Annotated in this window: 51 protein-coding genes, 1 tRNA gene and 1 pseudogene (1 of these 53 only partly in view); 29 read left to right on the forward strand and 24 right to left on the reverse strand. The window is 73.0% G+C overall.

The window, feature by feature from the left end; genetic code table 11:
* Window positions 1-366: 366 nt before the first annotated feature.
* The 3 genes and pseudogenes from ICC28_RS41240 to ICC28_RS07520 all read right to left on the reverse strand — a co-directional run bounded on the left by ICC28_RS41240 (window position 367) and on the right by ICC28_RS07520 (window position 2,209).
* A complete protein-coding gene (locus ICC28_RS41240) occupies window positions 367-690 on the reverse strand; it encodes an SCO0607 family lipoprotein (protein ID WP_188287653.1) in 324 nt (107 codons plus the stop codon).
* 118 nt (window positions 691-808) lie between these two features.
* Window positions 809-1,192 (reverse strand): annotated as a pseudogene (locus tag ICC28_RS40355) (hypothetical protein); the annotation flags it as partial.
* A gap of 174 nt (window positions 1,193-1,366) precedes the next feature.
* Window positions 1,367-2,209: an NAD(P)H-binding protein gene (locus ICC28_RS07520; protein WP_188287654.1), complete on the reverse strand. Its 843-nt coding sequence runs from the start codon at window positions 2,207-2,209 to the stop codon at window positions 1,367-1,369.
* Window positions 2,210-2,290: 81 nt separating this feature from the next.
* On the opposite strand from ICC28_RS07520, the gene ICC28_RS07525 reads away from it, so the two are divergent.
* From ICC28_RS07525 to ICC28_RS07555, 7 genes are all read left to right on the forward strand, one after another.
* Complete coding sequence (locus ICC28_RS07525) at window positions 2,291-2,677, forward strand: winged helix-turn-helix transcriptional regulator (protein ID WP_188287655.1); 387 nt, start codon at window positions 2,291-2,293, stop codon at window positions 2,675-2,677.
* An 85-nt stretch (window positions 2,678-2,762) separates the two neighbouring features.
* Window positions 2,763-3,632, forward strand: a complete 870-nt coding sequence (locus ICC28_RS07530; protein WP_188287656.1) for a DUF2797 domain-containing protein — start codon at window positions 2,763-2,765, stop codon at window positions 3,630-3,632.
* Between the two features lie 132 nt (window positions 3,633-3,764).
* Entirely contained in the window at window positions 3,765-4,505 is a 741-nt protein-coding gene (locus tag ICC28_RS07535; RefSeq protein ID WP_188287657.1) for a response regulator transcription factor, read from the forward strand.
* Entirely contained in the window at window positions 4,502-6,094 is a 1,593-nt protein-coding gene (locus ICC28_RS07540) for a sensor histidine kinase (protein WP_188287658.1), read from the forward strand. The genes ICC28_RS07535 and ICC28_RS07540 overlap by 4 nt, the downstream gene beginning before the upstream one ends.
* 26 nt (window positions 6,095-6,120) lie before the next feature.
* A complete protein-coding gene (locus ICC28_RS07545; RefSeq protein WP_188288032.1) occupies window positions 6,121-7,482 on the forward strand; it encodes a bifunctional glycosyltransferase family 2/GtrA family protein in 1,362 nt (453 codons plus the stop codon).
* Window positions 7,479-9,617, forward strand: a complete 2,139-nt coding sequence (locus ICC28_RS07550; RefSeq protein ID WP_188287659.1) for a glycosyltransferase family 39 protein — start codon at window positions 7,479-7,481, stop codon at window positions 9,615-9,617. Before ICC28_RS07545 ends, ICC28_RS07550 begins: the two co-directional genes overlap by 4 nt.
* A 52-nt stretch (window positions 9,618-9,669) precedes the next feature.
* On the forward strand, window positions 9,670-11,154 hold the full coding sequence (locus tag ICC28_RS07555) for an MFS transporter (protein WP_188287660.1): 1,485 nt from the start codon (window positions 9,670-9,672) through the stop codon (window positions 11,152-11,154).
* On the opposite strand, the gene ICC28_RS07560 is transcribed toward ICC28_RS07555, so the two are convergent.
* The 4 genes from ICC28_RS07560 to ICC28_RS07575 form a co-directional block, all read right to left on the reverse strand.
* Window positions 11,142-12,443 carry a JmjC domain-containing protein gene (locus ICC28_RS07560; RefSeq protein WP_188287661.1) on the reverse strand — a complete coding sequence of 434 codons (1,302 nt, stop codon included), beginning with the start codon at window positions 12,441-12,443 and terminating at the stop codon, window positions 11,142-11,144. The genes ICC28_RS07555 and ICC28_RS07560 overlap by 13 nt on opposite strands.
* Entirely contained in the window at window positions 12,440-13,645 is a 1,206-nt protein-coding gene (locus ICC28_RS07565) for a hypothetical protein (RefSeq protein ID WP_188287662.1), read from the reverse strand. The genes ICC28_RS07560 and ICC28_RS07565 overlap by 4 nt, the downstream gene beginning before the upstream one ends.
* Window positions 13,642-16,041 (reverse strand): DUF4135 domain-containing protein, encoded by a 2,400-nt coding sequence (locus tag ICC28_RS07570; RefSeq protein WP_188287663.1) that lies wholly within the window; start codon window positions 16,039-16,041, stop codon window positions 13,642-13,644. The genes ICC28_RS07565 and ICC28_RS07570 overlap by 4 nt, the downstream gene beginning before the upstream one ends.
* A 157-nt stretch (window positions 16,042-16,198) precedes the next feature.
* Window positions 16,199-16,345: a hypothetical protein gene (locus ICC28_RS07575; protein WP_188287664.1), complete on the reverse strand. Its 147-nt coding sequence runs from the start codon at window positions 16,343-16,345 to the stop codon at window positions 16,199-16,201.
* Window positions 16,346-16,710: 365 nt separating this feature from the next.
* On the opposite strand from ICC28_RS07575, the gene ICC28_RS07580 reads away from it, so the two are divergent.
* Window positions 16,711-17,463 carry a TetR/AcrR family transcriptional regulator gene (locus ICC28_RS07580; protein ID WP_188287665.1) on the forward strand — a complete coding sequence of 251 codons (753 nt, stop codon included), beginning with the start codon at window positions 16,711-16,713 and terminating at the stop codon, window positions 17,461-17,463.
* 271 nt (window positions 17,464-17,734) lie between these two features.
* Here the strand turns inward: ICC28_RS07580 and ICC28_RS07585 are convergent, their stop codons facing one another.
* The 4 genes from ICC28_RS07585 to ICC28_RS07600 form a co-directional block, all read right to left on the reverse strand.
* Entirely contained in the window at window positions 17,735-18,211 is a 477-nt protein-coding gene (locus ICC28_RS07585; RefSeq protein ID WP_188287666.1) for a PPOX class F420-dependent oxidoreductase, read from the reverse strand.
* 5 nt (window positions 18,212-18,216) lie between these two features.
* Window positions 18,217-19,038, reverse strand: a complete 822-nt coding sequence (locus ICC28_RS07590; protein ID WP_188287667.1) for a YceI family protein — start codon at window positions 19,036-19,038, stop codon at window positions 18,217-18,219.
* A gap of 81 nt (window positions 19,039-19,119) precedes the next feature.
* Window positions 19,120-21,546 carry an MFS transporter gene (locus ICC28_RS07595; RefSeq protein WP_188287668.1) on the reverse strand — a complete coding sequence of 809 codons (2,427 nt, stop codon included), beginning with the start codon at window positions 21,544-21,546 and terminating at the stop codon, window positions 19,120-19,122.
* 13 nt (window positions 21,547-21,559) lie between these two features.
* Complete coding sequence (locus tag ICC28_RS07600; RefSeq protein ID WP_188287669.1) at window positions 21,560-22,021, reverse strand: MarR family winged helix-turn-helix transcriptional regulator; 462 nt, start codon at window positions 22,019-22,021, stop codon at window positions 21,560-21,562.
* Window positions 22,022-22,227: 206 nt separating this feature from the next.
* On the opposite strand from ICC28_RS07600, the gene ICC28_RS07605 reads away from it, so the two are divergent.
* Window positions 22,228-22,422 (forward strand): hypothetical protein, encoded by a 195-nt coding sequence (locus ICC28_RS07605; protein ID WP_188287670.1) that lies wholly within the window; start codon window positions 22,228-22,230, stop codon window positions 22,420-22,422.
* A gap of 524 nt (window positions 22,423-22,946) precedes the next feature.
* Here the strand turns inward: ICC28_RS07605 and ICC28_RS07610 are convergent.
* The 4 genes from ICC28_RS07610 to ICC28_RS07625 all read right to left on the reverse strand — a co-directional run bounded on the left by ICC28_RS07610 (window position 22,947) and on the right by ICC28_RS07625 (window position 25,705).
* Complete coding sequence (locus ICC28_RS07610) at window positions 22,947-23,837, reverse strand: RNA polymerase sigma factor SigF (protein WP_188287671.1); 891 nt, start codon at window positions 23,835-23,837, stop codon at window positions 22,947-22,949.
* A gap of 289 nt (window positions 23,838-24,126) precedes the next feature.
* Window positions 24,127-24,990 carry an RNA polymerase sigma factor SigF gene (locus ICC28_RS07615; protein WP_188287672.1) on the reverse strand — a complete coding sequence of 288 codons (864 nt, stop codon included), beginning with the start codon at window positions 24,988-24,990 and terminating at the stop codon, window positions 24,127-24,129.
* 179 nt (window positions 24,991-25,169) lie between these two features.
* A complete protein-coding gene (locus tag ICC28_RS07620) occupies window positions 25,170-25,463 on the reverse strand; it encodes a Dabb family protein (protein ID WP_188287673.1) in 294 nt (97 codons plus the stop codon).
* Window positions 25,463-25,705, reverse strand: a complete 243-nt coding sequence (locus tag ICC28_RS07625) for a hypothetical protein (RefSeq protein WP_188288069.1) — start codon at window positions 25,703-25,705, stop codon at window positions 25,463-25,465. The genes ICC28_RS07620 and ICC28_RS07625 overlap by 1 nt, the downstream gene beginning before the upstream one ends.
* Before the next feature lie 382 nt (window positions 25,706-26,087).
* On the opposite strand from ICC28_RS07625, the gene ICC28_RS07630 reads away from it, so the two are divergent.
* The 18 genes from ICC28_RS07630 to ICC28_RS07715 all read left to right on the forward strand — a co-directional run bounded on the left by ICC28_RS07630 (window position 26,088) and on the right by ICC28_RS07715 (window position 46,919).
* The gene (locus ICC28_RS07630) at window positions 26,088-27,047 is read left to right on the forward strand and encodes an ATP-binding cassette domain-containing protein (RefSeq protein ID WP_188287674.1); all 960 of its coding nucleotides are present in this window, start codon (window positions 26,088-26,090) and stop codon (window positions 27,045-27,047) included.
* On the forward strand, window positions 27,044-27,835 hold the full coding sequence (locus ICC28_RS07635; RefSeq protein WP_188287675.1) for an ABC transporter permease: 792 nt from the start codon (window positions 27,044-27,046) through the stop codon (window positions 27,833-27,835). Before ICC28_RS07630 ends, ICC28_RS07635 begins: the two co-directional genes overlap by 4 nt.
* A 68-nt stretch (window positions 27,836-27,903) precedes the next feature.
* Window positions 27,904-28,854 (forward strand): ACP S-malonyltransferase, encoded by a 951-nt coding sequence (locus ICC28_RS07640; protein ID WP_188287676.1) that lies wholly within the window; start codon window positions 27,904-27,906, stop codon window positions 28,852-28,854.
* On the forward strand, window positions 28,841-30,412 hold the full coding sequence (locus ICC28_RS07645) for a class I adenylate-forming enzyme family protein (protein ID WP_188287677.1): 1,572 nt from the start codon (window positions 28,841-28,843) through the stop codon (window positions 30,410-30,412). The genes ICC28_RS07640 and ICC28_RS07645 overlap by 14 nt, the downstream gene beginning before the upstream one ends.
* Window positions 30,393-30,632 (forward strand): acyl carrier protein, encoded by a 240-nt coding sequence (locus tag ICC28_RS07650; protein WP_188287678.1) that lies wholly within the window; start codon window positions 30,393-30,395, stop codon window positions 30,630-30,632. Before ICC28_RS07645 ends, ICC28_RS07650 begins: the two co-directional genes overlap by 20 nt.
* Window positions 30,633-30,637: 5 nt before the next feature.
* Window positions 30,638-31,834, forward strand: coding sequence for a PLP-dependent aminotransferase family protein (locus ICC28_RS07655; protein ID WP_188287679.1), 1,197 nt, complete (start codon window positions 30,638-30,640; stop codon window positions 31,832-31,834).
* Entirely contained in the window at window positions 31,831-34,131 is a 2,301-nt protein-coding gene (locus ICC28_RS07660; RefSeq protein ID WP_188287680.1) for a lantibiotic dehydratase, read from the forward strand. Before ICC28_RS07655 ends, ICC28_RS07660 begins: the two co-directional genes overlap by 4 nt.
* The gene (sbnA, locus tag ICC28_RS07665; RefSeq protein ID WP_188287681.1) at window positions 34,128-35,159 is read left to right on the forward strand and encodes a 2,3-diaminopropionate biosynthesis protein SbnA; all 1,032 of its coding nucleotides are present in this window, start codon (window positions 34,128-34,130) and stop codon (window positions 35,157-35,159) included. The genes ICC28_RS07660 and sbnA overlap by 4 nt, the downstream gene beginning before the upstream one ends.
* Window positions 35,160-35,214: 55 nt before the next feature.
* Entirely contained in the window at window positions 35,215-36,243 is a 1,029-nt protein-coding gene (sbnB, locus tag ICC28_RS07670) for a 2,3-diaminopropionate biosynthesis protein SbnB (RefSeq protein ID WP_188287682.1), read from the forward strand.
* On the forward strand, window positions 36,240-36,992 hold the full coding sequence (gene fabG / locus ICC28_RS07675; RefSeq protein ID WP_188287683.1) for a 3-oxoacyl-ACP reductase FabG: 753 nt from the start codon (window positions 36,240-36,242) through the stop codon (window positions 36,990-36,992). The genes sbnB and fabG overlap by 4 nt, the downstream gene beginning before the upstream one ends.
* Before the next feature lie 35 nt (window positions 36,993-37,027).
* Window positions 37,028-37,324, forward strand: a complete 297-nt coding sequence (locus tag ICC28_RS07680; protein WP_188287684.1) for an acyl carrier protein — start codon at window positions 37,028-37,030, stop codon at window positions 37,322-37,324.
* On the forward strand, window positions 37,321-37,845 hold the full coding sequence (gene fabZ, locus ICC28_RS07685) for a 3-hydroxyacyl-ACP dehydratase FabZ (protein ID WP_188287685.1): 525 nt from the start codon (window positions 37,321-37,323) through the stop codon (window positions 37,843-37,845). The genes ICC28_RS07680 and fabZ overlap by 4 nt, the downstream gene beginning before the upstream one ends.
* Window positions 37,846-37,893: 48 nt before the next feature.
* The gene (locus ICC28_RS07690) at window positions 37,894-39,885 is read left to right on the forward strand and encodes a GNAT family N-acetyltransferase (protein ID WP_188287686.1); all 1,992 of its coding nucleotides are present in this window, start codon (window positions 37,894-37,896) and stop codon (window positions 39,883-39,885) included.
* A gap of 28 nt (window positions 39,886-39,913) precedes the next feature.
* Window positions 39,914-40,957: an aminomethyl transferase family protein gene (locus ICC28_RS07695; RefSeq protein WP_188287687.1), complete on the forward strand. Its 1,044-nt coding sequence runs from the start codon at window positions 39,914-39,916 to the stop codon at window positions 40,955-40,957.
* Window positions 40,958-40,970: 13 nt separating this feature from the next.
* On the forward strand, window positions 40,971-43,286 hold the full coding sequence (locus ICC28_RS07700) for a beta-ketoacyl synthase N-terminal-like domain-containing protein (RefSeq protein ID WP_188287688.1): 2,316 nt from the start codon (window positions 40,971-40,973) through the stop codon (window positions 43,284-43,286).
* The gene (locus ICC28_RS07705) at window positions 43,286-43,936 is read left to right on the forward strand and encodes a hypothetical protein (RefSeq protein WP_188287689.1); all 651 of its coding nucleotides are present in this window, start codon (window positions 43,286-43,288) and stop codon (window positions 43,934-43,936) included. Before ICC28_RS07700 ends, ICC28_RS07705 begins: the two co-directional genes overlap by 1 nt.
* A complete protein-coding gene (locus ICC28_RS07710) occupies window positions 43,933-45,465 on the forward strand; it encodes a hypothetical protein (protein ID WP_223188531.1) in 1,533 nt (510 codons plus the stop codon). Before ICC28_RS07705 ends, ICC28_RS07710 begins: the two co-directional genes overlap by 4 nt.
* 20 nt (window positions 45,466-45,485) lie before the next feature.
* Window positions 45,486-46,919 carry a DHA2 family efflux MFS transporter permease subunit gene (locus ICC28_RS07715; RefSeq protein WP_188287690.1) on the forward strand — a complete coding sequence of 478 codons (1,434 nt, stop codon included), beginning with the start codon at window positions 45,486-45,488 and terminating at the stop codon, window positions 46,917-46,919.
* Window positions 46,920-46,999: 80 nt separating this feature from the next.
* Here ICC28_RS07715 and ICC28_RS07720 read toward each other — a convergent pair whose 3' ends face one another.
* The 3 genes from ICC28_RS07720 to ICC28_RS07730 form a co-directional block, all read right to left on the reverse strand.
* Window positions 47,000-47,647 (reverse strand): response regulator, encoded by a 648-nt coding sequence (locus ICC28_RS07720; RefSeq protein ID WP_188287691.1) that lies wholly within the window; start codon window positions 47,645-47,647, stop codon window positions 47,000-47,002.
* On the reverse strand, window positions 47,644-48,723 hold the full coding sequence (locus ICC28_RS07725) for a sensor histidine kinase (RefSeq protein WP_188287692.1): 1,080 nt from the start codon (window positions 48,721-48,723) through the stop codon (window positions 47,644-47,646). The genes ICC28_RS07720 and ICC28_RS07725 overlap by 4 nt, the downstream gene beginning before the upstream one ends.
* A gap of 109 nt (window positions 48,724-48,832) precedes the next feature.
* On the reverse strand, window positions 48,833-49,792 hold the full coding sequence (locus tag ICC28_RS07730; protein ID WP_188287693.1) for a UbiA family prenyltransferase: 960 nt from the start codon (window positions 49,790-49,792) through the stop codon (window positions 48,833-48,835).
* A gap of 163 nt (window positions 49,793-49,955) precedes the next feature.
* Between ICC28_RS07730 and ICC28_RS07735 the strand changes: the two genes are divergently transcribed.
* On the forward strand, window positions 49,956-51,758 hold the full coding sequence (locus ICC28_RS07735; protein ID WP_188287694.1) for a BTAD domain-containing putative transcriptional regulator: 1,803 nt from the start codon (window positions 49,956-49,958) through the stop codon (window positions 51,756-51,758).
* A gap of 47 nt (window positions 51,759-51,805) precedes the next feature.
* Here ICC28_RS07735 and ICC28_RS07740 read toward each other — a convergent pair.
* The 4 genes from ICC28_RS07740 to ICC28_RS07755 form a co-directional block, all read right to left on the reverse strand.
* Window positions 51,806-51,890 (reverse strand) — tRNA-Ser (locus tag ICC28_RS07740).
* Between the two features lie 45 nt (window positions 51,891-51,935).
* Window positions 51,936-52,367, reverse strand: a complete 432-nt coding sequence (gene tadA, locus ICC28_RS07745; protein WP_223188532.1) for a tRNA adenosine(34) deaminase TadA — start codon at window positions 52,365-52,367, stop codon at window positions 51,936-51,938.
* A 56-nt stretch (window positions 52,368-52,423) separates the two neighbouring features.
* Entirely contained in the window at window positions 52,424-52,951 is a 528-nt protein-coding gene (locus ICC28_RS07750) for a hypothetical protein (RefSeq protein ID WP_188288035.1), read from the reverse strand.
* A 231-nt stretch (window positions 52,952-53,182) separates the two neighbouring features.
* Entirely contained in the window at window positions 53,183-53,368 is a 186-nt protein-coding gene (locus tag ICC28_RS07755) for a hypothetical protein (RefSeq protein WP_188287695.1), read from the reverse strand.
* A 93-nt stretch (window positions 53,369-53,461) separates the two neighbouring features.
* On the opposite strand from ICC28_RS07755, the gene upp reads away from it, so the two are divergent.
* Window positions 53,462-54,097, forward strand: a complete 636-nt coding sequence (upp, locus tag ICC28_RS07760; RefSeq protein WP_188287696.1) for a uracil phosphoribosyltransferase — start codon at window positions 53,462-53,464, stop codon at window positions 54,095-54,097.
* 430 nt (window positions 54,098-54,527) lie between these two features.
* Here the strand turns inward: upp and ICC28_RS07765 are convergent, their stop codons facing one another.
* Complete coding sequence (locus tag ICC28_RS07765) at window positions 54,528-55,169, reverse strand: LytR C-terminal domain-containing protein (protein WP_223188534.1); 642 nt, start codon at window positions 55,167-55,169, stop codon at window positions 54,528-54,530.
* Window positions 55,170-55,268: 99 nt separating this feature from the next.
* Window positions 55,269-55,506, reverse strand: the 3' portion of a protein-coding gene (locus ICC28_RS07770; protein ID WP_003999914.1) for a type II toxin-antitoxin system VapB family antitoxin. The gene runs 59 nt beyond the window's last position; 238 of the gene's 297 nt are visible here — the last part of the coding sequence; the start codon falls outside the window, past its right edge; the stop codon is at window positions 55,269-55,271.

Raw genomic sequence — 55,506 nt, forward strand, 5'->3', positions numbered from 1 at the left:
TCCCAGCCGGGGTAGAGCCGCCGCATCATGGTGACCGTTCGGTCCAGGTCCGCAGCCCCCACTTGCCGCAGCAACCCCGGCACGTCGCCGTCCGCGTACACCAGCAGTCCCGTCTTGGCCCCCACAGCCCCTCCCCAGAGCATTGCCCTTGTTGGCGGACGCACCCTAGCCGCAGGCACTGACAGAAAGGGGCCGGGAGTCGTGCCATTCGCATGCCTCACGGGGAACAGCGGGGCCTTGGCCTCGGATCCACCGAGGTCGGAGCGGATGAGTCACGACGCCGTTGTGCTTCCCACCAGTCCGTCTCGGCCCTGTTGCTGGTGCCCTACCGTGGCCGCCAGCACAGCGAGCTGGGGGCGGGGCGGGTCATTCGGTGTCCGGGGCCTTGATGATGTTGCCGGACTTGTCGAGGGTGTGGGTGCGCCAGTAGACGTCCCACTTGTCGTCGACGTGTTGGGGCACCTTGCCCTCTGGGTAGCGGGTGTATCCCGGCATGGGTTCCTCGTCGTTCGGGACGCAGCCCGAGCCGGTGCTGCCCACGGCCAGTACGGGGTATTCGCTGCTCCGGCAGATGTTCTCCCGGAAGTCGAAGCCGGAGCAGCCGGTGAGGGTGAGGGCTGCCGTGCCGGTGAGGGCCGCGGTGGTGAGGCGGTAGCGGGCGGGGCGGCTGGTCCTGGAGGGCTTGGGCACGTTCGTCTCCTGTTTCCGGGCGTCGGCCGGTTCGTGCCTCACTCTTGTCGTCGTCGGTCGCTGCGTCCTGAGTAGCGGTACTCAGCCGGTTACTGGTGTTCGGACTGGTGGGGCTCTTGGCGAAGACGAACAGGCGCAGCACCAGGAAGCGGGCGATGCCGGCGAGGGCGGAGGCGGTGAGGTAGACCGTTTGTTCCCACAGGAGGGTGGGGGACGGGTGCAGCAGGTGGAGTACGAGGATGGCGGCGGATGTCAGCGCGTAGGCGGCCGTTGCCGAGCCTGCTGACTGGAGGTGTTGGCGCAGGCCGGGGCGGGTGCCGGTGCCGAAGGTGAAGAGGGCGTGCAACTCGGTGCAGAGGAGGGTGGAGGCCACGGTGATCAGGGCGTTGGCCAGGGCCCAGGGGATCGAGTTCGCGAGCACCGGCACCAGGGCGCCGGAGGCCAGTCCGACGCCGCCCCCGCACACCACGAAGCGGGCGAAGGAGGCGAGCGGCGGCGTCATGGAACTTCCTTCCGGGAGGGGGCCGTTGAAGCTGGTGGCACCTGGTCGGGTGCCTTGATCAGCCGGGTACAACGATCCCCTTCATCCGCGCTGCGTACGAGGTGGCGGACTACCGGGTTGGGGGTGGTGCCAGCCCTACCAAGGGAGTTGGGTTCAACCCCTTGGGGAGCGCGGTCATCTGAAGGCCGCCGCGTTGGTCAGTGCCCAGTGTGCGAACGGGCGGGCGGGGCGGCCGAGGAGGAGTTCCGTGTCCGGGCTCACCCGGCGCAGTGCGGGGGGCGGGGTGCCCAGCATGTCGAGGGTGCTCTCCACGACCGGTTCCGGCATGAACGCCAGCATGTGGGCGCGGGCCTCCGACCGGCTCTGTTCCACGAACCGCACCGGCTCGCCCAGGGCTTGCTGGATCGCCGCGGTCTGCTTCCGGGGGGTGATGGGGGCGGGGCCGGTCAGGTCGTAGATCCTGCCGGTGTGGCCGCTGCCGCGCAGGGTTGCCGCCGCGGCACCGGCGATGTCGGCCGGGTCGATCGTCGGCAGGGCCACGTCGCCGAAGGGGGCCACGACCTCGCGGCGGGTGCGGACCGTGTCGGCCCACAGGAGGGTGTTGGAGTGGAAGCCGCCGGGACGCAGCAGCGTCCAGTCGAGGCCCGAGGCCCGTACGGCGTCCTCCAGCACGGGTGGATGGTGGCCCGTGCCGACGCCCTGCGAGGACAGCAGCACCACGCGGCCCACCCCGGCGGCCCGTGCGGTGTCCAGGGCCGGGCCGAGGTCGCCGCCGGAGCCGATGAACTCGCCCGAGGTGAGGAGGAAGAGGGCGTCGGCCCCGTCCAGGGCGGGTTTGAGTTGTTCCGGTTCGGCCAGGTCGGCCCGATGGTGGCGGACCCCCGGCGGCAGGTCCCGGGCGGGCACGTTCCGGGCGGGCACGTTCCGGGACACCGCCGTCACGTCCTCGCCCGCCTCGACCAGCGCTCGCACCAGCGGCTGTCCGACCTTGCCCGTCGCTCCGGTCACCACGATCATCGTCGTACTCCGTTCCGAGTGGTCAACTCCCTTGCTGAGCACGCTACTTTTGTGGAGTTAGTAGGTACCTAGAGGAAAGTAATGGGGAGAGGGGTTGATGTGACCGAGGACACATTCGACGGGACGCCCGAGAACGCCTGCCCCATCGCGCCCGTCGTCGACATCGTCTTCAGCCGGTGGACCACCCCGATCCTGTGGTCCCTCCACGAGTACGGCCGCCAGCGCTTCGTCGAGCTGGAGCGGCGTATCGCCACGATCACGCCCAAGGTGCTGACCCAGCGGCTGCGGCAGCTGGAGCGCGACGGCCTCGTCGTGCGCACGTACTACGCGGAGGTCCCGCCGCGCGTGGAGTACGAGATCAGCGAACTCGGGCGCAGCCTGGCGCCGTTGTTCCACGCCCTGTCCGAGTGGTCGGTCAACCTCGACCGGGTGGAGCTGGCCCGGAAGGCCTACGACGAGCGGGGCTGAGCCTCGGTCACCGGCTGCGGGAGGGCGCCGCGGCTCAGACGGAGACCGGCGCCGTTGTCAGTGGCTCCGCCTAGTCTCGGAGGTGATGGCACGGACATGGAGGTGCTCGGGGCTGCGCTGGTCCGTGGGCGGTCCTGAGCTGGTGTGGGACGGGGGTCGGCGCAGTGCGTTGACCCGGGGGAGACGGGTGGCCTTCGGGGTCGCGGAAGGGGGTGTGCGGACATGCGTGGGAGCGCGGGGGCATGCGTGCCCGGTGCGGGCGGTCGTGCCGGGGCGCAGTACGGGGGTGCGGTGCGAGGAGTGTGCGCGGCTGGACCGGGCGCACTCGGTCGCCGCCGACACCGTCGCCGACGATCCACGGCCGTACCACGTATATCTGGCGTGGTTCGGGCCCGGCATGGTCAAGGTCGGGATCACCGCGGTCGAGCGCGGTTCGGCACGGCTGCTTGAGCAGGGTGCCGTCTGCTTCGGCTGGCTGGGCGCCGGTCCGCTGATGGCCGCGCGGCGCACCGAGGAAGTGCTGCGCGCCGCGCTCCGGGTGCCGGACCGGATTCCCTACGCCGACAAGCGGGCGGTACGGTCCGCGCTGCCGGGCTCGGCCGAGGAGCGGGCGGCCGAGGTGGCGGAGCTGCACGCACGGGCGGTGGCGCTCCCCGGGCTGCCGGAGTCGCTGACGCCCGAGCCCTGCCGGGTCGTCGACCACGTCGAGGCGTTCGGCCTCGCGGAGCTGCCCGCGGCCGTCGGCGAGGTGACCGAGCTCGTCGCCGGTGGCGGGATCGGCGGGCGGCTGCTCGCGGCCGCCGGTCCGGACCTGCACCTGGAGACAGAGAGCGGTGTCATCGTGCTCGACACGCGGTTGATGAGGGGGTGGGGGCTGGTGGCGGCCGATGGTGGGGTGTCCGTTCCGGTGCGGAGGCACAGAGGGGCGGAGATCGCGCAGGACGGGCTGTTCTGAGCGGTGCGGTGTGCCGTGGGCGGTGCGGAAGCCGGCTGCTCAGGCATCCCCTGAGAGCCCTCTGTGTGTTTCTCAGGGAAATCACAGGTTGTGGAAAGGGTGTTCTCAGAGGGCCCCGACACCGTGTGCAGCATGACCACGACCTCGCCCCAGGGGCGCACCGAACTGCTGAGGCCGGACGGGAGCCCCGTCCGGGTGCTTGTGGTGGACGACGAGCTGTCGATCACCGAGCTGCTGTCCATGGCTCTGCGGTACGAGGGCTGGCAGATCCGCAGCGCGGGGGACGGCCAGGGCGCCGTCCAGGCCGCGCGCGAGTTCCGGCCCGACGCCGTCGTCCTGGACATGATGCTGCCCGACATGGACGGGCTCACCGTCCTCGGGCGGCTGCGCCGGGAGCTCCCGGATGTGCCTGTCCTCTTCCTCACCGCCAAGGACGCCGTGGAGGACCGTATCGCCGGACTCACCGCCGGTGGCGACGACTACGTCACCAAGCCGTTCTCCCTGGAGGAGGTCGTGGCCCGGCTGCGCGGGCTGATCCGCCGCTCCGGCGCCGCCGACCACCGGTCCGACTCCGTGCTGGTCGTCGGCGACCTCACTCTCGACGAGGACAGTCACGAGGTCAGCCGGGGCGGCGAGAGCATCCACCTGACCGCCACCGAGTTCGAGCTGCTGCGCTTCCTCATGCGCAACCCGCGGCGCGTGCTCAGCAAGGCGCAGATCCTCGACCGCGTCTGGTCCTACGACTTCGGCGGCCAGGCCAACGTCGTCGAGCTGTACATCTCCTACCTGCGACGGAAGATCGACGCCGGGCGGGAGCCGATGATCCACACCCGGCGCGGCGCCGGGTATCTCATCAAGCCCGCCGCGTCATGAGCGGGCGACGACGGACGCGTCCGCGGCAGGCGCGAGCGGGTCAGCCGCGCACCCTGCGGACGCGGCTCGTCGTCGCCTCCGTGGTGCTGATCGCCGTGGTGTGCGCGGTGATCGGCACCGTGACCACGCTCGCGCTGCGGTCGCATCTGTACGAGCAGCTCGACGAGCGGCTGACCGAGACCGTCGGCCGGGCGGCCGGGTTCGGCGGGCCCCCCGGCGGCGACCCCGCCAAGAGCGACAAGGTCGGCGCCTTCACCCTCGACGGCTTCGTCACCCGCGGACCGCAGCCCAAGGGCACGGTCATCGCCGAGGTGCGGGACGGCAGCATCGTCGCGGCCAAGGTCGGTGAAGAGGACGAGAACACCTCCGACGTGAGCGGGATGGCGGCCGTAGACCTCACCGACGCCCAGATCCGGGCGCTCAACTCCGTGTCCCAGGAGGAGGGCGAGAAGCACACCGCGGACCTCGCCGACCTCGGCGAGTACCGCGTCGAGTACCGGACCGGCGTCAACGGCAGCTACTACGTCGCCATCCCCACCACCGAGGTCAACAGCACCCTCAACACCCTCGTCCTCATCGAGATCAGCGTCACCGCCGCCGGTCTCGTCGCCGCCTCCCTCGCGGGCACGGTCATCGTCGGCGTCGCCACCCGCCCCCTGCGCAGGGTCGCCGCCACCGCCACCCGGGTCTCCGAACTCCCGCTCCACACCGGCGAGGTGAACCTCAGCGAGCGCGTCCCGGAGTCCGAGTGCGACCCGCGCACCGAGGTCGGCCGGGTGGGCGTCGCCCTCAACCGGATGCTGGACCACGTCCACGGCGCCCTGCACGCACGCCAGCGCAGCGAGACGCGGGTACGCCAGTTCGTCGCCGACGCCAGCCACGAGCTGCGTACCCCGCTCGCCTCCATCCGCGGCTACGCCGAGCTGACCCGGCGCGGCAGGGAGGACGTAGGCCCCGACACCCGGCACGCCCTCGGCCGTATCGAGTCCGAGGCGGGCCGGATGACCCTGCTCGTCGAGGACCTGCTGCTGCTCGCCCGGCTGGACGCGGGGCGGCCGTTGCAGTGCGCGGAGACCGACCTCGTACCGCTGGTCGTGGACGCCGTCAGCGACGCGCACGCGGCCGGAATGGACCACAACTGGCGGCTCGACCTGCCCGACGAACCGGCCCTCGTCCACGCGGACGCGGCCCGCATCCAGCAGGTGCTGGTCAACCTGCTGGGCAACGCCCGCAAGCACACCGCGCCCGGCACGACCGTCACCGCGCGGGTGCGGCGGCGCGGCGGACGGATGTGCGTGGACGTCGAGGACAACGGCCAGGGCGTCCCGCCCGAGCTGCTGCCGCACGTCTTCGAACGGTTCGCGCGCGGCGACTCCTCGCGCTCCCGCGCCTCCGGTTCCACGGGCCTCGGGCTCGCCATCGTGCAGGCCGTGGCGGCGGCGCACGGCGGTGAGGTGACCGTGGACAGCGTCCCCGGGCGCACGGTGTTCACCCTGCACCTGCCCGCGTCGGCCCCCGAAAGGCATGGGCCGTCGCACGACTCACAGGCACAGCACAGCGCCACCACACGGGTGCGACAGGGCACTTGAGAAGAGTCGGTTCCATGCGAACCGACATGCGACCCGACTCTTCTCCCGGCACCCTGCCGGCGCGGGAGCACCTCCCGGCCGCGGCAGCCGGTACGCCGGTCCTGGACGTAGTGGTCCCCGTCCACAACGAGGAGAAGGACCTCCGGCCGTGCGTGCTGAGACTGCACGAGCACCTCCGGCGCACCTTCCCGTACGCGTTCCGGATCACGGTCGCGGACAACGCGTCCACGGACACCACCCCGCTGGTGGCCCGGCGGCTGGCGGCGGAGCTGGCGGAGGTCCGGGCCTTCCGGCTGGAGCAGAAGGGCCGCGGCCGGGCGCTGCGGACCGTGTGGTCCGCCTCGGACGCCCCCGTCCTCGCCTACATGGACGTGGATCTGTCCACCGACCTCAACGCGCTGCTGCCGCTGGTGGCCCCGCTGATCTCGGGCCACTCCGACCTGGCGATCGGCTCCCGGCTCAGCCGGAGCAGCAGAGTGGTCCGCGGGCCCAAGCGCGAGTTCATCAGCCGCTCCTACAACCTCATCCTGCGCGGCTCCCTCCAGGCCCGCTTCTCGGACGCCCAGTGCGGCTTCAAGGCGATCCGCCGTGACGTCGCCCAGGTGCTGCTGCCGCTGGTGGAGGACACCGGCTGGTTCTTCGACACCGAGATGCTGATCGTCGCCGAGCGCGCGGGACTGCGGATCCACGAGGTGCCCGTCGACTGGGTCGACGACCCGGACTCGACCGTCCACATCGTCAGGACGGCCACCGACGACCTCAAGGGCGTGTGGCGGATCGGGCGGGCGCTGGCCACCGGTTCGCTGCCGCTGGACCGGCTCGCCCGGCCCTTCGGCGACGATCCGCGCGACCGCGAGATCCAGGACGTGCCCATGGGGCTGGCCCGCCAGCTCGTCGGGTTCTGCGTGGTGGGCGCCCTGTCCACCCTCTTCTACCTGCTGCTCTACAGCGGCTTCCGCCAGTTCACCGGCTCGCAGGTGGCCAACGCCCTCGCACTGCTGGTCTCGGCGGTCGCCAACACGGCCGCCAACCGGCGGCTGACCTTCGGGGTGCGCGGCCGCGGCGGCGTCGTCCGGCACCAGGCACAGGGCCTGGTCGTCCTCGCCATCGGCCTCACCCTGACCAGCGGCTCGCTCCTCGCGCTCGACGCGGCGACCGCCGACCCCGAGCACTCCACCGAACTGGCGGTCCTGATCGCCGCCAACCTCGCGGCGACCGTGCTGCGCTTCCTGCTCTTCCGGGTGTGGGTGTTCCCGGAGGACGGGGCGGCGGGGGCCCCGGCGGTCGCGGCGCCGATTCCGACGTACACCGACCACTCCAGGAGGGACGCCACCATGCGGCTTCAGCCGGTGCGCCCCGCCGACGACGAACCGGGGGACTCCCGATGACCACCACCGTCAGTACGGCCGTACAGGCGCCGCCGGCTCCCGCGGCGTCCGAGCCGGGGCAGCCGTTCGCGCGCAGACTGTGGCGCGGCCGCCCCGAGGACCCGCGCTGGGCACGCCCGGCCCTCCTCGGCCTGCTGCTCGCCACCGCGGTGCTCTACCTCTACAACCTGAGCGCCTCCGGCTACGCCAACTCCTTCTACTCCGCGGCCGTGCAGGCGGGCAGCCAGTCCTGGAAGGCGTTCTTCTTCGGCTCGCTGGACGCGGGCAACGCCATCACCGTCGACAAGCCGCCCGCCGCGCTGTGGCCGATGGCCCTGTCCGTCAGGATCTTCGGGCTCAGCTCGTGGGCGATCCTCGTCCCCGAGGTGCTGATGGGTGTCGGCACGGTCGCCGTCGTCCACGCGGCCGTCCGCCGCCGGTTCAGTCCGGCCGCCGGGCTGATCGCGGGGGCCATACTCGCCCTCACCCCGGTCGCGGCGCTGATGTTCCGGTTCAACAACCCGGACGCGATGCTGGCCCTGCTCATGGCGCTGGCCTGCTACTTCGTCATCCGCGGCCTGGAGGACGGCCGGACCGGGTGGCTGCTGTGGGCCGGTGCGGCCATCGGCTTCGCCTTCCTCGCCAAGACCCTCCAGGCCTTCCTGATCCTGCCCGCCCTCGCCCTCGTCTACGGCGTCTGCGCCCCGGTGACGGTGAAGAAGCGCATCGGCCAACTGGCCGCCGGACTCGGCGCGATCGTCGTCTCCGGCGGCTGGTGGGTCGCGATCGTCGAGCTGTGGCCGGCGTCCTCCCGCCCGTACATCGGCGGCTCGCAGAACAACTCCTTCCTGGAGCTGACCTTCGGCTACAACGGCCTGGGCCGGCTGAACGGCAACGAGACCGGCAGCGTCGGCGGCCGTGGCGGCAACGGCGGCGGCAACTGGGGCGAGACCGGCTGGGACCGGCTGTTCGGCGCCGGCATCGGCGGCCAGGTCTCCTGGCTGATCCCGGCCGCGCTGATCCTGCTGGTCGCGGGCCTGGTGGCCACGCGCAAGGCGAAGCGGACCTCGGTGACCCGCGGCTCGTTCCTCGTCTGGGGCGGCGCGCTGCTGATCACCATGGTGGTCTTCAGCTACATGCAGGGCATCTTCCACGAGTACTACACCGTCGCCCTCGCCCCCTACGTCGCCCCGCTGATCGGCATGGGCTCGGCGCTGCTGTGGGAGAAGCGCGACAAGGCGTGGGCGTCGCTGACCCTGGCGGCGGCGATGACGGCGACGGCGGCATGGGGGTACGTCCTTCTCAACCGCTCCTCCGACTATCTGCCCTGGCTGAAGTGGCTGGTGCTGGTGGGCGGCCTGGGCGCCGCGCTCGGCCTGGTCTTCGCCGGGCGGCTCGGTCGTCAACTGGCGCGCGGAATCGTCGGGTTGGGTCTCGTGGCCGCGTTGGCCGGGCCGACCGCGTACACCCTCACCACGGTGAACGAGGGCCACACCGGCTCGATCGTGACGGCGGGACCGTCGGTGGCGGGCGGCCGGGGCGGTGGCCCGGGCGGTGGCGGCGGCTTCCCGGGGGGCGGGGGCGGCATGCCCGGCCAGCAGGGGCAGCAGGGGCAGCAGGGCGGCGGCATGGGCCAGCCTCCGACCGGCGGAAACGGCGGAAACGGCGGCAACGACGGCTTCGGCGGCGGCGTGCCAGGCCGACAGGGCCAACAGAACGGCAACGGCGGCACCCAGGCCCGCCCGGACGGCGGCATGGACGGCGGCATGGGCGGCGGCATGGGCGGCCTGCTCAACGGCGCCGCGGTCTCCGACGAGGCCAAGGAGCTGCTGGAGACGGACGCCGGGGACTACACCTGGGTCGCCGCGGCCATCGGCGCCCAGAACGCCGCGAGCTACCAGCTCTCCACCGGCGAACCGGTCATGGCGATCGGCGGCTTCAACGGCACCGACCCGTCCCCGACCCTGGCCCAGTTCAAGGAGTACGTGGCGGAAGGCAGGATCCACTACTTCATCGCGTCCGGCACGGGCGGCCGCACGGGCGGCAGCGGCAGCGGTACGTCCGCGCAGATCACGGCGTGGGTCGAGGCCAACTTCCAGGAGGTGACGGTCGGTTCGTCCACCTTCTACGACCTGACGCAGGAGGCGAGCGGCTGACGGACGCGGAAATCGCTGTACGCCGTATAGGGGCCGCTATACGGTGTACGGCATGTCCGCTCCCGCGCCCGTCACCGTCTCCCAGGGGCACCCCCAGCGCTGGCTGATCCTCGGTGTCATCTGCCTGGCCCAGCTCACCGTCGTCCTCGACAACACCGTGCTGAACGTGGCGATCCCCTCCCTCACCCGGGAGTTGGGCGCGGCCACCGCGGACATCCAGTGGATGATCAACGCGTACTCGCTGGTGCAGTCCGGACTGCTGCTCACCGCGGGCAGCGCCGCCGACCGCTACGGCCGCAAGAAGATGCTCATCGCGGGCCTTGCCCTGTTCGGCGCCGGCTCGCTGGCGGCCGGACTCGCCGACAGCACCGGCCAGTTGATCGCCGCGCGGGCCGGGATGGGGGTCGGCGGCGCGCTGCTGCTGACCACCACGCTCGCGGTCGTGATGCAGATCTTCGCGCCCGAGGAGCACGCCCGGGCGATCGGCATCTGGGCCGCGGTCAACGCCCTCGGCTTCGCGTGCGGCCCGCTGCTCGGCGGCTTCATGCTGGACCACTTCTGGTGGGGCGCGATCTTCCTGATCAACCTGCCGGTCGTGGCGCTGGGCCTGGTCGCGGCCGTCACCCTGGTCCCCGAGTCCAAGAACCCCCGGGGCGACCGGCCCGACCTGCTCGGCGCCCTGCTGTCGACGATCGGCATGGCCTCCTTGGTCTTCGCGATCATCTCCGGTCCCGAGCACGGCTGGACCTCGTCCCGGGTGCTGACGTCGGCGGCCGTCGCGGTCGCGGTGCTGGCCGGGTTCGCACACTGGGAGAGCCGGATTCCGTACCCCATGCTCGACCTGCACTTCTTCAGGAACCAGCGGTTCACCGGCGCCATCGCGGGCGCGGTCCTGATCACCTTCGGCATGGGCGGCTCGCTCTTCCTGCTCACCCAGCACATGCAGTTCGTCCTCGGGTACTCCCCCCTGGAGGCGGGCCTGCGCACGGCGCCGCTCGCGCTCGCGATCGTGGCGCTGAACTTCTCCGGCGTGGCCGCGAAGTGGGCGGCGCGGCTCGGGACCCCGGCGGCCATCGGCGTGGGCATGACCCTGATGTCCGGCGGCCTGGCGTCGATCGCGCTGCTCGCGTCCGGCGGTTACGCCGGGACGCTGCTCGGGCTGCTGCTCATCGGCGCGGGCGCGGCGGTCGCCAACCCGGCGATGGCACACGCGATCATGAGCTCGATTCCGCCGGAGAAGGCCGGGATCGGGGCGGGCATCAACGGGACCGTGGCGGAGTTCGGGCAGGGGCTGGGGGTGGCCGTGCTCGGGGCGGTGCTCAACTCCCGGTTCGCGGCGCTGATTCCGGTGGCGGCGAGCAGTCTGCCCGCGGCGCTTGAGAAGGCGGGGTCGGCGGAGGAGCAGGGGAAGATCACGGACGCGTTCGCCTCCGGCCTGGAGAGCAGCCAGTTGGTGGGGGCGTTGGCCGTGCTGCTGGGGGGTGTGGTCGCGGCGGCGTTGTTGCGCCGGGCCGAGCGGCAGACTCAGGGGCGGTGAACGCCCACCCGGCTCAGGGCGCGGAAGCTTTCCAGGACCTCCAGCAGGTGGCGGGCCTCCGCCACGGCGGCGGGCGGCAGGGCGGCCAGCAGTTCGCCCACCGGCAGCGGAGCCGGCTCGGTACCGGCCAGGCCGTGCAGCAGCGGTTCCAGATGCCGCGGGCTCAGGGCGGTGCCGGTCACGTGTCCGTTGGCGGCGCAGAGGTGCACGCCACCCGCTGGTGCGTGCAGCACCCGGGCGCGGGCCCGGACCACCGTGGGGTCGGTGAGCGGTCGCGGTGCCTCGGGCGGCGGGGCGGGGCTCAGGCCGGCCGCGGTCAGGTTGCGGAGCGCGGCGGCGGTGACCCGCTCCTGGATCCGCTCGGGGTCGCGGTACTCCTGGAAGGCGCGCAGGGTCTGTTCGAGTGCCTCGGGCAGCGTGCCGTCGGCCGACGGCACGGGCACCGAGAGCGGGGCGGTGGCGGCGGGCAACCGCATCAGGCCGACGTCCGGGGCGGCCGTCGGGTCCGCCGGCAGGCCGAGCAGCAGGTCGTCCACGTCGTAGACGGCTCGGTGCCCCTCGCGCGGCACACCGATGTTGACGCTGGTGGCGGGTTCGCCGTCCACGCTCTCGCCGACGTGGTAGTAGTCCGACGGCCAGTACAGCAGGTCACCGGGCTCGGGCTCGGCGGTGAACGAGCTTGCCAGGTACGGCTGGTAGTCGAGCACGGTGGTCACCGGATCGGTCCACGGGCGCTCGGGCCAGAACCGCATCCGCTTGCGGCCTTCGAGCGCGAACATGAAGGTCGCGAAGCGGTCCTTGTGGACCCCCACCGGGGTGTGCTCGTAATTGCCGTGGAAGAGCGTGGTGATGATCCCCGACAGCGGCAGGCCCGTGCGCTCCCAGAGCGGTTCGAAGAAGGCGCGCTGGCGCTCCCACTGTGCGGAGTGGAAGGCATGGAAGGCGTGCACCGTCAGCGCGTACCGCCGCTCCGCCGAGAAGGCCGCCAACTCATCGTCCAGTCGCAGCCGGTAGCCGCCGAAGGTGCCGTCCTCGGCGCGTGGGAACCAGCCCGCCGGTACGGACTGCTGGAAGCGGCCGACGGCGAACCGCGCGTTCGGCGGCATCAGGTGCGGGCTCGGCGGCCGGGTGGCGAGCGTGGCGGCGGCGAAGACCTCGCCCAGTTCGTAGGGCGCAGGGCGGACGGCCTTGATCAGCACCGGGCGCCGGTCCCAGTAGAGCGCGGCGAACTCGTCCCAGTCGAGCGGGCCCCGGACGACGGCCGGCTCGCTCGCGTGTGCGGTCGTCATCTGTCCGCCCTTCCGTCCTCGGCCGTCTCGGCTGCCTCGGCCGGCTCGATCCCGCGCAGCCGGTAGAGCTTGCGCAGCAACGCGGTTACGGCGGCGTTCTGCGCGTCCACGCCCACCGCGCCGCAGAGCTCGTCAACCGTCAGTTCTCTGCCCAGCGGCAACTGTTGGGCTATCAGCTCTCCAGCCGCCCCGCCGACCGGGAAGGCGTGCCCGTTGACGGCCCAGATCCGCCGGCCGAGCCCGTCCGGCTGCCGCAGGATCTCCCGCACCACCCGCAGCCGCTGCCCGGGGGCGAGGGTCACGTCCTCGCGCGGGTCGGGAGCGGGCTCCAATCCGGCAGAGGAGCACCAGGCCGCCCACCGGGTGCGCAGCGCGGCGGGCAGCTCCGGGCCTCCGGCCGCGGCGCGGGCCGCCTCGCCGATGGCGAGCGTCGGAGCGGGCGGCTCGCCGTCGGGCGGCGGATAGGGCAGACAGGGCACCGTGCCGTCGTACGCCAACCGCTTCCCCACCTCCTCCGCCAGGAGGTTCTTGACGGCTTCGGCCGCCAGGCGCTGGGCGCGCGGAACGGAGATCCGCAGCGTCAGGCAGCCGTCCAGGTGGCGCTCGCGCCAGCGGGATCCCTCGGGCCAGTACAGCAGCTCACCGGCGGTGGCCCGCAGCACCCGGAGGGGACCGTCCGCCATGTGCAGTTCGGCCTCCAGAGTGCCGCCCAGCACCCAGGTCAGCACCGCGTGTTCGGAAGGGGCGGCCAGGCCTCGGGCGCAGGTGTACTCGTCGCCCTCGGTCAGCTCGGCCTCGACCGGCAGGCACGGCAGGCCGACCCGGCGCCACAGCCGCTCCAGGCCGTCGCGGACCGAGGCCCACAACGAGTAGTCGATGTGCAGGGGTTGCTGGACGCGCAGAAGGAATCCGGTGTCCGGACCGCTGCCGGCCGGCTCGCGGCGCAGCCGGGCCCGGTAGGCGGCCGGGGTCGGGTCCCCGGTGTCGGGCAGCAGCCGGCCCGGCGCGCCGAGCCAGCCGAGCACGGTGTGGAAGCGGACCTGCGGGAAGGTCCGGAAGACCGTGCCGGCCCGGAACGAGGCGCAGGCGGCGACGACCGTCCGGTGCAGGTGCGCGGGGTCCGTCGGCGCCGCGGCCGTGAGCAGCGCGGGCTCCTTGCCCCAGGCCGGGGCGAGGAGTTCGGTCCAGTCGGTCGCGATCACGCCCGTACCCCTTCGTTCTCGGCTGCCGGTTCGGGTGCCGGGTACTTCTCCGCGAGCAGGGCCGCGTAGGCGGCCAGCGGCTGCAGTCCGGCGGCGGCGCGCCGCTCGTCCACCCGGTCCTCGTCCTCGATCGGGCAGGGCCGCAGCTCGCCGGTCGCGGCCCGCTCGAACTTCGTGCCGTACAGCTGCGGCCGGCCCTCGGCCCGGCGCAGCGCGTCGGTGAGGTAGGCCGCGTCGCGCGGGAGCATGTCGCCCGCTTCGGCCGCGGCCTCGATCAGGGTCAGGCACGCACGCCGGAAGTCGAGGTCACCCTGGTGGTGTTGGAGCAGCGCGGCGGCGACCGTGGCGGCCTCCGGCCCGACCAGGCCGTGGCCGGGCCAGCCGTGCTCGGCGACCACTCCGCGCAGCCAGGCGATCCCCGCGCCGGTCAGCCGCTCCAGCCGCGCCTCCAGCTCGGTGTCGGTGAAGCCCCCGGCCGCCCAGGGGCCGCGCAGCGCGGAGTCGAGTCGGCCGAAGCGCAGCAGCCGCTCGCGGATCTCGGCACCCGTCCGGGCCGCCGGCCCGCCCTTCGGAGCCGTACCGGACTCCCTTTCCTGCCCTGCCGGTTCGACCGGTCCGGCGGCCTCGGTCAGCGGGTCGATGCGCAGCCGCAGCTTCGCCTCGTCCCAGGAGTAGGTGACGCGGCGGCCCGCTTGTGGCCAGTCGAAGGAGACCTCGCCCTCGCGCGGCCCGCGTCGTGTGAGCCGCACCCCGTTCCCGGGATCGTGCAGCTCGCCCGGCCCCGTCGAGGTGTCGTGCGCGTACTCGACCGCGTCGCGCAGCGCGATGCCGAGTCCGGCGAGGTCGAGCTTGCCGCCCTCGCGTACGGCGGCGACCGGCGGGCGGGGCCGGCCCTCGCCCCACTCGGGTGCCTCGGCCGGGTCTGCGCGCAGTTCGCGGCCGGGCGGCATCCGCATCGCCAGCAGCGGGCCGCCGTCGGCCGCCCGGAAGAAGTACGGTACGTCGCCCCGGGCGAGCTGCGCCGACTCGCTCCCGGTGAACGGGGTGTCGCCCCCGTCCGGATACTCTGCCGTCGGCCGGGCGATCACCCGCACCACGTGCCCGGCCGCCCGCTCCCCGATGAACTCGGCGATCCGGGCCCGGTTGCGGCACATCAGCACCCAGGCGTCGAACATGCCGCGCAGCAGCGACGGCAGGTACGGGCCGTAGCCCACCCGGCCCTCGGTGTCGCCGACCACCGAGCGGGTCTCGGTCCTGGTCAGGGACCGGGACCGGCGTTCGAGCCGCAGCGAGCCGTCCGGCTGCGGGCGCCAGCAGGTCGCGGGGCCGTCCAGCTCGCACCAGCGCGGGGTGTTCTCCAGCCCGGCGTGGTGGTGGGCGGAGACCGCCGGGTCGGCCATCAGCCCGGTCTCGAACAGGCGGTCCAGGGCGCCGAAGTAGGACTCCAGGTCGACCGGGTACGGGAGCGGCTCACTCTCCTCCGGGCGCTGCCCGATCAGTACATTGCCGCCGATCAGGTCCGTGATCCCGAAGGCGAACGCGGCTGCGGCCAGTGAACCGGCGCGGTGCCAGTAGCGGCCCGCCGCCTCGGGCTCCAGGACGGCGCCGCGCAGGCTCAGCGGGCCCGCGGCCCGCAGCACGCCCCAGGTCCCAGGCGGCTCGATCCACTCCTGCCAGGAGTAGCACGGCCGGTCCGGCCCGCTGCCCTGCCGCACGCCCATGGTCGGCAGCATGATCTCCCCGGCCGCCGGGGGCAGTTGGTTGAGCAGCGCGAACACGGAGCCTTCGGCGGCCAGGAACAGCAGCTCGCCGGTGGCCGGCCGTGGCTTGTACGCGAGTCGGCCGCCGTCGGCGAACTCGACCCGCAGTACCCGCTGCCCGCCGTTGTGCGTCTCCGCGCCGTTCGCCCACAGGCCGGTGACCCGGCGGTCGGCTGGCTGGTCGCGGGCCAGCCGTTCGAGGAACAGGATCAGGAACTCCAGGTACTGCCCGACCCGTTCGGCGGCGAAGGCCGCGGCCCGCTCGGCCGGCCCGGCCACGCAGGCTTCCAGCGTCTCGGTGATCAGCGGCCCGAACAGGTCGGCATTCTCCGCTCGCAGCAACTCCGGCTCGACCTGCCGGGTCTCGGCCGAGACCCGCGCGGACCAGGCGTCGATCCGCCGCAGCACCTCGTGCAGCGGCGCGAACCGGGGATCGGACAGGGCGTGCACCAGCGCCCGCGCGTCGGACGGACCGCCCAGTGGACGCTCGACGGCGAGCGTGCCCTCCGGCCCCGGCACGACCACGGGCGGAAACGCCCGGCCCGCCCGGCCTTCGGCCAACGCGGTCAGCAACCTCCTGGTCGCCACGGGAACTTCGGGCGCACGGATGGTGTCGCCGACGTCGCGCAGTTCCATTCGGTCCCCCACCGGGTGGTCACGGTCGTGCTCTGCGTCGATGTGCCCAGCCACTGGAATTCTTTCCCGCGACAAGAGTCGGGTGCCGCCGAGTTCGGCGGCACCCGATTCCGTTCAGGGGGAAGCTTTACCTCCGCAAAAGCTTCCCCGTCACCTTCTAGAAGGTGCAGTACACGCGGATGCAGGTGCTGGCCTGCTGCTGGCTCTTCGGCGCGTCCTGCTCCAGCTCGCCGATCACGAGGTCGAACTCCGCGTCGTCGATCATGGTGTCGGCCGGCATCGCTTGTGCGGTAGGAGCTTCCATGCGGTCCTCCTGACAAGTGGGGGCAGAAAAAGGCCTCGATGTGCGCAGACCGCTGCTCAGTTTTGCCTTGAACTGTCGGCTTCGTCAACAGATCTTTCGCGCCAGGAGATCGAACTCGGCCTTCCGGAAATAGTTCTGACACGGCGTCACACCAGCACAGTTGGCGTACTCACCACCCCGCCGGCATGGGAGGATTGCATCTCGCGGGTGCTTTCCTGCTCTGCGGATATGGAACCGTAGGAAGTCCCATCATCCCGGCTCAGAGAACATCCGCGTCTTCATGCCCAAGCCCTGGCCCAACGACTGCCCGGTGGATCGGGGCTTGGCATGACCGGCACTTCGGAAGTCGAGGAAGGTGCGTCGCCATGGTGAAGGCAGGCCGGCGGACCAGTGTGTGGCTGGAGGACAAGGCGCGCCGGGGCGGTCGCGGCGGAGGCCAGCCCTCCGGGCTGGACCGGGGGCGGATCACCGAGGCGTCCGTGCGGCTGCTGGATGCCGAGGGGCTGGCCAGGTTCTCCATGCGACGGCTGGCGGCCGAGCTGAACGTGACGGCGATGTCCGTCTACTGGTACGTCGACACCAAGGACGACCTTCTCGAACTCGCCCTCGACTCGGTCTACGGCGAACTCCGCCTGCCCGACCCGGACGCGGAGGACGAGGACTGGCGTGACCAACTGCGCACGCTGGCCCGCGAGTACCGTGCGCTCCTGGTCCGTCACCCCTGGCTCTCCCCGCTGGCCGGGACCTACCTCAACATCGGCCCCAACTCCCTGTCCTTCTCCCGTGCCGTGCAGCGCGTGATCCGCAGGACGGGACTGCCCGCGCACGGCGTGACCGGCGCCATCTCGGCCGTCTTCCAGTTCGTGTACGGCTACGGCACCGTCGAGGGCCACTTCTTCGCGCGGGTCGAGGACGCCGGGATGACCCCCGACGACTACTTCCGGCGCACGATGAGCACGGTGAGCGAGTCGTCGAGCGCCGCCGAGGTCATCGAGGAGTCCAAGGAGATCATGGCGGCCCGGGGCGGTGACACGGTCGAGGAGATGCTCGAACGCGACTTCGTCTTCGCCCTGGACCTGCTGGTCGCGGGCATCGAGGCGATGGTGGCCAGGGCGTGAGCGCTCCGCTGGGAGGGCGGTGGTGTGTTGCCGTTCGGCTGCGGGCTCGTGGTGGCTGGTCCCGCGGCCGGGCACGTCCGGAGTGCGGCCGTGGCCCCGGCGTTCGGTGTGCAGACGTGGACGTGCTCGGCCGGCGGGCCGATGTTCGGCTCGAAGAACCGGGCGTCCACCAGGCCGCCGTACACCCGCACCAGCGGTTCGCCGGTGCCGTGCTCCGCGTACCAGGTCTTCGTAGGCGCGTCGGGAGGGGAGGCTGGCCGCGCCGCCGAAACTAGCCGTCGCCGCCCTCGACAAGCCGCGCGGGGAAGCCGCCGGTGGCCACCGGTCCCCACCGCTCCGGCGTGATGCGGATGATCGACTTGCCCTGCTTGACCATGGCGGCCCGGTACTCGTCCCAGTCCGGGTGCTCGCCGGCGATGTTGCGGTAGTACTCGACCAGCGGCTCCACGGAGTCCGGCGCGTCGATGACCTCGGCCGTTCCGTCGATCTGGACCCACGGCCCGTCCCAGTCGTCGCTCAGCACGATCAGGCCGACCCGCGGGTCCCGCTTGGCGTTCCGCGTCTTGGCGCGCTCGGGGTAGGTGGAGACGACGATCCGCCCGGAGTCGTCCACCCCGCACGTCAGCGGCGACCCCTGCGGGCCCCCGTCGCCCCGCCGCGTCAGCAGGATCGCGCGATGCCGCGGCCGTACGAAGTCCAGCAACTCGTCGAGGGAGACGCGGGTGTTGGTCGCGATGTTCGGTGCCATGGGGCTCAGCCTAGGGGCAGCGTCTCCCCCTGGACCGCCTGCACCTCCAGTTCCACCTTGAGTGTCGTGCCGATGGCGGCGATGCCCGCCTGGACCACCTGGTTGTAGTGCATCGCGAAGTCCTCGCGGTGCAGTTCGGCCGTGGCGCGGAAGGCGGCGCGGGTGCCGCCCCAGGGGTCGGGGCCGGTGCCGAGGTAGGACAGGTCGAGGTCGACGGGGCGTACGACGCCGTGCAGGCCGAGTTCGCCGTGGACCGTCCACCGGTCGGGGCCCGCCGCGGTCAGACCCGTGGAGCGGTAGGTGATCTCGGGGTGCGTCTCGACGTCGAGGAAGTCGGCGGAGCGCAGGTGGGTGTCCCGCACGGTGTTGCCCGTGTCGATGGAGGCGGCGCGGATCACCGCCTCCACCCGTGACTTGGTGACGTCGTCCGGCGCGATCTCGATCGTCGCGGCGAAGTCGGTGAAGCGGCCGTGCACGCTGGAGATCCCGAGGTGCCGGGCCACCGCGCCGACCGTGGAGTGCGCCGGGTCGACCGTCCACGGACCGGGCGGCGGCAGTTCGGCGCCGCCCTGCCGGGCCAGCGTGACCGTGCCGACCTCGGCCCGCCCCGACGCGGTGACGATCGCGGTCGCGGCGGCGGGCGCGTAGCCGACGGCGGTGACGATGACGGTGTACGCCCCGGGCGCCAGTGGCCCGGGGTCGCGTACGGCGCCCTCGGCGTCCGCCTCCGCCCGCAGCACCTGTGCGCCGGCCATGTCCGTCACCGTGACGACCGCGTGCGACACGGCCCATCCGTCCCGGGTGCGGACCCTCGCGGTCAGTCCCATCTCACGTAACTCCTCGCAGGAACCGGCCCGTGGCGCACGCCTCCGCTCAGAGCGTGTGCCACGGGCCGGGGCTTGTGGTGGCTACTCGCCGGGGTGGGCGAGTTCGATGTCGTGGCCGTCGACCCCGTGACCGGCGAGGGTCAGGGCCGTGGCCACCGGCGGGTAGCCCGTCGCGATGACGGTGTAGTCCCCGGCGTCCAGGTCGGTGAAGGCGTACGCCCCGTCCGCACCGGTCGTCGCCGTGCCCACGACGTTGCCCGCCGCGTCCACGAGCGTGACCCGAGCGTCGGCCAGCGGCCCCCGCGGCGCCCGTACGACGCCCTGGACCTGCGCGCCGGAGTCGAGGTCGACCTCGACCCGGGTGACGCCGGTGCCGGCGATCTCGACGGGCAGGGCACGCGGCCGGAACCCGGCGGCGTTCACCGCGACGGTCACCGTGCCCGGCACCAGTTCGGCGAAGGCGAACTCGCCGTGCTCACCGGTGGCGGCGGTGGCCAGCAGGTCCCCGCGCACATCGGTGACGACCACCATCGCATCCTTGACCGGCAGCGCGCCCTCGGCCGCCCGCACCACGCCGGCCAGCCCGCTGGTGCCGCTGAGCAGCACGTCGTACGTCAGCGGCTCCTCGCCCACGACGATCGTGGAAGCCTGCGGCTGGAAGCCGTCGGCGGAGGCGATCAGGACGTAGGAGCCCGTGCCGGGCGCGTCGACGCCGTAGGAGCCGTCGGGCTGGGCCACCGCGCGGCCCAGTTGCCGCCCGGACAGGGAGATCAGGGTGACCGCGGCCCGGGGCACGGGCGCGCTCTCGGCGTCGCGGACGAAGCCGCGTACGGGGATGCCGCCACCGGCGACCTGCACGGTTTCCTCCTGAACGGGCTCCTGAACGGGCTCGGCGACCGGGACCTCCGGCCGGGTGTCCTGCGCCGCCTGTACCAGCGCGCCGGACGTCCGCAGCGGGACCTCCTTGATGAACAGCGTCACCAGGAAGGCGAGCAGGGCGACGGGGGCGACGTAGAGGAAGATGTCGGCGATGCCGTGGCCGTAGGCGCTCTCCAGCCAGGTGCGGATCGGGGCGGGCAGCGCGTCCATGTCGGGAAGCTGCCCGGTGCCCGTGGACCGGGCGGCGGCCGCCTGCTCCTGCGGGCTGAGCGTGCCGATGGTGTCCTCGGCGTAGTGGGTGATCCGGGTGGACATCACGGAGCCGAGCGCCGAGACGCCCATCGCGCCGCCGAGGGACCGGAAGAAGGTGACGACCGAGCTGGCGGCGCCGAGTTCGTGCGGGGCGACCTGGTTCTGCGTGGAGAGCACCAGGTTCTGCATCATCATGCCGATGCCGAGGCCCATGACCGCCATGTAGATCGCGATCTTCCAGTACTCGGTGTCGTAGCGCATCGTGCCGAGGAGCCCGAGGCCGGCCGTCAGCAGCACACCGCCCGTGACCAGCCAGGCCTTCCACTTGCCGGTCTTGGTGATGATCTGGCCGGAGACGGTCGAGGAGACGAACAGACCGGCGATCATCGGGATCGTCATGACGCCCGACATGGTCGGGGACTTGTCGCGGGCCAGCTGGAAGTACTGGCTGAAGAACACCGTGCCCGCGAACATCGCGACACCGACGAACAGCGAGGCGACCGAGGCCAGCGTGATGGTGCGGTTGCGGAACAGGTACAGCGGGATGATCGGCTCGGCGGCCCGGCTCTCCACCAGGAGGAAGACCAGGGTCAGCAGGAGCGCGCCGCCGACCATCGAGTACGTCTGCCAGGACAGCCAGTCGTACTTGTCGTCCGCGAAGGTGACCCAGATCAGGAGCAGGCTGACGGCGGCGGTGATGAAGAAGGCGCCCGCCCAGTCGACCTTGACCTTGCGGCGGCTCTCCGGCAGGTGCAGCGTCTTCTGCAGGACGAACAGGGCGATCAGCGCGAACGGCACGCCCACGTAGAGGCACCAGCGCCAGCCCAGCCAGTCGGTGTCGGTGATGACCCCGCCGACCAGCGGACCGCCGACGGTCGCGACCGCGAAGGTCGCGCCGAGGTAGCCGGAGTACCGGCCGCGCTCCCGCGGGGAGATCATCGCGGCCATGATGATCTGGGCGAGCGCGGTCAGACCGCCGGCCCCGATGCCCTGGATGACCCGGGCGCCGATGAGCATCCCGGAGTTCTGGGCCACACCGGCGACGACCGAGCCGACGATGTAGATGACCAGGGCGGTCTGGACCAGGGCCTTCTTGCTGACCAGGTCGGCGAGCTTGCCCCACAGCGGGGTGGACGCCGTCATCGCCAGCAGCGCGGCGGTCACGACCCAGGTGTACGCGCTCTGTCCGCCGCCGAGGTCCTTGATGATCTCCGGCAGGGCGTTGGAGACGATGGTGGAGGACAGGATCGCGGCGAACATGCCGAGCAGCAGCCCGGAGAGCGCCTCCATGATCTGCCGATGCGTCATGGGAGCCTCGCCGGAGCCTCCTCCGTGCTTGGCATGAGCCCGCACACCGGCTGGTGTGGTCGTTGCCATGGGCTTCCTTCTCTTACGTGGTGATCGCGGGTGTACGGGGGGACTGTTCGTGTGTGTCGAAGCAGCGCCTCAGCCGGGCCATGAGCCGCGTGAGCCGGTCGACGTCCTCGTCGCTCCAGTCGCTCAGGCGCTCGGCGAGCAGCCGGGTGGTGGACCGGGCCAGCTCCTCCGTCCGGGCATGTCCCGCGGGGGTGAGGCGCAGGATGCGGCCGCGCTTGTCGGCCGGGTCGGGGGAGCGGTCGATCCAGCCGCGTTCGGCGAGGTGCGCGACATGGCGGCTGGTGACGGACATGTCCACGGAGAGCAGCTCCGCGAGCCTGCTCATCCGCATGTCCCCGTGCCGTTCCAGCAGCGTGAGCACGGCGGCGGACCCGCTCGGGCAGTCGGCGGGCAGCGCCCGCCCCAGCTCCCGCTTCACGGCGCCGAAGGCACTGAACTGCCGCACGAGCTCCTCGTACAGCGCCTGCTCGGCCATGGCACCTCCCGGTTTTCGTTGCTTAGGGCAACCATAGAAGCCGTTGGTTGCTACAGGCAACAAATAGGAGGGTGCTGCGGCTCAAAACTTGGCAAAGGCAAGTATTGCGAACGTAAATGTGCAGGTGGGGTGGGTTCCGTGACCGGCCGTGCGGGGGGTCGTCCCGCACTTGGGCTGCACCCCCGCATTCGCTAGGGTTTCGGCCCATGGCTAACACCCAGGACCCCCAGGGCAACCACGACCCCGCCGGCAGCACCCAGATGTTCCGCGCGTTCGTCGACGAGGCCCCCCAGGGCCGTCAGCAGGCGGCCGCCTCGGCCGGCCCCCGCATCGGCCTGATCATCGGCATCGTCGCCGCGGTCGCGATCGTCGCCGCGGTGGCCTGGCTGGCGCTGAAGTAGTCCGCGCCGCTCGGGCTCGACGCCGGCGGTGAACTCACCGGCGTACGACCGGACTCCGCGCGCTGCTGGGTCGGCGCGCTCGGGCGCTCCTCGCGCCGGGTGGTGAAGTGACCGTCCGCGCAGCGGACTTCGCGGCCTCGCCCGCCGCCCCGCGGCCTCCCTGTCGAGCCGTACCGGCGTCACCCCGCCCGGCGCCCCCGACGGGCGACACGGCCCCCGCCGCCCCTTCACCACCCCCGCACGCGACCGGCGCGCTGCACAGGCACGCGACGGCCGCCGAGACGCCGGTCGTGGCGCCGCGGCGGCCAGGTGTCCATGTCGCCGCCCGGGGTGTCGCGCCACGGTGGCGGCGCGACGTCGGAGGCGAGTCCTTCAACCGGGGACGATTCCCTCGGTCGGAGGCGATTCCCTCGGCCGGGGACGAGGCCCTCAGCCGAAGGCGATTCCTTCGGCCGGAGACGAGGCCCTCAGCCGAAGGCGAGGCCTTCAGTCGGAGGCGAGCCCCTCGGCCGGAGGCGATTCCCTCAGTCGGAGATCAAGCCCTCGCGGAGCTGGGCCAGGGTGCGGGTCAGTAGTCGGGAGACGTGCATCTGGGAGATGCCGACCTCCTCGCCGATCTGTGACTGGGTCATGTTGGCGAAGAAGCGCAGCATGATGATCCGCCGCTCGCGGGGCGGGAGTTTGGCCAGCAGCGGCTTGAGGGACTCGCGGTACTCGACGCCCTCCAGGGCGGTGTCCTCGTAGCCGAGACGGTCCGCGAGGGAGCCCTCGCCGCCGTCGTCCTCCGGGGCCGGGGAGTCCAGCGAGGAGGCCGTGTACGCGTTGCCGACCGCGAGGCCGTCGACGACGTCCTCCTCGGACACGCCCAGCACCGCGGCGAGTTCGGTGACCGTCGGCGAGCGGTCCAGCTTCTGGGAGAGCTCGTCGCTGGCCTTGGTCAGCGCCAGGCGCAGCTCCTGGAGGCGCCGGGGCACCCGCACCGACCACGACGTGTCCCGGAAGAACCGCTTGATCTCGCCCACGACCGTCGGCATCGCGAACGTCGGGAACTCCACGCCCCGTTCGCAGTCGAAGCGGTCGATCGCCTTGATCAGGCCGATGGTGCCGACCTGGACGATGTCCTCCATCGGCTCGTTGCGCGAGCGGAAGCGGGCCGCCGCGTAGCGCACGAGCGGGAGGTTGAGCTCGATCAGGGTGTCCCGGACGTACACGCGCTCGGGGCTGTCCTCGTCGAGGGCGGCGAGCCGCAGGAACAGGGAGCGGGACAGGGTGCGGGTGTCGATGGCTCCGCCGGTCGCCGGAAGGGCCGGGGTCGGCGCGGCCTCGACAAGGGCCGTTACGTCGTCGTCGAGCGCGGGCGCAGCCTCGCTCTTCGTGAGCGTGAGCACCTTCGAGCTGCCCTGGTCTGCGGACATGCCACCCCCTCTGGGTCGCGGGACGGTCGCGGCGGACGCCCCGTCGAGGAACGTCAGCCTTCACCTGAATACCGGAGCCGAGGCCCCGGCAAACGCGCTTCCCGCAGAATGTCACATGTCGGCAACACGCTGTAGTGACATGTCGACATGTAAGACGCGAATACGCCCTGGAAACAAGGGGTCTGACGGTTTTTCGGCGGGGAACTGTCGGCAAGCGCCCTGGTGAGCGAATCGCTCGCCCCGGTTACCTATCGTTCGCGCATTCGGTAAAGCTCCGCTCGAGCCTCGCTCAGGCGTCGATCCGGTTCGCGGACCGCAGCCGCTGGAAGCTACGCGCGAGTAGCCGCGATACGTGCATCTGGGAGACGCCGAGTTCCGCGCTGATCTGCGACTGGGTGAGATTGCTGTAGTAGCGCAGCAGCAGAATTCGCTGTTCCCGCTCGGGGAGTTGGACCAGCAGGTGCCGGACCAGGTCGCGGTGCTCCACGCCGTCCAGCGCGGGATCCTCGTAGCCGAGCCGGTCCAGCAGTCCGGGCAGTCCGTCGCCCTCCTGGGCGGCCTCCAGCGAGGTGGCGTGGTACGACCGTCCGGCCTCGATGCAGGACAGCACCTCCTCCTCGCTGATGCGCAGCCGCTCGGCGATCTCGGCGGTGGTCGGGGTGCGTCCGAAGGCGGTCGTCAGGTCCTCGGTCGCGCCGTTGACCTGCACCCACAGCTCGTGCAGCCGGCGCGGTACGTGGACCGTGCGGACGTTGTCCCGGAAGTACCGCTTGATCTCGCCGACGACCGTGGGCATCGCGAACGTCGGGAACTGCACGCCCCGGTCCGGGTCGAAGCGGTCGATGGCGTTGATCAGGCCGATGGTGCCGACCTGGACCACGTCCTCCATCGGCTCGTTGCGGGAGCGGAAGCGGGCGGCCGCGTAGCGCACGAGCGGGAGGTTGGCCTCGATGAGCGCCCCCCGTACCCGGTTGTGCTCCGGCGTGCCCGGGCGGAGCTCCTTGAGCTGGGCGAAGAGCACCTGTGTGAGCGCCCGGGTGTCCGCTCCGCGGCTGCGCGGCGCGGCTGCCGGGGCTTCCGTGACTTCCTGGGGCGGCGCAGTACTGGCCGACACGGTCAACGCCACCTCTTCATCGGTCAACTCATCCGTCAAAAGCGGTCATAGCATCACAAGACATGTGCACTGTGTGCAAGCACCTCATATCCCTGTGTTACGCCGTGTTGAGGGGCAAGTTGTGGCATAAGACGCAGAAAGGCCCCCCGCCGTTCCGGCGGAGGGCTGGGTGGCGCGGCGGCTCCGAAAGCCGCGGAGGGCTCGGGGCCGCGGGGGCTTCAGAACTCGTAGTCGGCGATCACCCATGTGGCGAACTCGCGCCACAGTGCGACGCCCGCCTGGTGCTCGGGGTGTTCCACGTACCGGCGCAGCGCCTCGGCGTCCTCGAACGCGGAGTTGATCGCGTAGTCGTAGGCGATGGGCCGGTCGCTGAGGTTCCAGCCCAGCTCCCAGTGGCGGATCTCGGGGATCCTGCCGTCCAGCGCCCGGAAGGCCTTCTCGCCCTCCACGACCCGCGGGTCGTCGCGCTCGACGCCCTCGTTGAGTTTGAAGAGGACCAGGTGGCGGATCATTACTCTCCTCCGTTGGCGACCCACGTCATGAAGTCGCCGATGGCCTTCGCGGCGTCCGATATGCCCTCGAACCCTATCTCCACGTAGCCGGCTGCCGTCTCCGGGTCCGTGACGATCACGTAGAACACGAAGACCACGAGCGCAAAGACGGCGATCTTCTTCGAATTCACCGCCACCGCGGCCTCCCTGTGCCTGTTGTGCCCCAAGGGCCCCCTGTTGCCGGCGGCGAGTGTAACCTTCACGCCATTTTTAGGGACCAACGGCCCGCACGCCGGGGCCCTTTGCCGGGCTGCGGCGGACGCCCCCGGGCGGAGGATGGAGACACGCCCCGGCGGACCCGGCAGGAGTCCGAGGGGCCGGGACGGACCCCACTGCGGGGCATGCGCCGATGGACACCCTCGTACGCGGCGCGTGCTTGAGGGTCCGTCCCCACCGGGGGGAGCGGCTTGTCCCCCGAGGCCGCTTCCCCCGTCCCTCGCTTCAGGGCCCCGTCCTTCCGACGGGGCCCTTTCGGGTTCGCGGGCCGGATAGCGGCCGGATAGCCGGGCGGGCAGGGGCCGATAGCCGGTCCGGGAAGAGTGGCTCCCGCCAGGCCACCCCCGTCCAGATCGCGAGGACCCAAGAATGATCGACACCCGACCGCGCTCGGTCTCCGAGGAGGTGATGTCCCCGGATGCCGTACGGCTCAGTGCCGTCGTGAAGCGGTTCACCGACGCCAAGGGAGAGCGCTTCCACGCCGTCGACGGCATTGATCTGCGGATCACGCGCGGGGAGATCGTGGCCTTCCTCGGGCCGAACGGCGCCGGCAAGACGACGACCATCGACATGCTGCTCGGGCTGACCCGGCCTGACGAGGGCACGGTGGAGCTGTTCGGGCGCGAGCCGCAGCGGGCGGTGCGCTCCGGCCAGGTGGCCGCGGTCCTCCAGAGCGGCGGTCTGCTGCCCGACCTGAGCGTCGAGGCCACCGTACGGATGCTGGGCTCGCTGCACCCGGGCGCCGACGTGGAGGCCGTGCTGGTCCGGGCCGGGCTCGACGGGCTGCGCCACCGCCGGGTCGCGGAGTGCTCGGGCGGCGAGCAGCAGCGGCTGCGGTTCGCGCTCGCCCTGCTCTCCGGGCCCGAGCTGCTGGTCCTCGACGAGCCGACCGCCGGCATGGACGTCGTGGCCCGCCGGGAGTTCTGGGCCACCGTCCGCGAGGAGACCGGGCGCGGGATGACGGTCATGTTCGCCACGCACTACATGGAGGAGGCGGACCGGTTCGCGGACCGGGTGGTGATGATCGACCGCGGTCGTGTCGTCGCCGACGGATCGGTGTCGCAGGTGCGGTCCGCGCTCAGCGGGCGCACCGTGTCGGCGCTCCTCGACGAGCAGGACGCCGCGGCGCTCGCCGGGTCCCCGCTGGTGCGCGCGTGCGCCTCGCGCGGCGGCCGGTACCACTTCGACACCCCCGACTCCGACGCGCTGCTGCGCCTGCTGGTCGCGCAGACCTCCGCCACCGAGATCGAGGTCACCCCGCGCAGCCTCGAAGAGGCCTTCATGACCATCACCCAGCACCGCCGCACCGTCGAGGAGGGCGCCCGATGAGCACCACCACCGCCCCCCGTGCGGCGCGGACCTCGCCGTTCAGCGGGGTCAACCCCGTCTTCGTCGGCTACGAGCTGCGCCGCCGCTTCAACCGGCAGACCACGATCTTCACCCTGCTGCTGCCGGCCGTCCTCTACCTCGCCCTGTTCCGCACCGAGCCCGACCACGCCACCCTCCCGCACGGCAACTTCGCGGCCTGGATGATGACCGGCATCGCCGTGTACGGCGCGGCGACCGCGGCCGTCAGCTCGGCCGCCACCATCTCCGTGGAGAAGGCCTCCGGGTGGATGCGCACCATCGCGCTCACCCCGCTCGCGCCGCCCGGCTACCTCTTCGTCAAGGTGCTGTCCTCCGTGCTGATGGCGGCGGTGCCCGTGGCCGTCGTCGGCCTGCTCGGCGCGGTCACCGGCGTCCGGGCGACCGCCACGGTGTGGGTGACGTCGCTGCTCGTGGCGTGGCTCGGCGCCGCCGTCTTCGCCGCGCTCGGCATCACCCTGGGGCTCGCCCTCAAGCCCGACACCGTGATGCACATGCCGGGTCTGACCATGACCGGGCTCGCCTTCCTCGGCAACCTCTTCATCCCGCTGTCCGGCACCATGCTGGAGATCTCCCGCTACTCGCCGATGTTCGGCGTCTCCACGCTGGCCCGCTACCCGCTGACCGACGGCTACTCCTTCAGCGGGGAGCACTCCAGCCTCGCGATGGCGGCGGTCAACACCGTCGCCTGGTTCGCGGCCTTCTCCTTCATGGCCGTACGCCGGTTCCGCAAGAGCACCGGCCGTAACTAGGGCTCTCCCCTCCGCCACCGGGTCCCCCGCACCGGTCGACGACACCCCACGAAAGGAGATTCGAACACATGTATGCATTCGTTGCGCCGGGGCAGGGCTCCCAGACCCCGGGCATGCTGGCCGGCTGGCTGCGCGACCCGGTGCACGCGGAGCGGCTGCGGGCCTGGTCGGAGGCCGCCGACGTCGACCTCGTGCACCTCGGCGGCAAGGCATCGGCGGCCGAGATCGCCCGGACCGAGCACACCCAGCCGCTGCTGGTGGCCGCCGGACTGCTCGCCCACGAGGCGCTCGGCCCGGCCAGGACCGGCGGACCGGCGGTGGCCGCCGGGCACTCGGTCGGCGAACTGACCGCGGCGGTGTACGCCGGAGCGCTCGCCCCCGTCGACGCCGTGCGCCTCGCCGCGGTGCGCGGCCGGGCGATGGCCGCCGCCTGCGCCGAGACGCCCACCTCGATGGCGGCCGTGGTCGGCGGCGAGGAGGCCCGCGTCCTGGACCGGCTCGCCGAGCTGGAGCTGTACCCCGCCACCTTCAACGGCCCCGGCCAGATCGTCGCGGCCGGAGCCGTGGCGGGCCTGGAGCGGCTCGCCGCCGACCCGCCGCCCGGTGCCGCGGTCAAGCCGCTCCCGGTCGCGGGCGCCTTCCACACCCCGTACATGGAGTCCGCGCGGCAGGCGGTAGCGGCGGCGGCCGGGCGCACCCCGTTCCTGCGACCGGCCGGGACGTTCCTGTCGAACGCCGACGGCGCCGTCGTCAGCGAACCGGACGACATCCGCCGCCGCCTCGTCGAGCAGGTGGTCAGGCCGGTGCGCTGGGACCTGTGCCTGGCCGCGCTCGGCCGGATCGCCCCCGCGACCACGGTCTGCCTGCCGCCCGCCCGCACCCTCGCGGGCATCCTCAAGCGCCAACTGCCCGGGTTCGCCGTCGTCTGCGTCACCGCACCCCGCGACCTCGACAAGGTCCGCGCCCGGCTCGCCGCCGCGGCCGCCCCGAAGGGGGGTCTCGTCCATGCCGGTGTCTGACCTCCTCGCCCGGGCCCGCGCCGAGCGCCCCGGACACATCGCCCTGCACGACGCCGAAGGGCCGCTGACCTACGCCGAACTGGGCACCGAGACCGACCGGGCGGTGGGCTGGCTGCGCCGCCGGGGAGTGCGTGCGGGGGACCGCGTCGTCCACGCGGGCGCCGGTGACCGCACCTTCCTCGCGCTGCTGTGGGCCGCCTTCCGGATCGGGGCCGTCTTCGTCCCCGTACACCCCGAGCTGACGGACGAGCAGATACGGCACATCGTGCGGGACTGCACGGCCGCCCTGGCGATCTGCCCGCCCGGCGCGGGCGCGGACGCCCGGGTCACCGTCGAGGCGGAACGGGCCGCGCGGGAGATACGGGGGACGGCCGCCGATTCCTTCGCCGCCCGGCCGGCGGACGACGACGTCGCCCTGCTGATCTACACCTCCGGCACCACCGGCCGCCCCAAGGGTGTCGTCTGCCCGCACCGGCAGATCCTCGCCGCCGTCCACGCCGTCAACGCCTGCCTCGGCTACCGCTCCGACGACGTGGTGCTGTGCCGGCTGCCGCTCTCCTTCGACTACGGGCTCTACCAGGCCCTGCTGTGCGCGCTCACCGGCGCCACCCTGGTCCTCGCCGACCGGGGCGGCGACCTCGGGCTGATGCGGGCCGTCGAACGCCACGGGGTCACCGTCGTCCCGCTCGTGCCCTCGCTCGCGCAGATCCTCGCCCTGCTCCAGCGGAAGCTGCGCCGCCCCACGAAGGTCCGGCTGTTCACCAACACCGGCGCCCGGCCCAGCCACGCCGTGATGCGCGAGCTGCTCGCGGCCTTCCCCGGCTCCGCCTTCGCCTCCATGTACGGCATGACCGAGTGCAAGCGCATCTCGGTCCTCGACCCCGCCCGCTACGAGGATCACCCCGACTCCGTCGGCCGGGCCGTCCCCGGCGACCACGTACGGATCGTCGGCCCGGACGGGCGGACCCTGCCGCCGGGCGAGGTCGGCGAGATCGTGGTGTGGGGCGAGACCGTGATGGCCGGGTACTGGGGCGTCCCGCTGGAGCGGCAGAACCGGTACGTGCGCCGCGCCGACGGCTCCCTGGAACTGCACACCGGCGACCAGGGGCGGCTCGACGCCGACGGGCTGCTGTACTTCGTCGGCCGCGAGGACGACATGATCAAGCGGCGCGGCATCCGGATGGCCCTGTCCGAGATCGAGTCCGCCGCCGAGCGTGTCCCCGGCGTCCTGGCCGCCGTAGCGCTGCGCCCCGCCGACGAGGACGCCCCGCTGCTGCTCGCCGTGCGGAGCGACCTCACCCCGCACGAGGTGCGCACCGCCCTCGCCCGCCACCTGGACCCGGCCCGGCTGCCCAACCGGATCGTCCCGCTCGACACCCTGCCACTGACCACCAACGGCAAGCCCGACCGGGCGGCGGTGGCCCGCCTGCTGACCTCTGTCCGGGCCGAGGCTGATGGTCCCGCCGCCCCCGCGTTGACCCCCGCCCCGGCCGAGGCCGACGCCCCCGCCACCCCCGCCGCACCCACGAGGAATTCCCATGAACCAGCCGCAGTTTGACCAGCTCGTCGAGGAGATCTGTGCCGTGCGGGTCACCGACCCCGAGACGCCGCTCGTGGATCTCGGCGTGGACTCGCTCCACACCGTCTCCCTGGTGATGGCGGTGGAGGACCGGTTCGGCATCGAACTGGACCCCGATGTCTTCGCCGACCTCTCGCTCACCTCCTCGGCCGGTCTGCTGAGGATCGTGCACGAGCAGCTGGCCGGCGCGGGGAGCTGAGCGTCATGTGGACCGACACCGGACCCGCGGCCGACATGCCGCAGCTCTTCGAACGCGGCGGAGACCTGGTCTCCTTCGCCGGCGGCCTGCCGGACCTGGAGCTGCTGCCGCTGAAGGAACTCGCCGAGCAGATGGCCCGGTTGACCCGGATCGGCGGGCGGATCGCGCTTCAGTACAGCACCCCGCACGTGGCCCGGACGCTCGTCCCGGCGATCGGCGACCTGATGACCCGCGAGGGCGGCCGTGCCGTAGCCGAACACCTCGTACCGACCGCGGGCTCCCAGATGGGACTGCTCGCCCTCGGCCTCGGGCTCGCCGAACCGGGGGAGACCGTGCTCTGCCAGGCCCCCGCCTACCCGGGCGCGGCCGCCGCCTTCCGCACCGCGGGACTGCGCCTCGCCGGCCTCCCCGAGGACGCGGACGGCATCGATCCGCAGGCGCTGCGCGCGACCGTGGCCCGGCTGCGCGCCGAGGGACGGCGGGTACGGATGCTGTACTGCAACCCCACCTTCCAGAACCCGACCGGCGCCACGCTCTCCGTAGAGCGCCGCCACCAGCTCCTCGACGCCGCCCGCGCGGCGGAGGTGCTGGTCGTCGAGGACAACCCGTACGGGCTGCTCGGCTTCGACGGGCACACCGTGCAGACGCTGCAGGGCCTCGATCCGCAGAACGTCGTCTACCTCGGCACCTTCTCCAAGGTCTTCGCACCCGGCCTGCGCTGCGGCTGGATCGCCGCGCCCGCGCCGGTCGCCGAGCGGCTGCGCCGCACCACCGAGGTGATGGCGCTGTCCCCGTCGGCCTTCGCCCAGGCCGCGCTCGCCGCCTTCCACAACCGCGGCGGCTGGGACGCGCTGCTCGACGCCTACCGGGAGCGCTACCGCGAGCGGTGCGCCCTGCTGGCCGACGCCCTCGACGAGGAGCTGGGCACGGACGGGCCCTGGCGGTGGCGACGCCCGGACGGCGGCTTCTACCTGTGGCTGCGGCACACCGGCGGCGCCGACACCCGGAACCTCGCACTCGCCGCCGCCGACCAGGGCGTCTCCTTCGTCCCCGGCGGCCACTTCGGGCTCGACGGGGAGTACGGCGACGCGCTGCGCCTCTGCTTCAGCAACGTGCCCCGCAAGCGCATCGCCGAGGGTGCCGCCCGCCTCGCCCGCGCCCTGCGCGACCCGTCCGGCGGTACGGAGAGGGGTGCCGCATGACTGGGACCAGCACCCGTGCCGCGCTGCGCGCGCACGACTGGGCCGACTTCCGGCCCGTCCATCGGCTCGACGACAGCGAGTGGCACCTGTGGGGCGTCGGGCTGCTGCGCAGCGCCGGGTTCCCCGCCGCGGGCCTCGACCTGCTCGGTGGCCCCGGGGCCGCCGCCGCGGCCGACCGCGGCGACCGGGAGGCCTTCGCCGCCGCCTACCGCGCCGACAGCGCGGCCGAGTCGGACCGCCTGGCCCGCCTCGCCCGCGACGAGAAGGTCCGTACGGCCATCGCCTGGCAGAACCGGACCGTCTACCGGATCCTCGACGCGCTCGCCGCCGGCACCGGCAAGGAGTCCAAGCGCAAGCAGCGCGAGCGGACCCTCGCCATGTACTGGCTGCGCTACTGCGCCAAGGCCGAGACGATCGGCTTCTTCGGCCCGGCCGCCTGGATCTCGGTAGGGCGCGGGCGCGAGGCGCTCGCCGTGGACCACGGCGAGCGGCTGGTCGCGGAGAGCCGTGTCTTCTTCGAGCGCTGGGCGCTGGCCGCGCTCGCGGACTGGATGGTCGGCCGCCCGGGCGCCCGCTGGTGGTTTCCGCCGCTGCTTCGCGCCGACGTCCACCTCGACGGGGACCGGCTGCTCCTGCCGGGCGGCCGCACCCTGCGGCTGCGCCCGGAGGACCGGCAGGTCCTGGAGCGGGCCGACGGCGAGCGCAACGGCGCGGCGATCACCGACGCCCTCGTCCGCGAGGACGGCTGGCCGGCGGACGGGGCGCGGGAGAGGGTCGAGAAGATCCTGACGCGGCTGCTCAAGCAGCGTGTGCTGACCTGGGACGCCAACATCCCGGTCGACGTGCGGGCCGAGCGGATCCTGCGCCGCCGCGTGGCCGCCGTCGCCGACCCCGAGCTGTTCGCGTCCTTCACGGCCGTACTCGCCGAGCTCGACCGGCACCGGGAGGCCGTCGAGGCGGCCACCACCGCCGACGAACTCGCGGGCCGCCTGGACGAGTTGGACGCCTTCTTCGTCCGTACGACCGGACTGGACGCCTCCCGCGACGAGGGCAAGGCGTACGCCGGCCGCACCCTGTGCTACCAGGACGCCGTGCGCGACTGCCGGGTCGACGTCGGCACCGATTTCCTCGACACCGTCGCCCGGCCGCTCGCCCTGGTGGCGGACGCGGCCGACTGGTTCGGCGGACGGCTCGTGGAGCTGGTCGAGGCGGAGGTCGCCGCGCTGGTGCGGGCCGCCGCCGACCGGGGCCGTGCCGTCACGCTCGCCGACGTCTGGCCGCAGGTGCTCGGCCTGTTCTGGGGCGAGCAGGCCACGCCCGTGCACACCGCGACCCGTGAACTGGCCCGAAAATGGCGGGAGGTGCTCGGCACGGTCGGCGGACGGCGGGTCGAGCTGCGGGTCGCGGACATCGAGCGGCGCGCGCGCGAGGTCTTCGCCACCGGCCCGGCCGGCTCGCCCCATCTCGCCCTGCACAGCCCGGACCTCCAGGTGGCCCGCGCCGCCGACGGGGAACTGACCGTCGTCCTCGGCGAGCTGCACGCCTGCCTCGCCACCTGCGACCTGCCGTTCCTCGACTGGACCAGCGACACGGGCTCCCTGCGCGACAAGGTGAACGCCGCCGTCGACGCCCCGCGGCTGGTGCCGCTGCTCCCGGTCGACTGGAAGCGCAACAGCGGCCGCATGGTGCCCGCGCCCGTCGGCGCGGGGGACCGGCTCATCGGGTTCACCCGGGCGCCCTTCGACGACCGCTCCCGCATCGACCCGGCCGTCGCGATCACCCTGGCCGAGCGGGACGGCACGGTCACCGCCACCACGCCCGACGGGCGGAAGTGGAGCACGGCCGAACTGCTCGCCGTCCCGGTGTCGATCGTCGCGGCGGACGCCTTCAAGATCGGGCTCGACCGGCCGCACGCCCCGCGCGTCACGCTCGACGGGCTCGTGCTGTTCCGGGAGACCTGGCGGGTGCCGGCCGATCGGATCCCGCTGGCCGCGAAGCCCGACCGGGAGGGCGACTACCTCGCCGTACGGCGATGGCTGCGCGACGCCGGGCTGCCCGACCGGGCGTTCGTGAAGTTCCCGCAGGAGACGAAGCCCTCCCTGGTCGACTTCACCAGCCCCACCCTCGTGCTGTCCTTCGCCAACCTCGTCCGCCGCGCCCGGCGCCTCGACCCGGCCGCCCCCGTGATCCTCAGCGAGCCGCTGCCGCGCCCGGAGGACTCCTGGCTCACCGGAGCCGACGGGGAGCGCTACGTCAGCGAACTACGGCTCCAGATGAGCAGAAAGGTACCGGCATGACCGTGGCCTCCTCCGCCTCCGCGCCCCGCGCCTCCGCAGCGCCCCGCGCCGCCGCCGTGGCCCGCCCCCGGGATCCGGACATCGTCGCGACGATCGGCGCCACCCCGCTGGTCGCCCTCGACCGGCTCTTCCCGCCCGCCCGCTTCCAGGTCTACGGCAAGTGCGAGCGGTTCAACCCGGGCGGCTCCGTCAAGGACCGCGCCGCCCGCTCGATGATCGAACACGCCCTGTCCACAGGGGAGTTGATCCCAGGCGTCTCTACGGTCGTGGAGTCGTCCTCCGGAAACCTGGGCATCGCCCTGGCCCAGCTGTGCAACTTCCACCGGCTCGGCCTGATCTGCGTGGTGGATCCGCGGACCACCGCGCAGAACGCCGCGATCATGCGGGCGTACGGGGCGAAGGTCGAGGTCGTCGACCGCGACCCGGAGACCGGCGAGTACCTGCCGGCCCGGATCGCGCGGGTGCGCGAACTGCTGCGCACTGTCCCCGACGCCTACTGGCCCGACCAGTACGGCAACGAGCACAACGCCCGCGCCCACCACGACACCATGCGCGAGATCCACCGGGCGCTCCCGCGCGCCCCCGACTACCTCTTCCTCGCCGCCGGCACCACCGGCACCCTGCGCGGCTGCGCCGAGTACATCGCCGCGCACGAACTGCCCACCCGGGTGGTGGCGGTGGACGCCGTGGGCAGCGTGATCTTCGGGCCGCCCGAGCCCTGGGAGCGCGGACACCGCCGCACCATCCCCGGGCACGGCGCCGCCGTGGTCCCGCCCCTGCTGCGCCCGCATCTCGCCGACCGGGTCATGAAGGTGACCGACCTGGACTGCGTGCGCGGCTGCCGCACCCTCCTGGCCAAGGAGTCGATCCTCGCGGGCGGTTCGTCCGGCGCGGTCACCGCGGCCCTGCTGGACGCCGCCTCCTGGATCGAACCGGGCGCCACCTGCGTGGCGATCCTGCCCGACGGGGGCGACCGCTACCTCGACACGATCTACAGCGACAGCTGGGTCGAGTCCCGCTTCGGCTGACCGTCCGGCCGCTTTTCCCCTCAACCCACTGTCTGTACGAAGGAATTGACCTGCCATGAGAATCCTCGGCCGCGAGGACGTCGACGCCGCGTTCGCCGGACTCGACGCCACCGTGCTCGACGCGGTCCGCACCGCGTACGTACTGCACGGCCAGGGCCGCTCGGAGGTGCCGTACTCCGGGTTCCTGCGCCCGCCCGGCACCGCCGGGTCCCGTGTCATCTCCCTGCCCGCCTATCTCGGCGGGAGCGAGCCCGTCATGGGCCTGAAGTGGATCTCGTCCTTCCCCGGCAACGTCGACCGGGGCCTGCAGCGCGCGTCCTCGGTGCAGATCCTCAACGACCTCGACACCGGCTACCCGACCGCCGTCCTGGAGGCCAGCCGGATATCGGCGTCCCGCACCGCGGCCTCGGCCGCCCTCGCGAGCCGGGCGCTGCACGGTGTGCGCCCGGTGCGCACCCTCGGCCTGATCGGCTGCGGCACCATCAACCGCAGGGTGCTGGACTTCCTCGCGCTGACCCACCCCGAGCTGGAGACCGTCACCCTCCAGGACGTGGTGCCCGGCCGCGCCGAGACCTTCGCCGCACAACTCCGGGACGAGCGCCCGGCGTTGCGGTTCGTCACCGGGGACGTGGCCGCCGCGCTGCGCGCCGACACGGTCTCCGTCGCCACCACCGACTCCACGTACTGGCTCGACCTCTCCGCGCACCCCGACCGGCCCGCCCACCAGGTGATCCTGCACCTGTCGCTGCGCGACCTGAGCACGGCCTCCGTCCTGGACGCGTACAACGTCGTCGACGACGTGGACCACGTGATGCGCGAGCAGACCTCGCTGCACCGCGCCGAGCAGGAGGTGGGCCACCGCCGGTTCGTGGCCGCCGAGATCGCGGCCGTACTCGGCCGGAGCGAGGCTCCAACCACCGAGAAGACCGTGGTGTTCTCGCCGTTCGGCCTCGGCATCCTCGACCTCGCCGTCGCCCAGGAGGTGCTCAGGGCGGCCACCCGGCAGGGCATCGGCACCGACGCCCCGGGCTTCGACCCCGGCCACCACCGGGTCACCGCGGCGATGGCGGGAGGGGCGGCATGAGCCTGGCGTTTCCCGAGGGCACGCGGGCGCTCGTCACCGGGGCCTCGCGGGGCATCGGCGCGGCCACCGCGCTCGCCCTCGCCGAGCAGGGCTGCGACGTCGCCCTGAACTACCGCTCCAGCGCCGGGCGGGCGGAACAGGTCGCGGAGCAGATCCGCGCGCTGGGCCGCGAAGCCCTCCTCGTGCAGGCCGATGTCGCCGACGAGGAGCAGGTCACCGCCATGTTCAAGCGGATCCGCGGCGCATGGGGGCCGCTCCGGGTCGCCGTGCTCAACTCCGGGGTGACCGCCGACGGCCATCTCGCCGCCATGAGCAGCGGCAAGTGGCAGGAGGTCATCGCCACCAACCTCACCGGCGCCTTCCTCACCGCCCGCGAGGCCACCAAGCAGATGTACGCCGACGGCGGCGCCCTCGTGCTGGTCGCCTCCACCAGCGGCATCGCCGGGCGGGCCGGGCAGGCCAACTACGCCGCCAGCAAGGGCGGAGTGATCTCGCTGGCCAAGACCCTCTCCCAGGAGGTGGCCCCCCGCGGAATCCGCGTCAACGTCGTCGCCCCCGGGTTCATCGACACCGACATGGTCAAGAAGGTGCCCCCGGCCCATCTGAGGGAAGCGGTCAAGGCCATCCCGCTCGGCCGGACCGGAACGCCCGCCGAGGTCGCCCGGGCCGTGCTCTTCATGGCCTCCCCCGCCGCCTCGTACATCACCGGCAAGGTGCTCACGGTCGACGGCGGAATGATCCCCAACTAGCCCTGTACATCCTATAGTTCACAGGAGTAACCCCTATGTCCACCGCCACCTACGACGACCTCCGCGCCCAGGCCGAGGCCCGTCTCGCCAAGAACACGAAGGTCAAGTCGATGATCATCGACCGGCTCGGGTTCGACGTGGAGCCGGCCGCCGTCTCCGACAACCAGCCGCTGTTCGGCCGGGGCCTGGAGATGGACTCGCTGGACACGCTGGAGATCGTCGTCATGGTCAACAACGAGTTCGACGTCCTCATCAGCGACGACGACTTCGAGGCCTTCGGCTCCGTCAACGCCCTCGTCGACTTCATCGAGGACCGCGAGGCCTCCGCATGAGTCGCGCCGACCTCCTCGACGGGCCGTCGGCCGAGGCGCCCGCCCGCAAGGCGCTGAGCTACTCCTCCGACGACATCAAGCGGATGCTGCCGCACCGCTGGCCGATGCTGATGATCGACCGCGCCTACGACGTCGTACCGGGCGTCTCCGGCCGTGGCATCAAGAGCGTCTCCGTCAACGAGCCGTTCTTCGCCGGGCACTACCCCGACCACTCGATCATGCCCGGCGTCATGATCGTCGAGGCGATGGCCCAGCTCGTCGCCGTCGTCTACGTGGCGGAACTCCTCGAAACGAACGAGGCCGCCGCCCGGGACGGCGACGCCTCGCGGAGCGTCGGCTACCTCGGCTCCATCAGCAACATGAAGTTCTCCCGGCTCGTCGTCCCCGGCGACCAGCTCACCCTCGACGCCCGGCTCGGGCAGCGGCTCGGCGGCCTGCGCCAGGTGAAGGTGCGGGCGAGCGTCGGCTCCGAACTCGCCGCCGCCGGAACCCTCGTCGTCACCACCGGCCGCAAGGGCTGAATCCCCCCCCGCATCAGCGACAGCACAGCAACAGAAGGAGGTGTGGCCATGGCCCTCACGATCCGCCCCTACGAGGAGGGCGACGCGCACGCCGTGGCGGAGCTGTACAACCGCCACCGCGACAACCCCAACCCGGTCGCCGGAGGCATCACCGGCGCCGAACTCGCCCGGGAACTGGCCGAACGGGAGACGGCGACGTTCCTGCTCGCCGAGGACGACCGGAAACTCGTCGGCACGTTCGGGCTGTTCCACCACACCGGCCGCCGCTCGGCCCGGGCCGGGGAACTCATCGCCGACATGTTCTTCGTGCACCCCGCGCACCGCGGCGGGATGGTCACCGGGCGGCTGTTCACCGAGGCCGTCGAGTGGATGATGCGCTCCGGCTGCCTGGTGCTGCGGCTGACCGTCAACCCCGCCAACACCGTGGCCTTCCGGCTCTACCGGCGCGTCGGCTGCGTCTCGGTGGGCCGGGCCGTCCCCGGCGAGGACGGCAACGTGGAGCTGCACAACTACATCCCGCTCGTGCTGCGCAGCGTCCTCGCCGACCTGGGGGAGCGGGCCACGGCCGCGCTGGGCAGCCTGTCCAGCTTCGCCTCCGTCACCGAGGCCCGCGACGACGAACTCCGCTCCGACGTGCGGTCCGAGGACGGGGTGCGGGTCGTCGACTACTGCCTGAGCCTCGGTGCGTTCCGGCTCGACGCGAGCGTGGACGTGGACCGGGGCGCCGTGCGCGAGGCCCGCCTCACCGAGCCCGGCGGCGAGGTGCGTGCCCTGCGCATCGCACAGCCGCCGTACCGGGTGCGGACCGCGAGCGGCAACGCCCCCCACCGGTTCACCTCGGGCGCCCTGACCTGCGAGGTCGACGGCGAGGAGGGCACGGTGAGCGTCTTCGCCGACGGTCACCACGGGCCGGTGCTCGTCTCGACCTGGCCCAGCTGCCGCGCCGACCGCCCGGCCGGCTGGCGCGAGGGCGAGCCCCGCGACCTCACCCTGGAACCGGTCCCCGGCGGGGTCCGCGTCACCGAGCGCCACGGCGACGACACGGTCACCGGCACCGTGACCCTCGACGACACGGGCCTGCTCCAGGAATTCACCCACACCGGCTCGGCCGTGGGCCGCGTCTTCCACACGGTCGGCCTGCGCCAGGGCACCTTCACCGACGCCACGGGACGACCCCACCCGATCGGCCTGGGCGTGGGGGTACGCGACGCCTCCGAGGTCGTAGCCGCGTCCCACCCAGCCGCTGACGCCGGGCGCCTGACCTGGCAGGGCAACGGCGTACGGGTCAGCCTGCCGACGCACGCCGGGGACCGTCTGATCCACAGCACCCTGCTGGAACGGGGCCTCAACTCCACTGCGGCCGATGTGAGTTCTCTGCGCGCGGAGATCGGGGTGCTGGGGGAGGAGTCGGAGTCCCCCGGCGCGGAGGCCGCACGTCGGCTGGAGGTGCACGCCGGTTCCGGGGGTGTCGTCGTCTGGCAGGAGGGTGCCGGGAAGGTGCTGCGCAGCCCTTACCCCCGTACCCGCTCCTACGGCTACAACCCGCGCTGGTCCGCCGGTATGTGGGTGACTCGTGAGAACCCCCGCCACGACCGGGCCGCCGGTCTCGGCTGGGGGGTGCCGCCCGCCGGCGCCTGGGAGGAGAAGCACCCGCTCGGGCTTCACCACCCGGACACCGGGCTCGGCTGGGAGATCGGCCCTGCCGACGACGGCCTCCGGGTCGACGTGCGGGCGCCGGACACCGGTCGCGAGAACGTGGTGTGGCTCACCCCGCACGCCCCGGTGCGTACCGCCGTCGTACTCGAATCGGCCGACCGCCACTGGGAGTTGAGCACCTCCGACGTCCGCCAGGTGTGGGCGCGACGGGCCGCGGTCCGGCTCTCCGACGGCCGCTGGCTGCACTGTGTGCCGGCGACCCCGTCGCCCCACGACGAACTCGTGCTGCGCGCCACCGCCTCGGGCCTGCTCATCGGTGCGGTCTCCGCCGCGCGGGAGAGCGCCTGGCTGTTCTCCGTGCACGACAGATCCCTCACGTCCTGATCACTTCCCCGAAAGGAAACGACAGACCATGACCACCACCCTCACCACCTCCGCCCCCCGCACCGCCACCGAGGCCTACGCCACCCTGCGCACCACCGTGGGCGCCTACCGCGTCACCGCCCCGCTGGTCCGGCTGACCGGCGACGACCGGCTGAGCTTCCTCGACGGGTTCCTCGCCAAGTCCGCCGACTACGTGGAGCCGGACACGGTCCGCGAAGTGCTGGCGCTGGACGAGGACGGGACGCCGTTCGCGATCCTGCTGCACTTCGAGATCGGCGACGAGTCGTGGCTGCTGCCGCGCACCGCCGTCACCGCCGAGGAACTCGCCGCCTACCTGGGCCGGTTCGAGCAGGGCGCGGGTGTCACCGTGGACGTCGAGCCCGAGGGCTGGGGCGCCACGGCCTTCGAGGGCCCCCTGGCCTGGTCGGTCGCGGCCGGCTTCGTGGACTTCGACATCTCCGGCCTGACCCTGCACGCGATCACCGAGTCCTCCCTGAGCGCCCCGGGCGCCACCGCCCACCTGGCCCGAGTCGGCACCACCGGCGAGTACGGCTACCTGCTGCTGTCCGACGCCCCGCAGGCCGCGCACGAGGCGGTGCTCGCGGCCGTGGCCGAGCAGGGCGGCGCCGAGGTCGGCGAGGACGGGCTCGCCCGGGTGCAGGCCGAGGCCGGGATGGGCCTGTACCGGGCCGGGTTCGGTGAACTGACCGTCAACCAGGCCGACTTGGCGTGGATGATCGACTGGAGCCGGATCGGGGAGTTCCACGGCTCCGCCGGCCTCACCGCGCCGACCGCCGACGAGGCCCGCCTGACCACCCTCGTCGCCCCGGTCGGCAGCCGCTTCGCCCCCGGCACGCCGATCGCCGCGGCCGGCCGGCAGGTCGGCACCCTCCTGCACCAGGCGCCCGCCGCCAACCCGGAGGAGGAGCTGGTGCTGGCGCTGCTCGACGCCCCGTTCTGGGTGCCCGGCCTGGAGCTGACCGCCACGGACGTGCCGGGCGACACGCGGCCGCTGCGCACCGCGACCCTGCCCCGGGTCATCGCCCGCTCCCTCACCACCAAGATCGCCTGAGAGGTGCCGGGCCGTGACACCACCGAACATCGCCCTGACGGGCCTCGGACTGATCACCGGAGCCGGTGACGACGTGGAGAAGGGCTGGTCGTCCATCACGGCCGGCACCACCGGCATCCGCACCAACACCCTCTTCGACACCTCCGAGCTGCTCACCGACTGGGCGGGCCTGGTCACCGCCGAGCAGCCCGCCGACCTCGACCGCTGCTACGCCCTCGCGGCCACCGCGATCCGCGAGGCCCTCGACGCCAGTGGCCTGGACCTCGACACCGTGGACCGCGACCGGGTCGCCGTCGTGGTGGGCTCCAGTCTCGGCGCCATGCCGACCCTGGAGGCCGCCCACCGCACCCTCGTACGGGACGGACGCCTCGACGTCGAGCAGGCGGTGGCCTCCCAACTCCCCTGCGTGGGCGACTACATCGCGGCCGAGTTCGACCTGCGGGGCCCACGCGTGGTGCTCTCCAACGCCTGCGCGGCCAGCGCCGTGGCCCTCGGCTACGCCGCCGAGCTGCTGTGGAAGGGCGACGTCGACTACGTCGTCTGCGGCGGCGTCGACCCGCTGGCGGAGCTGTCCGCGTACGGGTTCAGCGCACTCGGCGCGCTGGACGCCGAGCCGTGCTCGCCGCTGTCCGCCTCCACCGGCCTCACCCTCGGCGAGGGCGCCGGTTTCATGGTGCTGGAACCGGTGGAGCGCGCCACCGGCCGCGGCGCCCGCGTCCTGGCGGAACTGGGCGGATACGGCCTGTCCTGCGACGGCTACCACCAGACCGCCCCCGACCCCAGCGGCAAGGGCGCCTGCGCCGCCATGGCCCAGGCCCTGGACACCGCGGGCCTCACCCCCGGCCAGGTGGACTACCTCAACCTGCACGGCACCGGCACCCCCGCCAACGACGCCTCCGAACCGAAGGCGCTGAAGCTGCTGTTCGGCATGGAGATCCCGGCGGCCAGCTCCACCAAGTCGATCCTCGGCCACACCCTCGGCGCGGCCGGAGCGGTGGAGGCCGTGGTGAGCACCCTCGCCATCGACCGGGGCGTGCTGCCTCCCACCATCAACACCCGTGGCGTTCCCTCGCCGTTCGGCCTGGACGTCGTACCGGACATCGGACGCGAGACGCGTCCCGAGGTGGTGGTGTCGAATTCCTTCGCGTTCGGCGGCAACAACGCCTCCGTCGTCCTCCACCGCCCCGGCCTCACCGGCTCCCGGGCGCCGCGCCGCGAGGCCGTCCACGAGGTCGTCGTCACCGGGGTCGCGGGCCTGGCCGGAACCGCGGGCGGTACCGCTGAGCTCGCCGCCGCCTTCGCCGACGGGCGGCCCTGCTTCGAGACGTTCGAGGAGGTCGCGGGCGTCGGGGAGGTGCCCGTCGGCCGGGTCGACATCAAGGCCGCCGCGCGCGGCATGAACCCCGGCAGGGCCCGCCGGATGGACCCGCTGAGCCTGCTCGCCGCGGCGGCCGTCGGCGACCTGTACGCCCGGCACGGCAAGCCGTCGCGGGCCGAGGCCGAGTCCACCGGCATCGTCTTCGCCACCGGATACGGACCGGTGACCTCGGTCCTGCGGTTCCACGAGGGCGTGGTGCGCTCCGGCATCACCGGCGCCAATCCGTCCCTGTTCGCCAACACCGTCGTCAACGCCGCCGCCGGCCACGTGGCGATGCTGCACCGCTACCGCGGCTACACCGCCACCGTCGCGGGCGGCGGCACCAGCTCCGTGCTCGCGCTCCAGCTCGCCGCCCGGGTCATCGGCCGCGGCGCCGCCGACCGGATCATGGTCGTGGTCGCCGACGAGTTCCCCGAACAGGCGCTGGCCCTCCAGGCGGCGCTGCCCGGCTACGCCCGCTCCGCGCACGTCGTCCCCGGCGGGCGCACCGGCACCGTGCTCAGCGAGGGCGCCGCGGCGATCCTGCTGGAGAGCCGGGAGGCGGCCCGGGACCGGGGCGCCGACGTCCTGGCCCGGGTCCGCGGCTTCGGCGCCGGCGGCGAAGCGGCCGGCATCGGCCGCATCGCCCGGGACGGCGCCGCCTGGGCCCGCGCGCTGCGGGGCGCGCTCACCGAGGCGGACCTCGCCCCGGCCCAGGTCGCCACGGTCGTGTCGGCCGCCTCCGGCCACCCGCTGGTCGACCTGGCGCAGGACAGGGCCCTGAGCCGGGCCGGGCTCACCGCTCGTCCCCTGTTCGCCCCGAAGGCCCTGCTCGGCGAGACCTACGGCAGTGCCGGCGCCCTCGGCCTGGTCGCCGCCCTCACCGGCGCGGGCGCCCCCGGCCCGGTCCTGCTGTCCAGCTTCGCCCACGGCGGCAGCTACGCGGCGGCCGTCCTCGACACGGAGGAGTGATGGGCGCCTTGATGGGACTGCTCCTCGACGCGGGCCCGCACGGGTACACGCTGGCGCCGGACGGGCCCGCCGCGCCGGGAGAACCGGTGAACGTCCTGGTCCGCCGGCACCGCGGGCTGCCCCGGGACCGGATGGGGCAGCGGCTCGGCCCCTCGGGCCGCTCCCTGATCACCGGGGCGCTCGCCACCCTGTACGGGGCCCGGGTCGTCCCCGGCGACCTGGACCGGGACGCCCACCGACGCTGGTCGGTGCCCGGCCTCGGCCTGTCCGTGTCGGTCGCCCACTGCGGCGAGTTCAGCGCCGTGGCCTGCGCGCCCGCCGCCCTGACCGTCGGCGTGGACCTCCAGGACGAGCGGGACCGCCCGCACGCGCTGCGCTGGCTCGGGGAGCTGTTGGGCCGTCAGGAACCGGCGCTCATCAGGGACTTCGCCGAGTGCGAGGCGCTCATCAAGGCCTCGCACCTGACGAAGGAGACCTTCGCCGGCACCCGGCTGCCCGCGTGGCGGCCGGGCTGGCGGCCCACCGGAGTCGGCGGCCACCAGGTGCGCTCGCTCGTCCTGCACACCGAGGGGACCGCGCCCCTGCACCTGGCCCTCGCCTGCGACGCGCCCGCCCCGGTGCGCTTCCACCACCACCTGGAGCAGGAATGACCCGGACCCCGACCCCGACCCCGACCTCGACCGCGGCCCCGGCCCCGACCTCGACCTCGACCTCGACCGCGGCCCCGGCCCCGACCTCGACCTCGACCTCGACCGCGGCCCCGGCCCCGGCCCCGGCCCCGACCTCGACCTCGACCTCGACCTCGACCGCGGCCCCGGCCCCGACCTCGACCTCGACCGCGGCCCCGGCCCCGACCTCGACCTCGACCTCGACCGCGGCCCCGGCCCCGACCTCGACCGCGGCCCCGGCCCCGACCTCGACCTCGACCGCGGCCCCGGCCCCGACCTCGACCTCGACCTCGACCTCGACCGCGGCCCCGACCTCGACCCCGGCCCCGACCCGGACCTCGCCCCCGACCTCAACGCCGGCCCCGCCCGCCGTACGCCCGTACACCCGCCGCATCTCCCCCATCGAACGCGGCTACCTCAACGCCGCCGCCACCGGCACCCCCCAGCTCATCCAGATGGTGATCGAGGGCGAGGGCACCCTCGACGCCGACGCGCTGCGGCAAGCGGCGCGCGCGGCGACGTCGGCGAACCCGGGGCTCGCGGTGCGCCGCCGCGGCGCCCTGTGGCGGTCCGACGCGACCGTGCCCGCGCTCACCGAACTGCCCGCCGGCACCGGCCCGGACCACCCCTTCTTCCACCGCGACCTGTCGGTGGTCACCGGCCCCGTCTGCGAACTGGGCCTGGTCCCGGGCCCGACGACCCGGCTGATCGTGCGGGCCAGCCATGTCGTCACCGACGGCCGCGGCCTGCGCCAGTGGATCGAGGACCTGTTCCGGGCGCTGCGCGGCGAGGAACCGGTGGGCTGCCCCGACACGGTGGACGACGGCCACTTCCGCGCGGCTGCCGGCCCGGTCGCACCGGCCCCGCGACCGGCCCGCCTCACCGGCCTGCCCGCGATCCTCGGCCGGGGCCCCGCGGGCACCCGGCCCCTGTGGCTGCGCCGCCGGGTGCCCGCGGGACCGTCCGGCGTCACGGCCCGCGCCGCCGCCGCGCTCTCCCGCCACCTCGCCACCGACACCGGCCGCCTGATCGTCCCGGTGGACCTGCGCCGCCACGACACCGCGGTGCGCTCCACCGCCAACCTCACCTCCCAGCTGGTCCTGGACCTGCGCCGCGACGACACCTGGCGGCGCGTCCACGGCACCCTGGTCCGCGCCCTGCTCGCCAAGGCCGAAGTCGCCGCCCTGGACCGGGACTTCCTGCGCGACAACCCCTTCGCCAACAGCCTGGACGAGGCCCGCCGCCTCGACGGCACCCGATTCCCCTGTACGGCGATCGTCTCCGACCACGGCGAGGTGGATCCGCGCGGCTGCTCGACGCCCGCGTTCCGCGCCACCTCCTTCTCCACACTGCCGATGCTGGTCCCGTACGCCGAGATGTTCCTGAGCGCCTGCCGGGTCGGCGACGCCACCGACCTCACCCTGGCCTGCCGGGACCGTCCGGACGCCCGAGCGAGGGCCGAGGCGGTCCTCGACGACATCGCCGAGGCCCTGCGGACGCCGGCCGGCTGAGCGCCCCCGAAAGGTAAGTCATGTCCCTGACGCAAAAAGACACCCTGGACGTCCCCCCGGCGCCACCCACCCCGGCCGCCCTGTGCACCATCGCCGTCGCCATCGGCGGAGCCTTCCTCGCCCAGCTGGACACCACGATCGTCAACGTCTCCCTGGCCGACACCTCCGCCCGCTTCGGCGCCATCACCCAGGTGCAGTGGGTCGTCACCACCTACCTGCTGGCCCTGGTCGCGTTGATGCCGGCCGCGGGCTGGCTGGCCTCGCGCTTCGGCCCCCGCCGCACCTTCGTCGCCTCCCTCACCGCGTTCGCCGTCGGCTCGGCCGCCTGCGCGCTCTCCGGGACGTTGCCCCAACTGATCGCCGCCCGCGGCCTGTCGGGCGCCGCCGCGGGCGTCCTCACCCCCGTGGCGACGGTCCTGCTCACCCACGGCATGCCCCGCGAACGACTCGGCCAGGTACAGGCGTTGAACGGCAGCGTCATGCTGATCAGCCCGCTGCTCGGCCCCACGGTCGGCGGACTCCTCGTCCACGCCTGGGGCTGGTGGTCCGTCTACGCCGTCAACCTGCCGCTGTGCGCCGTACTGCTCCTGGCCGCCGTCCGGTACGTACGCGAGGACACCCCGTCCGCCCCCGCCGCCGGTCGCCCCCTGGACGTGCTGGGGCTGGTGACCGCCGCCGCCTGCACGGTCTGCGTCGTCCTCGCCGTGCACGCCTTCGCCGGTACGGGGCCGTCCGCCCGGCCCGCCCTCCTGGTGCCGCTGGTCCTGGCCGCGGCGAGCGGCACGGTGTTCGTACGGCACCAACTGCGCACCTCCGCGCCCCTGCTGGACCTGCGGCTGTTCGCGCACCGGGTGTACCGCACGGCCGCGACCAACATCTTCTGCCTCGGCTTCGTCCTCTTCTCCCCGATGATGCTGATCCCGCTCTACCTGGAGTCCGCCCGCGGGGAGAGCGCCGTCACCACGGGCCTGCTGATGTCGGCCGGCGGCACCGGCGTGGTCGTCGCGGGCCTCGCCTGCCGACCGATCATGAAGCGGATCGGCGGCGGCACCACCGTCGTCATCGGCATCGTCCTCACCATGCTGGCGACCGTGCCGCTGACGACCCTGTCCTCCAGCACGCCGTACCCCCTGCTGTGCGCGGGACTCGCCGTCCGGGGACTGGGCACGGGCCTGACCATCGTGCCGGCCATGACCCGGGCCTTCGAGTCGATCGACCCCCGCTCCATCCCGGACGCCTCCGCCCAGCTCAACCTGGTCCAGCGGATCGGCGGCACCGTCGCCCTCGCGGTGGTCACCGTCGTCCTCGACCGGGCCGCCCGCCACCACCACGGCCTGGTCCCGGCCGCCTTCGCCGACTCCTTCACCCTGCTCCTCGCCGTCTACGCCCTCACCCTCGTCCCGGCCGTCGCCCTGCTACTCGCGGACCGCCGCGAACGGTCGGCTGCAATGTGACTGCGGGGTTCGGCAGCGCGCCCCCAGGGGCGCGGGGAACTGCGCGACCAGCCACGACGAGCCCGCAGGCGAACGACGACTCAGTAACGACGTGGCGTCTGCATACGGTTCACCGCGTCAAGCCGGGACGTGGCGCCGAGCTTGTCGAAGATGTTCCGCAGGTGGCGCTTGACGGTGCCCTCGGCGATGCCGAGGCGGCTGCCGATCTGGCGGTTGCTCAGGCCCTGCGCGACCAGCTCCATCAGCTCCCGCTCGCGCACGGTCAGCGCGTCGGCGAGGTCTGGCTGCTGCTCCTGGCCCGGCTCGCCGGAGGTGTGCGGCAGGAACATCGTCGTACCGCCCGTCATGGCGCTGCGGATCGCGGCGACCAGCACCTCCCGGTCGGCCTCCTTGTGCAGATAGCCCGCCGCCCCCGCGCTCAGCAGCGCGTCGATGAGCTGACGGTTGTCGTGCATGGTCAGCACGATGACCCGGGCCCCCGGGGCCGCCTGCCGGATCGCCCGCAGGTTGGTGAGCGGCCCCGGCCCCGGCATCTCCACGTCGAGCAGCACCACGTCCGGCTGGTGCAGGCCCGCCATCCGGACCCCGCCGGGCCCGTCGTCGGCCTGGGCGACCACGGTCAACCCCGGGTACAGGTCCAGGAGTTCGCACAGCGCCTGGCGCAGCATCCGGTGGTCGTCCACCGCCAGCAGCCGGATGTCGCCGCCGGCCTCCGCGCCCGCGCTCATCGTGCGCCCGCCCCGGACCCGTCGAGCGGAACCCGTAGCCGGACCCGCGTGCCGTGATCGGGTTCGCCGGTGACCTCCAGCTCCCCGCCGAGGGCGGCCACCCGCTGCCGCATGGCGGTCAGCCCGGTGCCCTCGCCGTCGGACCGGTCCGGCAGCCCGACCCCGTCGTCGGCGACCGTGGCGTGCACGGTGTCGGGGAAGATGCTCACGTGCACGTCGATACGGCTCGCCCGCGCGTGCGCCAAGGCGTTGCGCAGCGCCTCCCGCACGATGAGGAAGAGCTCCTGGCGCGTCTGCTCCGGCACCCACGACTCGTCGCCGTCGATCCGGGTGCGGACCTCGGCGGGCCGGTCGGAGGCGGCGGCGCTGTAGGCGTCGATCTCCTCCTTCAGGCCCTCCCGCAGCTCGTCGACGCGCAGTCCGCTGACCAGGGACCGGGTGAAGCCGAACACGTCCCGCAGGGCCTGCCGCGCGTCCGCCAGCCGGTCGCGCGTCGAGGCGATGCCGTTCGCCCGCTCCACCTCGTACAGATCGAGGCAGCGCAGCGCCAGGCTGATGCTGCTGCCGACGTGGTCGTGCAGATCGCGGGCGAGCTGGTGGCGGCGGGCGGTGCTGGCCTCGCCGACGTCGTGCAGGGTCGCCGACTCGTAGCCGATGGCGGCGGCACCGACCCGTGTGAAGATCGCCTGGTGCAGCATGTGCACGGCGGTCAGGAACCGGGACAGCGCCACCTCGGCCGGCAGGTGCGCGGACGCCTCGGTCATCGTCCCCACGGCCACGTCGAACAGCAGCCGGGCCGCGTGCACCGAGTCGATCGGCGGGACCCCGTCGAAGGAGCGCTGCACGCCGAGTGCCATCGATGTCAGCTCGGCCTCCGCCGCGACGCGCGTCTGCTCGCCGTGCAGGGTGTCGATGCACTCGCCGAGAATCTGCCGAGCCTGTTTCTCGCACGAAACCCACAGCTCCGGCCGGAGCACGAGCGGATTGTCGGCCTCCCGAAGACGGTCGGCATAGCGGGCGACGGCGGTATCGATCAGACAGGACCGGTCGGTCGCCGAATCGGCGGAAAGTCCCACGGTGCGCTCCCCCTGTGTGAGGAACGGTCAAGATCGAGACGACGTGATTCCCCACCGTCACGTGCCCGGCGAAAGCATAACAACGCACCGGAAAACGCGGCCGGGCCCTTTACGCCCAGACGAGCGCGGTCAGCGCGGTCAGATGCACGGCGTACTGGGTGACCATCCAGCTCCGGTACGGCGCCCGAGGCGCTCCCCGCCCGCCCTGCCCCGCGAGGCAGCGCCCGGCCACGCACAGCGCGCCCACGGCGAGGACCGCCGCGGCCGCCTCCAGCGGCAGCTGCCGTACCCACACCGCCCCGGCGGCCAACGCCAGGGCCAGCGCTCCTCCGGCGGCGGCGCAGAACCGGCGGGCGCTGCGCTCGCCCCGTACGACGGCCAGCGTGCGCCGCCCCGCGAGGGCGTCGCCCCGGGTGCTGCCCAGGTCCTTGGCGACGGCGGCTATCAGGCCCACGCCGAGCGAGAGGACCACGGCGAAGACGGCCACCTCGGAGGTGACCGGGCCGTCACAGGCCGCGAGCCCGGCGAGGTACGTCGTCCCCGCCGCGGCGCAGGTGACGGCCGAGGCGGACCAGGAGCGGCACTTGGCGGCGATCGACGGCGCGGAGTACATGTACCCGAGGGTGAGGAAGACGGCGGTGGCCTCGGCCACCCGCCACCCGGCGGTGCCGGCGAACACCAGCGCGGCCAGGGCGGTCACGACGACCGCCCGCCGGGCCGCCGACTCGGTCAGCCGCCCGCTGGCCAGCGGTCTCGCGGAGCCGTTGGCCCGGTCCTCGCACAGGTCGCTCACCCCGTTGAAGACGTAGACGCTCACCGTCGCCGCCCACCAGGCGAGGGCGCCGAGCAGCAGGTGCGCGGTGTTGGGCCGCAGATGCGCGGCGGAGGCCGTCAGCAGCGCCCCCGTGGCGAACCGGAGCACGAACATGACCTGCACCAGCGGCCGGGCCTCGCGCAGACAGCCCCCGACGGTGTGCGCCGTGCGGCGCAGCCGGGCACCGGGGAGACCGGAACCGGCGGTGACCGGAGCGGACGAGCGGGGAGGCCGGGACGCGAGGACCTGAGTCATACGGTTGAACCTAAAGCTGGAATTCGCAGTTCCGGCGTGTGTCTTTAGAGGTACGGCATGTCCCTTGAGGAGTAGTCGCATTGAATACGCGCGGCCCGCGCCCCTAGCGTCATTCGCATCGCAATGCTGCTGCACGGTGCGGCAACATCGGGGGTGAGTGACGATGGAATTCCTGGTTCTGGGGCCGGTGGAAGTACGCGAGTCGGGGATGCCGGTCCGGCTCAGGGGAATGCGCCGCCGACGCCTTCTGGCGCTTCTTCTGCTGAATGTCGGTCGCGCGGTGGCGATGGACACCCTCGTGGACGAACTGTGGCAGGACCCGCCGCCCTCCGCCCGCCACCAGGTGCACAACGCCATCCGCGACCTGCGCGCCGCCCTGTCCGTCTTCGAGGGCGTCAGCCTGGTCACCGTCGATGTCGGCTACCGCCTGGACGTGCCCCCGGAGGCCGTGGACGCCCACCGCTTCACCGAGCGGGTCCGCGCCGCCCGCGCCGCCCGGCACGCGGGCCGCGACGCGGAGGCGACGCGGCTGCTGCGCTCCGCGGTGGACCTGTGGCGCGGCGACGCCTTCGCGGGCATCGACTGCCCGGCGGTCACCGCGGCGGCGGCCGGCCTCGAGGAGCAACGGCTCACCGCGATCGAGGAGCTGACGGACCTCAGACTCGCGGCCGGCGAGGCGGGCACCCTCGTACCCGAACTGTCCGTGCTGACCGCCCGGCATCCCCTGCGCGACGCCCTGCGCGGCAGCCTGATGCTCGCCCTGTACCGCAGCGGCCGCCAGGCCGACGCGCTCGCGGTCTACGACGAGGGCCGCCGCCTGCTCGCCGACGAACTCGGCCTGGAGCCCGGCCCCCGCCTGCGCCGTCTGCACCACGAGATCCTCGCGGACGCCCCGCGGGTACAGCGCGAGGGACCCCGGCCCGTCCAGGCCGCCGCCCCCCGCGCGGACCGCCGCAACTACCTGCCGCGCGACCTGCCCGACTTCACCGGCCGCGCCACCGAACTCGCCCTGCTGGACCGGGCCGTCGACGACCAGGACCCCGGCCTGCCCCGCACCGTCACCATCGACGGCATGGGCGGCATCGGCAAGACCGCCCTCGCCGTCCACTTCGCCCACCGCCGCACCGCCGCCTACCCCGACGGCCAGTACTACATCGACCTGCACGGCTTCAGCACGACCCGCGCGCCCCTCACCGCCGAGGAGGCGCTGGGCGTCCTGCTGCGCTCCGACGGCGCCGCCCCCGAGGCCGTACCGGCCGGCCCGGCCGAACGCAGCGCGGTCTGGCGCTCCCGGCTCGCGGGCCGCCGTGCCCTGCTGGTCCTCGACAACGTCGCCGACGCGGCCCAGGTCACCCCCCTGCTGCCCGGTACGGGCGACACCCTCACCCTGATCACCACCCGCCGCAAGCCGACCGCCCCGGACGGCGCCCGCGCCCTGTCCCTGGGCGCCCTGGCCCCCGTGGACGCCGAGCGCCTGTTCCGCCGCGCCGCGGGAGACGCCTGCGCGAACGCGCCCCTGTCCCCGACGCTCGCCCTGTGCGGCCACCACCCGCTGGCCCTGCGCATCGCCGCCACCCGCCTGCGCGACCGCCCCGCGTGGACCGTGGCGGACGTGACGGAACGCCTGCGCACCACCGCGGGCCGCATCTCGTTCCTGCGCACGGCGGACCGCGACCTGATGTCGTCGCTGGCCCTCTCCTACGGCCCCCTCCCGCCCGACGCCCGCGCGTTCGTCCGCACCCTCGCCCTGCACCCGGCGACCACCCACGACATCCCCAGCGCCTGCGCCGCCACCGGCCTGCCGGCCCCGGCCGTGGAACGCCTCTTCGACCTCCTCCTCGACCACAACCTCGCCCACGAACCGGCCCCCGCCCACCTCACCGTCCCCCTCCTCCTGCGCGACTGCGCCCACACCCTCACCCCCACCCCCCACAACACCCCCCGCCACCTGACCCCGGCGGCCTGACCGGAAACGCACGAAGGGCCCCGTCCTAGGACGGGGCCCTTCTTCAGCGGTAGCGGAGGGATTTGAACCCTCGGTGACTTGCGCCACACTCGCTTTCGAGGCGAGCTCCTTCGGCCGCTCGGACACGCTACCGAGGGAGACCTTACAGCAAGGTGCGGCCCGCTCAGAAATCGGTATTCAGCGAGCGCGGAAGAACTCGGTGAGGAGCCGGGCGCAGTCGTCGGCGAGGACGCCCTCGATCACCTCGGGGCGGTGGTTGAGCCGCCGGTCGCGTACGACGTCCCACAGGGAGCCGGCCGCGCCCGCCTTCTCGTCGCGGGCGCCGTAGACGACCCGGTCCACCCGGGACTGCACGAGGGCGCCCGCGCACATCGTGCAGGGCTCCAGCGTGACGACGAGCGTGCAGCCGGTCAGCCGCCACTGGCCGGTCTCCGCCGCCGCCCTGCGGATCGCGAGGACCTCGGCGTGCGCGGTCGGATCGCCGGTGGCCTCGCGTTCGTTGTGCCCGACGCCGAGCACGGTCGTGCCGTCCGGGGACAGCACGACGGCGCCGACCGGGACGTCCCCGTCCCGGGCGGCCCGTTCGGCCTCGTCCAGGGCGAGCCGCATCGCGGCCCGCCAGCGGTCGCGTACCGGGTCCGGCGGACCCTCGGTGGTGTGCGTGATCAGCGGACGGTCTCCAGGACCTCCGCGGCACCCAGCGCCTCGGCGATCGCGCCCAGCGCGTCATCGGCGTCCAGGGCCTTCAGCTCCTTCTCGCCGATACCGAGGTCGTCGAGGATCTCGCTGTCGCCGACCGGGCTGTGCGGGACCGCCTCGCCGGCGGAGCCGCCCTCGTCGTCGGAGTCGCCGTCGGGCTCCTCCGTACCGTCCAGGTCGAGGGAGTCCAGGTCGGCGCCGTCGTCGCCGGGCTCCCTTCCGAGCAGTTCGTCGGTGAGCAGGATCTCGCCGTAGCTGCTGCGGGCAGCGGCGGCGGCGTCCGAGACGTAGATACGAGGGTCGTCCTCGCCGTCGATCCGGACGACGCCGAACCAGGCGTCCTCCTGCTCGATGAGCACCAGCACCGTGTCGTCCTCGGGAGAGGCTTCACGGGCCAGGTCGGCCAGATCCGACAGGGTCTCCACATCGTCGAGCTCTGTGTCGCTCGCTTCCCACCCGTCTTCGGTGCGCGCGAGCAGTGCGGCGAAGTACACCGTGACTCTCCCACTGGTCATAGGCGTGCCGGTTGGGGGTCCCCCCGGCGGAGGCTGCGGGCGGGGAGAGCTCGGGCTCCGAGCCCCACCCACTCGGAATCGTGGCAGAAACGGAGCGCTCAGGGGACGTCTTCGGCTCCCTGTGTCCGCCCGTTTTGATCGACCACCAGCGGGATCGTACGCGGCGGTCGGTGCCGCACACGCACGGACGGCCCAAGAACGCGCCGAGGACTACCAGCGGAACGTGCGCATGCGCATGGCGTGGCGCAGCCGGGCCGCCTTGGCGCGCCGGGGCTGCACACGGTTGCGCAGCTCGCGGGCCTCGGCCAGGTCGCGCAGGAACTCGGCGCGGCGCCGACGCCGCTCGGCGTCGGTCTCCGGCGGCGCGGTGTCCTTCCGGGACTCACTGTCAGGCATATGCACACCCCCAGTACGTCCCTCCCACTTTCCCTCCGACGGGCGGTTTGATGCCAGCGCGAGGGGGGTCTCGGCCCGGTTACTGTTAGGGACATGCGTCTCCACGTCGTCGACCACCCCCTGGTCGCCCACAAGCTCACCACCCTGCGCGACCAGCGCACCGACTCCGCGACCTTCCGCCGGCTCGCCGACGAGCTGGTCACCCTGCTCGCCTACGAGGCCACGCGCGACGTCCGCACCGAACAGGTCGACATCAAGACGCCGGTCGCGCAGACCACGGGCGTCAAGCTCTCCCACCCGCGCCCGCTGGTGGTGCCGATCCTGCGCGCCGGCCTCGGCATGCTGGAGGGCATGGTCCGGCTGCTGCCGACCGCCGAGGTGGGCTTCATGGGCATGATCCGCAACGAGGAGACGCTCCAGGCCTCCACGTACGCCACCCGCATGCCCGAGGACCTCTCCGGCCGCCAGGTGTACGTCCTCGACCCGATGCTGGCCACCGGCGGCACCCTGGTCGCGGCGATCCAGGAGCTGATCAAGCGCGGCGCCGACGACGTGACGGCCGTGGTCCTCCTCGCCGCCCCCGAGGGCGTCGAGGTCATGGAGCGCGAGCTGGCGGGTACGCCGGTGACGGTGGTCACGGCCTCGGTGGACGAGCGGCTCAACGAGCACGGCTACATCGTCCCGGGCCTCGGCGACGCGGGCGACCGCATGTACGGCGCGGCGGAGTAGCACCGGCAGCCTCTTCACGGCGGGGCCGCGGCCGCGGGCTTCGACGAAGCCCGACGGACCGCCCGGGGACTCGCCGGGCTTCACCGCGGGGGACGGCTGCGACTTCGCGGGCATGCGGCGACCGGCTTGGTGAGTGGTTCGGCTTCACCGCGGGACGTGGCTGTGTCTTGGCGGGAGTCCGGTGGCCGGGGCGGTGGCTGCGGTCTCCGGGAGTCCGGCCACTGGCTCGGGAACTCGCCGGGCTTCACCGCGGGGGACGGCTGCGACTTCGCGGGAATGGGGCGACGGCTTGGGAAGAGCCGCTCGGCCGCGGCTTCGCGCGAGCCCTGACGACCCGCCCCGGGAGGCCGCTCGGCTTCCCCGCCGGGGTGCGGCTACGGCGGCGCGGGAATCCGGTGACCGACCCCGACCCCGGCCCCGGGGAAGTCGCTCAGCAGCTCTGCTTCCCGGTCGGCGCCGGCTTCGGCTTGGTCAGGTCGGCCAGGGCCTTGTCGGCGGCCGCCTTTGCCGTGAGGTTCTTGAAGCCCGTGCCGATGATCAGGTCGACGTCGGTGCCCTTGCGGCCGGCGTCGGTGCGGCGCTCGGCGCCGGCCAGCTGGGTGGCGAGCACGGGCAGCGAGGTGTCCTGGGCGGACGCGGGGCCGAGCAGTATGCCGGTGCCCTTGACCTTCTTGTCGTACTCCTCGGTCGCGTTGCCCACGTCACCGATCTTGAAGCCGCGCTTCTTCAGCTCGTCCGCGGTCTTCTTGGCCAGGCCACTGGTGGGCGTCGCGTTGAGCACGTTGACGGTGATCCGGCCGGGCTTGGGAAGGGCGGGCGCGGCCGCGGTGGCCGACGGGGTCGCCCGGGTGGCGCAGTCCGCCCTGGGCCCGGCAGCCGAGGCCTTGTCGCCGCCGCCGGAGAAGATGCCGACGAGCTGCAGCGCGCCCCAGCCGATCATGCCGAGTACGGCGATACCGGCGACGCCCAGGAGGGCGAGCCTGCCGCGCCGCCGCGGGCGGCGCATCCGCGGGTACGTGTCCCCCGTGATGCGGTACTTACCGCCCATGCCGGGGGGAGTCAGCATGCTCATGGGCGCAGCGTAGTGCGCCGGGGCGACGATGCCTACTAGATGATCATTCGACGCCGGGCAGGAGAACCCAAAAGGGCCAACCCTTTACGACGCGGTCACTCAATCCAGCTCAAGCACACGTGCGTGCAGCACCTGGCGCTGCTGGAGCGCCGCCCGTACGGCCCGGTGCAGCCCGTCCTCCAGGTACAGGTCGCCCTGCCACTTCACGACGTGCGCGAAGAGGTCGCCGTAGAACGTGGAGTCCTCGGCGAGCAGTGTTTCCAGGTCGAGCTGGCCCTTGGTCGTCACGAGCTGATCGAGGCGGACCGGGCGCGGCGCGACATCCGCCCACTGCCGG

The organism is Streptomyces sp. TRM68416 (genome assembly GCF_014596915.1).
GTDB lineage: Bacteria > Actinomycetota > Actinomycetes > Streptomycetales > Streptomycetaceae > Streptomyces.

Excerpts from the sequence above, each read along its gene's own strand:
- ICC28_RS07520 (WP_188287654.1), bottom strand. The coding sequence starts at position 2,209 with ATGATCGTGGTGACCGGAGCGACGGGCAAGGTCGGACAGCCGCTGGTG.
- ICC28_RS07525 (WP_188287655.1), top strand. The coding sequence starts at position 2,291 with ATGGGGAGAGGGGTTGATGTGACCGAGGACACATTCGACGGGACGCCC.
- ICC28_RS07530 (WP_188287656.1), top strand. The coding sequence starts at position 2,763 with ATGGCACGGACATGGAGGTGCTCGGGGCTGCGCTGGTCCGTGGGCGGT.
- ICC28_RS07535 (WP_188287657.1), top strand. The coding sequence starts at position 3,765 with ATGACCACGACCTCGCCCCAGGGGCGCACCGAACTGCTGAGGCCGGAC.
- ICC28_RS07540 (WP_188287658.1), top strand. The coding sequence starts at position 4,502 with ATGAGCGGGCGACGACGGACGCGTCCGCGGCAGGCGCGAGCGGGTCAG.
- ICC28_RS07545 (WP_188288032.1), top strand. The coding sequence starts at position 6,121 with ATGCGACCCGACTCTTCTCCCGGCACCCTGCCGGCGCGGGAGCACCTC.
- ICC28_RS07550 (WP_188287659.1), top strand. The coding sequence starts at position 7,479 with ATGACCACCACCGTCAGTACGGCCGTACAGGCGCCGCCGGCTCCCGCG.
- ICC28_RS07555 (WP_188287660.1), top strand. The coding sequence starts at position 9,670 with ATGTCCGCTCCCGCGCCCGTCACCGTCTCCCAGGGGCACCCCCAGCGC.
- ICC28_RS07560 (WP_188287661.1), bottom strand. The coding sequence starts at position 12,443 with ATGACGACCGCACACGCGAGCGAGCCGGCCGTCGTCCGGGGCCCGCTC.
- ICC28_RS07570 (WP_188287663.1), bottom strand. The coding sequence starts at position 16,041 with ATGGAACTGCGCGACGTCGGCGACACCATCCGTGCGCCCGAAGTTCCC.
- ICC28_RS07575 (WP_188287664.1), bottom strand. The coding sequence starts at position 16,345 with ATGGAAGCTCCTACCGCACAAGCGATGCCGGCCGACACCATGATCGAC.
- ICC28_RS07580 (WP_188287665.1), top strand. The coding sequence starts at position 16,711 with ATGGTGAAGGCAGGCCGGCGGACCAGTGTGTGGCTGGAGGACAAGGCG.
- ICC28_RS07585 (WP_188287666.1), bottom strand. The coding sequence starts at position 18,211 with ATGGCACCGAACATCGCGACCAACACCCGCGTCTCCCTCGACGAGTTG.
- ICC28_RS07590 (WP_188287667.1), bottom strand. The coding sequence starts at position 19,038 with ATGGGACTGACCGCGAGGGTCCGCACCCGGGACGGATGGGCCGTGTCG.
- ICC28_RS07595 (WP_188287668.1), bottom strand. The coding sequence starts at position 21,546 with ATGGCAACGACCACACCAGCCGGTGTGCGGGCTCATGCCAAGCACGGA.
- ICC28_RS07600 (WP_188287669.1), bottom strand. The coding sequence starts at position 22,021 with ATGGCCGAGCAGGCGCTGTACGAGGAGCTCGTGCGGCAGTTCAGTGCC.
- ICC28_RS07605 (WP_188287670.1), top strand. The coding sequence starts at position 22,228 with ATGGCTAACACCCAGGACCCCCAGGGCAACCACGACCCCGCCGGCAGC.
- ICC28_RS07610 (WP_188287671.1), bottom strand. The coding sequence starts at position 23,837 with ATGTCCGCAGACCAGGGCAGCTCGAAGGTGCTCACGCTCACGAAGAGC.
- ICC28_RS07620 (WP_188287673.1), bottom strand. The coding sequence starts at position 25,463 with ATGATCCGCCACCTGGTCCTCTTCAAACTCAACGAGGGCGTCGAGCGC.
- ICC28_RS07630 (WP_188287674.1), top strand. The coding sequence starts at position 26,088 with ATGATCGACACCCGACCGCGCTCGGTCTCCGAGGAGGTGATGTCCCCG.
- ICC28_RS07635 (WP_188287675.1), top strand. The coding sequence starts at position 27,044 with ATGAGCACCACCACCGCCCCCCGTGCGGCGCGGACCTCGCCGTTCAGC.
- ICC28_RS07640 (WP_188287676.1), top strand. The coding sequence starts at position 27,904 with ATGTATGCATTCGTTGCGCCGGGGCAGGGCTCCCAGACCCCGGGCATG.
- ICC28_RS07645 (WP_188287677.1), top strand. The coding sequence starts at position 28,841 with ATGCCGGTGTCTGACCTCCTCGCCCGGGCCCGCGCCGAGCGCCCCGGA.
- ICC28_RS07650 (WP_188287678.1), top strand. The coding sequence starts at position 30,393 with ATGAACCAGCCGCAGTTTGACCAGCTCGTCGAGGAGATCTGTGCCGTG.
- ICC28_RS07655 (WP_188287679.1), top strand. The coding sequence starts at position 30,638 with ATGTGGACCGACACCGGACCCGCGGCCGACATGCCGCAGCTCTTCGAA.
- ICC28_RS07660 (WP_188287680.1), top strand. The coding sequence starts at position 31,831 with ATGACTGGGACCAGCACCCGTGCCGCGCTGCGCGCGCACGACTGGGCC.
- sbnA (WP_188287681.1), top strand. The coding sequence starts at position 34,128 with ATGACCGTGGCCTCCTCCGCCTCCGCGCCCCGCGCCTCCGCAGCGCCC.
- sbnB (WP_188287682.1), top strand. The coding sequence starts at position 35,215 with ATGAGAATCCTCGGCCGCGAGGACGTCGACGCCGCGTTCGCCGGACTC.
- fabG (WP_188287683.1), top strand. The coding sequence starts at position 36,240 with ATGAGCCTGGCGTTTCCCGAGGGCACGCGGGCGCTCGTCACCGGGGCC.
- ICC28_RS07680 (WP_188287684.1), top strand. The coding sequence starts at position 37,028 with ATGTCCACCGCCACCTACGACGACCTCCGCGCCCAGGCCGAGGCCCGT.
- fabZ (WP_188287685.1), top strand. The coding sequence starts at position 37,321 with ATGAGTCGCGCCGACCTCCTCGACGGGCCGTCGGCCGAGGCGCCCGCC.
- ICC28_RS07690 (WP_188287686.1), top strand. The coding sequence starts at position 37,894 with ATGGCCCTCACGATCCGCCCCTACGAGGAGGGCGACGCGCACGCCGTG.
- ICC28_RS07695 (WP_188287687.1), top strand. The coding sequence starts at position 39,914 with ATGACCACCACCCTCACCACCTCCGCCCCCCGCACCGCCACCGAGGCC.
- ICC28_RS07705 (WP_188287689.1), top strand. The coding sequence starts at position 43,286 with ATGGGCGCCTTGATGGGACTGCTCCTCGACGCGGGCCCGCACGGGTAC.
- ICC28_RS07710 (WP_223188531.1), top strand. The coding sequence starts at position 43,933 with ATGACCCGGACCCCGACCCCGACCCCGACCTCGACCGCGGCCCCGGCC.
- ICC28_RS07715 (WP_188287690.1), top strand. The coding sequence starts at position 45,486 with ATGTCCCTGACGCAAAAAGACACCCTGGACGTCCCCCCGGCGCCACCC.
- ICC28_RS07720 (WP_188287691.1), bottom strand. The coding sequence starts at position 47,647 with ATGAGCGCGGGCGCGGAGGCCGGCGGCGACATCCGGCTGCTGGCGGTG.
- ICC28_RS07730 (WP_188287693.1), bottom strand. The coding sequence starts at position 49,792 with ATGACTCAGGTCCTCGCGTCCCGGCCTCCCCGCTCGTCCGCTCCGGTC.
- ICC28_RS07735 (WP_188287694.1), top strand. The coding sequence starts at position 49,956 with ATGGAATTCCTGGTTCTGGGGCCGGTGGAAGTACGCGAGTCGGGGATG.
- tadA (WP_223188532.1), bottom strand. The coding sequence starts at position 52,367 with ATGCGGCTCGCCCTGGACGAGGCCGAACGGGCCGCCCGGGACGGGGAC.
- ICC28_RS07755 (WP_188287695.1), bottom strand. The coding sequence starts at position 53,368 with ATGCCTGACAGTGAGTCCCGGAAGGACACCGCGCCGCCGGAGACCGAC.
- upp (WP_188287696.1), top strand. The coding sequence starts at position 53,462 with ATGCGTCTCCACGTCGTCGACCACCCCCTGGTCGCCCACAAGCTCACC.
- ICC28_RS07765 (WP_223188534.1), bottom strand. The coding sequence starts at position 55,169 with ATGAGCATGCTGACTCCCCCCGGCATGGGCGGTAAGTACCGCATCACG.